Source organism: Methylomonas sp. EFPC1, from assembly GCF_016925515.1.
Classification (GTDB): Bacteria; Pseudomonadota; Gammaproteobacteria; order Methylococcales; family Methylomonadaceae; genus Methylomonas; species Methylomonas defluvii.
In genome coordinates, this window is the sequence record NZ_CP070494.1 from 3,680,932 (window position 1) to 3,738,602 (window position 57,671).

Genomic DNA, 57,671 nt, shown 5'->3' on the forward strand with positions numbered 1-57,671 from the left:
TCGTCGGCTCCTGGTTCTGGTGCGTGTCGATGATTGTCATGTACATGCAATGGAAAAAGATCAATCCGGAGCAACCCGTACCATTGGCGATGTTCGCCACCACCGCGAACGCCATTTTATGGCTGTGGACCAGCGCCGGCGTAGCCGCCGAAGTGTTGTTCCAACTGATACCCTGGGCTTTGGGCTGGATCGATACCATCGATGCCGGCTTGGCGCGCACGCTGTTCGCCTGGACCCTGCATCCTATCGTTTATTTCTGGCTGATTCCCACCTACACGGCGTTTTATACTTTGGTGCCCAAGCAAGCTGGCGGTTTTTTGTTCAGCGATGAGATGGCCCGGGCCGCATTCATCTTATTGGTGGTATTCAGCTTGCCGATCGGTTTTCATCATTTATACATGGACCCGGAACAAGGCCACGGCTGGAAAATCCTGCATGCGGTCGGTACCTTTGTCGTCACCCTGCCAACCTTCATCACCGGTTTTACCGTGATTGCCTCTCTGGAAATCGCCGGCCGCTTGAACGGCGGCAAAGGGCTGTTCGGCTGGATTGCTGCCCTGCCCTGGAATAATCCCATGGTATTGGCCATCATTCTGGGCTTGTTGATGCTGATCTTCGGCGGCTTCGGCGGCTTGGTTAATGCCAGCTACGCGATGAACGCGATGGTGCACAACACCGCCTGGATTTCCGGACACTTCCATCTGATCTTCGGCGGCACCACTATCATCATGTACTTTGGCATTGCCTATTACTTCTGGCCGATTTTGACTGGCAAACCGCTGTTCTGCCCGTCCATGGCCATCGCCCAGCTGTGGAGCTGGTTCATCGGGATGATCATCATGACCACCCCTTGGCATATTCTGGGCTTGCTAGGCCAGCCACGCCGCATCGATAGCGTCAATTACAACAATCTGTTGACGATTTCCTGGGAACCCTACGAGGTCACGATGATTTTCGGCGGATTGATCCTGGTCGTTTCGGCCGGCATGCTGGTTTACAACCTGTATAAAACCCATCTTGGCAGCGAAAGTTATCAGGGTGAAGTGGAATACGCCGAGCCGATTCACGCGGTCAGTAATCTGCCCGGCTATCTAAACAACTTCACCTTATGGAATATCGTGATCGGCGTGTTCATGCTGATCGCGTTCGGCTATCCGATCCTGCAATTCTTCTTGATGGAAACCTTTGGTTCAGGCAGATGGGGGGTCTGATCATGAAAAAACTCATTCTAAGCGCAGCATTATTGTTGCCCAGCGCGGCTTTTGCCCAGCCTTCCTCACAAGTCGCCTGGACTGCCGAACAGTTAAATTTCGTGAAAGCCGGCAACCCGCAAAAAGGCGAAGAACTGGCCAAGGCTTGCAGCGCCTGTCACGGCGAAAAAGGCATCAGTATCTCGGCGGCGTTCCCGTCGCTAGCCGGGCAATTGCCGACCTATTTGTACAAGCAATTGCAGGATTATGCCGACGGTAGCCGGGATAACACGATGATGTCGGGCTTGGCCAAAACCCTGAGTAAACAGGACGCCGCCGATTTGGCAGCATGGTTCGGCTCGCAACCGCCTGCCTTCCAATCGAAAACGGTAATGGTCTATGAAAAAGCCGAAGCCTTGGTTAAAAACGGCAGCCGTGAGCGGGTGTTACCACCTTGCGAAGTCTGCCATGGTGGCGACGGCAAGGGCCAAGCCGTCGATATTCCGGCCATCTCCGGCCAAAATGCCGATTACATCTCGGCTACACTGCATGCGTTTAAGGAAGGCTCTCGTCACAACGACATCTACAGCCGGATGCGCATCATCGCGCAAACCCTGACTGATGAAGAAATCAGCGAACTGGGTTATTACTACCAAAATATCAAAAACTAGTAATATGCTTGGCACGGGAGGCAAGGCTTCGGCCTCCCGTTTTAAATCTTGCGCTAAGCGATACCCTGCTCAATAACCCGGAAAACATCTATGTCTGATCGCAACCAAACACCTGTTAAATATGCGTACAAAGGCGCCAATCTGATCAGCTTCGGCCTCTCGATCAAATTGCTGTTCACCGGTTATCTAACGACGATAGCCGCCGGTTATTTGATGGCCTTAATCCAGATTTTGTTTACCCACGGCATGGCCGACGGCAAATTCGGTTTGTCGATGGACGATATTGTTTACAGCTACTATGGCGACCGCTCCGGTTCGGTGTTGGAATCCAAATTAAATGGATCGATGAAATATAACGCACCGGAACAGGAGCGTTTCAAAATCATTCAATGGGTCAGGGATGGCGGTGAGGAAGCGGTTTATAACAAGGACATAAAACCCATCGTCGAGCAATTTTGCATAGGCTGTCATAGCGCCAATGCCGGTTCGTTGCCGGATTTCACTAAGTTCGAAAACTTAAAAAAGCTGACCGAATCAAACGAAGGCGCTACCTTTCAATCACTGACCCGCTTGTCGCATATCCATTTGTTTGGGATCAGTTTTATTTTTATGTTTGTCGGCATCATTTTCAGCTTCAGTACCGGTGTGCCTTGCAAATACAAATACCCCGCCATCGTGATGCCTTATTTGTTTCTACTGATAGACATCGCCTCGTGGTGGCTGACTAAACTCAATCCCCACTTCGCCTTATTGGTGATTGTCGCCGGGGCCGGCTTGGGCGTTTCCTTTGCGTTTATGTGGACCGTGTCCATGTATCAAATGTGGGTACTGGGCGGCATTCTGAAGCAATCCGACCGCCGCAACGCGATATTGCGCGATTAACTGCTGAGTTGATTGGTGGGGCGCCGGCAAATTTTTAGGCGCCCACTTTGCGATGACAGGCGGCGAATTTAATCGGTAAGTTGTTCCGCAGTGGCTAGAATTTTCGCTAAATCGTCATTCTGGCTGTCGAGTATTTCCAGACAAACCGCCTCATCCAACCCCAGCAAGTCCGGCACTTCCTCCGGACACACCTGGTTCGATGCGTCGCCTATGCCTAAACGTCCCAACAGGCAATCGCTGTAAAACGTCAGCAGATTCAGTTGGTGGTTTTCGCCGCGATAGAAGGGGTTGTGATGGTGATAGACAATATCGGTAATCATGCGCGGCATCGACCACACATTCATCAGCCAGGCCCCAATTTCGGCATGATTCAGCCCGAAGGCAAAAGTTTCCAGATTGAAAATCGCCAGACTGGGATTGGCGGTGATCAAGCCACTCAAATAACTGAATTCGTCAGGAAAACGATGCCCCAGTAACGGGAAACCGATATTGTGCATCAAGCCTGATAAAAACAAGGCTTGCGGCTCAGGTCGCGTAGCGGCCGGCATAACGGCGGCCAACTGCGCCATCAAGCGGGTGCTGGCCAAGGCATGGGTCCAGAACATCCGCGTACCTATCTGCCCCTCCTTCGGCGATTTCAACGGTGCCAGCACCGCCAAACCCAAAGCCAAATCCAATACAAAATCAAACCCCAACACACGAGTAATCGCATCATGCACGGTCGTGATCTGGCCGCGATAACCGTAGAGCGCAGAGCTGGCCCAACGGGTAATTTGCGCTGTCAATAAAGGGTCGAGTTCGATGATGTCGGCTAATTTGCGCGCATCCGCGCTGGGATCGGCGATCAGGTTCAATATGCGCAGCGCGCTGCCGGGCAAAGGCGGCAGCGCTTTAATCTGGGCGATAGTCTCGCGCATGTCGCGCGGCGGGGTCAAACCGTTGCGTTGCCGGCTGCCAACGTTATCAAGCGTCCAGTTTATCAGGTTGGATTCCATCATAGCCCCGCCACTTAATTTAGATTGAGTCGGTTAAGTTTACGGTACAGCGTTCGTTCACTGATATTCATTTCCGCCGCTATCAACTTGCGATTCCCCTGATACTTGCTGATCAAACTATTGATAAACTCCGCCTCGAATTGCGCCATGCTGTTAATTGGCGGGGAATATGCATCGCTACTTGCCTCACTGGCGGCGGCCGGCTCCCCTACTGCTTGGCGCTGCATAAAATGTATGTCGGCTTCTTGAATGCTTTTATCCTGACACAAGCCGGCCGCCAATTGCAGACAGTTTCGCAGCTCGCGAATATTGCCGGGCCAAGCGTATTGGATAAGCTTGATTAAGGCCGATTGCGTCATTGTATAGCCGCTATCGGCCTCGGTGTTTAACTGCGCTAAAAAATGATCGATCAATAAGGGCAAGTCCTGTCTACGCTGCCTCAGTGGCGGCACTTCGACCGGAAACACCGATAAACGGTAGAACAAATCTTCGCGAAACCGACCGGCTTTGACCATGTCCGCTAAATTTCTATGCGTAGCACATACCACTCTGACATTGGCTTTTTGCATCGCCGTGCCGCCTACCCGCCGAAATTGGCCGCTTTCCAGGGCGCGCAGCAGTTTGGGCTGTTGCGACAGCGGCAAATCGCCAATCTCGTCGAAGAACAGGGTGCCATTGTTAGCTAATTCGAATAAACCTTTTTTTGCAGATGTCGCGCCGGTAAACGCACCCTTTTCATGCCCGAACAATTCGCTTTCAAATAACTCTTCGCCCAGAATCGTACAATCGACAATCACAAAATTGCCATCCGCCTGCCGGGAATGGCTATGCACAAATTCCGCCGCCAATTCCTTACCGGTGCCGGTCTCACCCAGCAATAATACCGGTGCTTGCGTATCCGCCGCCTGTTGCAGCCGAGTTTTATATTGTGCAAACGCCGTCGACTTACCGATCATGGCCGGTGCCTCGTTGCCTTTTGCCGCGGATCTTTTCAACACGGTTAGCGTTTCGCCTAAATACAATGTGGCATCGGCATCCAGCAACGGAAAACCGCGCGCACTAAAAGAACGCTGTGAACTGGCATCGTTGGTGTCGGCAAAAATACCGGCGTAGGCTTCCAGAGTTTGAAATAAGCGCTGATGGCGACAATTGCGGTTTTCGACGCAGCAGGGTTGGCCGACCAAATTCTGCCGCATGACGCCAAAACTCTGTTCCCAAGCGCGATTCACTGCCACGATGCGTAAATCGGCGCCGATTATGATCAGCGGCAGATCATGAGTTTCCAGCAACGATTCCAGCGTAAAGGCACTGTGCGGCATAAATTCCTATCAATGTTTTCGGTGTTGTTAGCGCGTTAAAGGCCATTTAAACCCTTCAGCCCTTGGCATCAATGTTGCGCAATACCGCTAAGGATAACTCATTCATCACCAGGGAACATCTATCAAAGTTGGTCAACTGCCGTTATGAATACGCCTATTTTTTAACCCTAGGGCAAGCGAAGCAGCATAACTATAGACTCAGATGCGCCTACTGGGTGGGCCATCAAAACCGCAATGGCGAGAATGGGCGCCTCATTCATCCCACAACGATCAGGTGTGCCGGTATGCGAGCCACAGCTAAAGACCGCAATCCAATGAAAAAAGGGAGGTTAAGAATTTCAGGAAAATGCAAAAGATGATGGGCAACAACGATATGACAATCGTTGGCATACTGCAGCGTCGGGGCTTACTAACCAAACGGGGCCGGCAATCGGCCCCGTAAAGTTTTTTTGACTGGAGCGCCTATTTACATCTGCGATTGCAGATAGTTTTGAATGCCGACTTTTTCGATCAGGTCCATCTGGGTTTCCAACCAATCGACATGCTCTTCTTCGCTTTCCAGAATGTGTTCGAACAATTCCCTGGTGACGTAGTCGTTGATGCTTTCACAATAAGCTATCGCCTCTTTCAACAAAGGCAAGGCCAGATGTTCCAATTTAAGGTCGCATTCCAGCATTTCCTTGGGGTTCTCGCCTATCATCAATCTACCCAGGCTTTGCAGATTGGGCAATCCTTCCAGAAACAAAATCCTTTCGATCAACTTATCGGCGTGTTTCATTTCGTCGATCGATTCGTGATATTCCTTTTCATTCAGCTTTTGAAAGCCCCAATTTTTGAACATCCGGGCATGCAAAAAATATTGATTGATGGCAGTTAATTCGTTTTCCAGTGCCTTATTTAAAAATTCGATTACTTTTTTATCGCCTTGCATGTCAAATCTCCTGGGTTTTTATGATTAGTTGGGCGTCATTCGCAGCCTGCAATAGCCGACATGCATTTTTTCTATCCAAAATTTGCGCAATGTCCTTGTTACATTTACCGCAATCGCCCCCGACGCCGAAACATTGCACCAACTGTTTCCGCGAACATAAGCCGCTGTCTATGGCAGCATCGAGCTGACTGTCGGTGACGGCTTTGCAAAGACACACGTACATGGGCTACGCCACCCGCCTGCGCTGAACTTGCGCCGGATCGGCGGTGATTTTACGATAAATCTCCACGCGGTCCCCTTCCTTAACCGATGCATCCAATTTGGCCAGTTTACCGAAAATCCCGACCTTTTGGCTCTCCAGATCGATCTCGGGATATTGCGTCAACACGCCGGACAATTCAATCACTTCGGCGATGGTACTGCCCTCCGGCACTTCCAGCCGCAACCAGAGTTGCCTGTCCGCCTGCGCATAACATACACCCACATTCATAGTTTACGCCCCTTCTTCCAAGACAACCGAATCAATAATGGTCGGTTCTGTAATTTTGGCCGCCGCTTTCCGGTCCAACAAGCGTTTCAATGCCACCATGAAACCCAGCATGATGAAGCCACCAGGCGGTAATGCCATCAACAAAAAACCTTTGTATTCCGGAATCAAAGTGGTTTCCAAAAACCGGAAACTTTCGCCCAACAGCACAGAGGCGTTGGCGAATAAAGTGCCGGCGGAACTAATCTCCCGCATCGCCCCCAGCACCACCATCGCCGCGGTAAAGCCCACCCCCATCATCAAACCATCCCACATCGACGGCATCACCGGTTGCTTAGAAGCAAACGCTTCGGCTCGACCGAGAATGACGCAGTTGGTGACAATCAACGGGATAAACAGGCCCAGTACCTTATGCAACTCATGCATCCAGGCGTTTAGAAAAATATCCACCAAGGTCACCAACGCAGCAATCAGCAACACGAAAATCGGGATGCGAATTTCAGACGGAATCAGATGCCGGCTCACCGATACGGCGGCATTCGATGCCACCATTACCACCATGGTCGCTAGGCCCATACCCAAGCCGTTGGTCGCGGTACCGGTGACAGCCAGCAACGGACAAAGTGCCAGATTTTGCGTCAACACGACGTTATTGTCCCAAAGGCCGTCACGGGCAATTTTTCTATATTGTTCTGAAAACAGAATCGAAAGATTCATAGCAAGGTCTCCTTGCAGCGATATTAGTTTTGATTTGGTGTCGCTCACGCGACGACTAGTTGAAATCGTTCTTGGACTGTCCAGCGACAAGTGCAGTTTGACATCGGATAGGCTCTATTTCTCAGCCAACAGCTCCGCTTGATGCGCTTTATAAAACTCCAACCCCCGCTTGATGGCCTGTACGACCTTGCGCGGCGTAATCGTCGCCCCGCTGAACTGATCGAACACGCCGCCGTCTTTTTTTACCGCCCATTGTTCGACGGTCAAGTTATTCAAGGATTTGCCGTTGAAGGACAGAACCCATTTAGATTTGGTCACTTCGATTTTATCGCCCAAGCCCGGCGTCTCGACATGAGCGATAACCCGCACTCCTAGGATTTCGCCTTTGCTGTCGATACCCATCACCAAACTGATCGGTCCGGCATAACCGTCAGGGGCAACGAATTTAAAACAGACTGCGTTAACCAAACCCGCCTTTTTAGCCAGATACACTTCGGTTTGCTCCGCGCCCAGATTAGCATCGGCGGAAGACAGCAGCACACTGTCTTTCAGCAAGTTGTTATCGTAAAGCTCTGCCGGAACCACTTGCTCCAGGTTGGCCTGCAGATCTTCCTGCAAGCGCAGCTCTATCACGCCGCGCGTCGCCAGATCGGCAACACCCAATAAAATCGCCGCCAGCAATGCAAATCCCCCCAACACGCCAGCCTGATACTGTAATAGCGGCCGCAGTTGTTCCAAATTTCCTGGCTCCAGCCACACGGCCAGTTTTTGCCTAAAGTTACTCAAGATACGCAAGGCGTACTCTAAATATTGGTTGGCTTTAGGAGGTAATTTAACGGGTTCGGAATTCATGGCCTGTCTCAGGAATTGGAAATATCGAGCGGCTTGCCGTTTCGGTAGCGGCCATAAATTCTCGGACGAATGTAATGATCGATCAGCGGCGTAACCGAGTTCATCAATAAAATCGCAAAACCGGTGCCTTCCGGATAGCCGCCCCAAGAGCGGATCACGAAAATCAATAAACCACAGCCGGCCCCAAAAATCACTTGGCCTAAAGGTGTGTTAGGCGACGTGACATAATCGGTGGCGATAAAGAACGCTACCAACATCACCGCGCCGGAATTCAAATGCACCCAGGGTCCAAGGTAATGTTGACTATCCCAAGCATGAAAAATCGTCGACAACAGAAGGATACTGAACAGCAACGAGACAGGGATGTGCCATTTGATGACCCCTTGGCGCATCAGCCAAATGCCGCCGGCTAGTAATAATAAAGACGAGGTTTCCCCCAAACTGCCGCGCTCCCAACCAAGAAACGCTAAAAATCCCGAATATTCGATCAAACTGCCGGGCAACAGCCGGTTTTGCGAAAACTCAGTCTTGACCCAACCCAACGTCGTGGCGCCGGTCACCGCATCCGGGTTTTCCAAACCGCTAAAGGTGATCGCTAAGCTATCGATCACGCCGGGCCCGGTGAACAGAGGCGATACGTTGGCCCAGGTAGTCATCTCGATAGGAAAGGAAATCAGCAAAGCCACCCTGGCCAGCATGGCTGGATTGAACAGGTTTTGCCCCAAGCCGCCGTAGACATGCTTGCCCAACACAATGGCCAGCGCCGAGCCAACCACGCCTATCCACCAAGGCGCCCAAGGCGGCAGAGTCATAGCCACCAGTAGACCGGTGACGATCGCCGAACCGTCGCGCAAATAAGGCATTGCCGCCACACCTTTCATCTTCAGGCACAAGCCTTCGAAAGCCATTGCAGACAGCACGGTAACCGCCAGCAAATACAAAGCCGGCCAGCCGAACAAAAACACGCCGCAAGCAGTGGCCGGTGCCAAGGCGAGAATCACCAAACGCATGATTTGATCGACGCGGCGGGTGGCCGCCACGTGAGGCCCGCTAATCGGTTTATTACTCATACGGTTTCCTCTGCTGGCGCTGCTTGCGCCTGTTGTGCGGCAGCCAAACGGGCAGCTCTGGCTTCCTGAGCACGCAAAGCTTCCGCTTCGGCTTCCAATCTGGCTCGCTCCATCCGATTATTTCTATCTTCGACTAAACGCTTGGTTTGTTCAGCCTTGTGCTCGGCTTGTTGGCGTTTAACTAACTCGCCGGAAGCGAATTTAAAGTAGTGCACCAAGGGTATATTCGACGGGCAGACATAAGAACAACTGCCACAGCTAATGCAATCTTTTAGGCCCAAATCAACCGCAGAGTCTAATTGATTGGCTTTGATCCGGCTGGCCATTTCCAAGGGCAACAAACCTACCGGGCAAGCGGTCACGCAACTGGAACAACGAATGCAAGGCTGTATAGCCGGCTCGTCGATGTCGGCATGCGACAAGGCCAGGATGCCGTTGCAGGCTTTCACCACCGGCACTTCGGCAATTGGCAAAGCGTCACCCATCATCGGTCCGCCCATCACTAAGCGGGCCATTTTCGACTTTTCCAATCCGCAAAACGCTAATACTTCCGACATCAAGGTGCCGATGGGCACTTCCACATTTCTGGGTTTGGCAACGGCCGCGCCGGAGACCGTAACCACCCGGCTAATCAAGGGTTGTCCCAAGCAAATGGCTTGATAGACGGCAAACGCCGTGGCGACGTTGTGCACCACCACCCCAATGTCCGTGGCTCGCCCGTCGGCAGGAATTTCCTGGCCGGTTAAATAACGCAACATTTGCCTATCCCAACCCATCGGATAGCGGGTCGGCACTTGCGCCACCACGATATTGGAAAAATCCCGGGCGGCCGTTTGCATGGCCGCGAAAGCTTCGGGTTTATTATCTTCGATACCCACCATAGCCTTCGGGGCATCCATGCCGCGCAACATTAACCGGATGCCGGCAACGATTTGCTCCGCGCGCTCTTGCATCAAACGGTCATCGCAAGTCAGATAAGGCTCGCATTCGCCGGCATTAATCAGCAAGGTATGAATCTTGTTTTTGCGGCCTAAACTGAGTTTGACCGCCGACGGGAATACCGCACCGCCTAAACCCACCACGCCAGCAGCACCAACTCGTTGACAAATTTCTTCCGGCTCTAGTTGAAATGGGTCTTCCGGAACGATTAACTCGGCCCATTGTTCCTTACCGTCGCTTTCAATCACCACGGTGCGAATCGGCAGGGCTGACGGATGCGGTGCCGGAAAATCTTTGACGTCGGCGATGATGCCCGATGTTGGTGCATGCACAGGCGCCGAAATGGTGCCTTGGCTATAGGCCAGCAATTGGCCCTTCAGTACTTTCTCGCCGACCTTCACCACCGGCTCGGCAGGCTTGCCGACATGCTGTTGCACCGGAATGTACAATTTCTTAGGTATTGGAAAATCGGTAACAATGCTAAGCGGAGAGGTTTCGGATTTGTGCTCTTCGGCATGGATACCGCCGCGCAAACGGGGATTTTCGAACAAGGCGAACATAGGTGTCTCCGTCTCAAGCGGCCAGCGGTTTGGGCCAGCGCCAGTTGCGCAAGGTCACTTCCACAGGGTGCATTTGCAGACATTCGGTAGGACAGACTTCCACACATTTCTTGCAACCGATACAGGCATCCGCCACCACCGCGTGGATTTGTTTGGGTGCGCCGACGATGGCGTCTGTAGGACAAACCTTGAAGCAGCGGGTGCAACCGGTGCAGGTTTCTTCACTGACTCTGGCCACCATCGCTTCCTGGTCTTGGGTTTGGCTCAAATCGACATCAACACCCAGTAATTTGGCCAGTTGTTCCACCAGCGACGTACCGCCCGGCGGGCATAATGTCACCGGCGCGGCGCCGGACACCACAGCCTCGGCAGCCGGCCGGCAACCGGGAAAGCCGCATTGGCCGCATTGCGAACCGGGCATTAAGGCTTCAACTTTCTCGATCAACGGATCGGACTCCACCTTCAAGTATTTAGCGGCAATCCCCAAAGCCACGCCCAGCAACAATCCCAGCGATGTCAAAATAACGATGGCAGATAAAACGTACATGATGTGCCTCTTATTTGCTGTAAAGCCCCGCGAATCCCATGAATGCCAGCGACAGGATGCCGGCGGTGATAAATGCGATGGGGGTGCCGGAAAAAAGCGCCGGTACTGCCATGAGCGCTAAGCGTTCACGTAGACCGGCGAAGAGCACCATCACCAGGGTAAAACCCATTGCCGAACCAAAGCCGAACAGCAGGCTTTGCACGAAATTGTATTTCTCTTGGATGTTAAGCAGCGCCACACCCAAAACCGCGCAATTAGTCGTAATCAGCGGCAAAAAAATCCCCAAAACCTGGTACATGACCGGACTGGTTTTGTGTATCACCATCTCGGTAAACTGCACCACTGCGGCGATCACCAAGATAAAACCCAGCACGCGCAGAAAACCGATATCGAACGGTATCAATAAACGATGCTCCAGCACCCAGCTGGCCGCGGACGCCAGTGTCAATACAAACGTTGTCGCCAAACCCATGCCCAATGCGGTGTCCAGCTTGTTGGAAACGCCCATGAATGGGCATAACCCCAAGAACTTGACCAACACGACATTGTTGACCAAGGCTGTACCCAATATCAGAAGTAAGTATTCGCTCATCGTTTTCGACCCGGTGTTTTGCAACAAGACAGCATCATTTATGCCAACGCCTTAAAAACGCCGTAACTCCCCATTTCAGTGCAAAGCCGCAAGATTTGCCGCGAACATCTCTGTCCTAAAAAACACAGAGCCGGAACAAGTACAGTTAAATTTGTCGTAAACCATACAAATCGCCGGGATTTTCCAATAGCAGCTAAGCGAAAACGCATTTGGCTCTCTAATTGCATGTATTTTTCCAACTTAAGCCCAGAAAAAACACGCGAGAACCATTTGCCATGACCAAATCCACCCCTGACTACCTGCAAGGCCAGATTGAGATTGAAACGGCCGATATACTATCGCCAGCCATCGGCCCTAGCGGGCAATCGCCAAGAAGCGGCAAAACCTCTAAAACACTGCCTTTCTCTTTGTTTGTTAAGGCGGTGGAGCAAGCGCCGGTGGCCATTTCGATCACAGATAAAAAAGCCAATATCCTTTACATCAACCAGGCTTTCACCGATGTAACCGGCTACAACGCCGCTGAAATTTTGGGCCAAAACGAATCAGCGCTGTCCGACAAGTCCACACCCAGACAGATTTATTATGATTTGTGGCACACCATTTCCCGTAAGCAGGTTTGGCACGGCCAATTGGTCAATCGGCAAAAAATGGGGCAACGCTATCTGGCTGATCTGACCATCGCGCCGATGCTGGACGACCGCGGCGCCATCAGTCATTACATTGGTATGCACCGCGATGTCACCCAGGCACACTACGCGGAACAACAAGTTAATAACCAAAAACAATTGATCGAATCGGTACTGAACGCTTCGCCGGTGGCAATGGTGGTGCTCGATTCGGACAAACGGGTCGTGCTCGATAATCAGATGTACAAAATGCTGATCAGCGAACTCGATAAAAAAGAGCCCGCGCTGTTCTTTCTGGAAGCGCTGGAGCAAGACATGGGCGACTTGTGGGGCGACAACATCGATCGGCAACAAGGTTTTGCCAATCGCGAGGTACGGATTGAAAGCGCGGGGCTTAAAGGCACGCGCTGGTTTTCCTGCTCCGGCAACTGGTTTATTGAAAACGATGTCTGTGCAGACAGCTTCTTTGCCAGACAATCCAAGGATTACTTGTTGCTGACCATTAACGACATCAGTCCCTTGCGCCGGCAGCAGGAAAAGCTACAGATACAGACTTTGCGCACCATGTTGGCGGAAGAAGAACACATCCGCAGCATCCGCGAAACCTTGCTGGGCGCAATGCATCAGATTCGCCAGCCCTTGAACCAGATTCACGCGGCGATTCAAATCATGACGCAACGCAATGACGCCAACAATAGTCCGATCCGCGACCTATTGGGCCAAGTGCAAAAAATGGGGGAAGAAACGCTTGCCACCTTGCAGCGCTGTGTGCCGGAAATACCGGAGTCCGCGGTGGTGCCGGTGAACTTGAATCAGCTGCTGCACGAAGTGATGCTGCTGTATAGCACCAAGTTTTTGGCAAACGGCATCGTAGTGGATTGGCTGCCCAACCCGGTGTTACCCAATATCCTCGGCTCCGAAAACAAGTTACGCATGTTGTTCAAGCAATTGATCGACAATGCGGTCAATGCCATGAATCGTGCGGGCAGCCAGGAACGCATCATCAAAATCAGCACGGCTATCGAGCATGATTGGGTTTGCGTGTCGATAGCCGATTCCGGCCCCGGCATACCTGCCAACCAACGGAGCAAAGTATTCGAACCGTTTTTTACCACCAATCAAAGCACCGCCGGCGTCCAGGCCGGCATGGGACTGGTCATGAGCAAGGAAATCGTCAATCAGCATAACGGCATGATAGAAATCGACCCGCAATACAAAAACGGCTGTAGTTTTAAAATTAGCTTTCCCTGCCAAAAAAACCTAGCGATGGTGAACATCCATGAGTGATCGTTTATTGCTGGTTGAATCCGAACTGGATACGCTATTTCTGGTCAGTCAATTGCTGAATAGCACGCATGACTTGCGCACCAAGCTGAAAGGCATCCTGGAGATTTTGCACAAGCGTAACGGCCTGCATTTCGGCATGATTACCCTACGCGATGTCGATGACGACAGCATGAGCATTTGCGAGATCTACGGCGACGGCATAGACCGCTCGGTGCGTTACCAACCGGGCGAGGGACTGGTAGGCGCTATCCTCGACGAAGGCAGCACGATTGTGGTGGAACGCATCGCCGACGAGCCGCGTTTTTTAAGCCGCTTGGGCGTGTATAACCCGGATTTACCGTTTATCGGCTCCCCACTAGCCATCGAACAAGGCGAAGTGGTCGGCATTTTGGCTGCGCAGCCTTGTACTTCGACGTTTTTGGGCGAGCGCGCCCGCTTCATGGAAATGGTCGCCAACCTGATCGCCCAAAGCGTGAACATGCTGCGTGTAATGGAACGCAAGCAAAACGAACTAGCTAGCGAACGCGACTATTTAAAACAAACACTGGTCAAAAACTACCGCTTCGAAAACATCATCGGCCATTCCGAGCCGATGCTGAAAGTGTTCGACATCATCCGGCAGGTGGCGAAATGGCATACCACTGTGTTGATTCGCGGCGAATCCGGCACCGGTAAGGAAGTGGTGGCCAGCTCGATACACTTTAACTCAGCCTGCGCCAACGGCCCGTTTCTAAAATTGAACTGTGCAGCCTTGCCCGACACCTTGCTCGAATCGGAATTATTCGGCCATGAGAAAGGTGCATTCAGCGGCGCAATCGGCCAACGCAAGGGCCGCTTCGAACTGGCAGACAACGGCACGCTGTTTCTCGACGAAATCGGCGAGATCTCCGCGTCGTTTCAGGCCAAATTATTGCGCGTGCTGCAAGAAGGCGAATTCGAGCGAGTGGGCGGCGTTCGCACCCTGAAAGTCAATGTCCGCATCATTGCCGCCACTAACCGCAATCTGGAGCAGGAAGTCGCCGAAGGCAATTTCCGCGAGGATTTGTATTACCGCTTGAATGTGATGCCCATCAATATGCCGCCGCTGCGCGAACGTATCGAGGACATTCCGGAACTGGCCAGCTTTCTGTTAAACCGTATCTCCCGTCAACAAGGCGGCCGGCCATTGGAAATCAAGGAAAGCGCGATCCGAATTTTGATGAAACACGATTGGCCAGGAAACGTCCGCGAACTGGAAAACCGCCTGGAACGCGCAGCCATCATGAGCCAAGAAGGCATTATCGACCGCGACGTGATTGCCAGCACCGGCCTGGAAAACGAAATAGGCATCAGCCGCACCCCGCAATCGATCAAACACATTGATCTGCACGACGAAAACATGGACGAACGGGAGCGGGTGATTGCCGCGTTGGAGCAAAGCGGTTGGGTACAAGCCAAAGCCGCGCGCTTGCTGGATATGACGCCTAGGCAGATTGCTTATCGGATTCAGACCTTGAACATCAATGTTAAGCAGATTTAGAAAACCTGCCGCTCAAGTTAAGCTGAGAGGGGGCGATTGAAATTGCCCCGTCCTAAGGAAAGATTTAAAGCTTTTCCCTGACGATACGGTAAATCTGCTCGGCGGCCTGTTCGCCGGTTTGCAACAAAATATCCAATTCGGCAAGTTGGGCTTCGGCAAACGGCCTGTCTTTCAAACTCGCGGCATTGATCTGCACATTCAGTGCCGCGCTTTTCAAGCCGGCGTAGCCTGCCATTACCGCCACGCCGGCATCGCTAATCACACCAAGATTACCGTGTTCGGCAGCCACCCGGCTCAACTCGATAGCCTTGGCGCAAGCTTTCGCGCATTCCAGCGGCACTAGCGTAGCCTCTCTGAGCACCGTTTGAATCTGTTCGGTGCGTACGGCTTTCTCATCGTCAGTGCTTTTAGGTAAGCCGTAACAGGCCATCAGTTTGTCGAATACATCGACATCGGCTTTGATCATGCCGATCAAGGTGCTACGCAAGGCTTCCGACTCGGTCAGCAAGGCCTTCATCTGTTCTTCCACCGCCGCGTATTTGGGTTTGCCGATGGTCAAATTACAGACCATGCTAGTCAACGCCGCCGCTTGCGCACCCATCACTGCCGCCGCGCTACCGCCGCCGGGCGTGGCTTGCTTGCCGGCTAGTTCGTCCAGGAATGTTTCTACCGATTTATCTTTGATTTCGTTCATTGACAGTCCTTAACTTTCGCGGCGCCAAATGGTGTTGCCGCCGGCCACATCCTCTAAAACTATGCCTTGTGCTTTCAATTGATCGCGGATTTGGTCGGCGCGCGCCCAGTCTTTGCCCGTTTTGGCAACTTTTCTGGCGTCGATCAATTGCTCGATTTCCGTTTCACTCATGCCATCCGGCGCTGCCCCACCCTTCAAAAAACTGTCCGGATCGTCCTGCAATATGCCCAAAATGGCCGCCAGTCGCTTTAATGTTGCCGCTAGCACGCTTTTTTCCTCGGCTTTGTTTAATTCGCGCGCTAAATCAAATAGAACAGCCAAAGCCACTGGTGTATTAAAGTCGTCATCCATCGCCTGTTCGAAACGCTGGCAGTAATCTGCATCGATAGCCGCATCGATAATTTCGACACCTCTCAAGGCTGTATACAAACGAGTCAAAGCCACACCCGCCTCGTCGAGCTGTTCGTCGGAATAATTCAGCGGGCTGCGATAATGGCTGGAGAGGATGAAGAAGCGGATCACTTCCGGGCGATATTGTTTCAACACCTCGCGCACGGTGAAAAAATTGCCCAGCGATTTGGACATTTTTTCTTCGTTGACCCGCACGAACCCGTTATGCATCCAGTAATTCACAAAGGGTTCGCCGGTGGCGCCTTCCGACTGGGCAATCTCGTTTTCGTGATGCGGAAATTGCAGATCCATGCCGCCGCCATGAATATCAAAATGATTACCCAGGCAACAAGTCGACATGGCAGAGCATTCGATATGCCAGCCCGGTCTGCCCTGCCCCCACGGTGAATCCCAATAAGGTTCGCCGGGCTTGGCCATTTTCCACAGTACAAAATCCAGCGGATCGCGTTTGGCGGTATCGACATTCACCCGCTCACCGGCTTGTAAGTCTTCGATATTTTTACCGGACAGCTTGCCGTAGCCGTCAAAGCGGTTTACCGCATAAAACACGTCACCATTGCTACCGACGTAGGCAAACTCACGCTCGATTAATGTCGAAATCATCTTCACGATGTCGGCAATCGATTGCGTGGCTTTTGGTTCAATATCCGGCGGCAACACCGACAAAGCGCGCTCGTCTTCGTGCATCGCATCGATAAAGCGTTCGGTCAATGCGGTAAACGCCTCGCCATTCTCATTGGCGCGCTGAATAATCTTGTCGTCGATGTCGGTAATATTTCTGACGTAGGTAAGCTGATACCCGGCATGCCGCAAATAACGGGCGACCGTATCGAACACCACCATGACCCGCGCGTGGCCGATATGACAGTAGTCGTAAACCGTCATGCCACAGACATACATACCGACTTTGCCAAGCTGTTTGGGAATGAACTCTTGCTTACTTCGAGTTAAGGTGTTGTAGATTTTCAACATGTTGACCATAGGTGGATGTAGCGAAACATCTGGCAATCTATCAAGATTCCAGCTTCTCTTTCAAGATAAAAACACATAGAATTCGCGGCTTGCAGCGCGATTATGGAGCTATCAATGCGTACCACCCTGGTTTACCTGATGCTGTTTTTATTCTCAACCCTTTCATTTGCAACAGAAAATAAAATGTCCAATACACATAGCAAAGTCAAATTAACCACTTCCCTGGGCGACGTCGTCATTCAATTGGAAGACGAAAAAGCACCGGTTTCCGCCGCCAACTTTTTGGCCTATGTGAAACAGGGCTTTTATGCGGGTACCATTTTCCACCGGGTAATCCCAGGTTTTATGGCCCAAGGCGGCGGTTTCGATACCTCATTCAAACAAAAAGAAACTAATGCACCGATCAAGAACGAAGCCGACAATGGCCTGAAAAACAAACGCGGCACCTTGGCAATGGCCCGTACTAACGATCCGCATTCGGCAACCGCGCAATTTTTTATCAATTATAAAGACAATTCTTTTCTGGATCACACCAGCCCAAGCCCTAGCGGTTGGGGTTATGCAGTATTCGGAGAAGTGATCGAAGGCATGGATGTCGTCGATGCCATGGCCAAACAAGCCACCGGCAATCGCGGTCCGCATCAGGATGTACCGAAAACCGACATCGTTATCGAAAAAGCCGAAGTTATCGAATAATAATTAGCGGTTTCCGCCGGTAAGTGGGCGGAAACCGCTGTTGCTTAACGTGAAACAAGACGTACTCTTCATCTCCGACCTGCATCTGGCTTTGGAAAAACCGGAGATCACCCGGCGTTTCTTGGGCTTTTTGCAGCAGCGCGCCATTGAGGCAAAATCGCTGTATATCCTTGGCGATTTGTTCGACGCCTGGATCGGCGACGACGACAATACCCGGCCTATCCCGTCCATCAAAAACGCTCTCAAACAACTTAGCGACGCCGGCACCGATATTTTTCTGTTGCAGGGCAACCGCGATTTTTTGCTGGGTCAAGATTTCTGCCGGGAAACCGGTATCCGTTTGTTGGATGAATATGCGACTATCGAATTGAATGGTCAGAGGATCTTGCTGACCCACGGCGATTTACTCTGCAGCGACGACCTAGCTTATCAAGCCTTTCGCATTAAATCGCACAGCTCGACATGGCAGCAGAATGTACTGTCAAAACCCTTGTGGCTGCGCCTGATAGCGGCACGTTGGTATCGGTTGCGCAGCTATTACCATAAACGCGGCAAAACCCTGGATATTATGGATGTCAACCAGGATACGGTGGTCGAAAGCCTGCGCAAGTATGGTTGCTGCACATTGATTCATGGACACACGCATCGACCGAAATTACACGAATTTATGCTGGATGGCCGGCCGGCCAAACGCTACGTGCTGGCGGATTGGAAACCGGATGGCGCGGAGGTGTTGTGTTGGAAGAACAACGATTTTCAAACAGAATCGGTCTGATATAAGCATAAAAAAACCGGTAGCGATTTAACAGAAGGCCAGCGACCTGCGTTTTTTAATCTCAAACGTGCTGATACACCACTGCCAGACACTACCGGGAATTGTCTTACTATCTCCGAAAAATAAGACTCAAAAGAAACCAACTAGTTCACTCGGTATATACTTTTACTGGGTCAATGCCCACGCGCGTTGTTCCAGGTGGACATTAAGCGCAATCTAAGCCGGTGCCTGCCTGTTACCAAAGTGTAAACAACTGTTAATTCACGACGACGCCCGCATTCATGCTAAGTTAGACTAAACTTTCCAAGCTCTACCAATTAAGGCCCCTTAACTCCTCCAGCCATGAAAAACCAAATACTTTATCTCTTGGCGCTATTTACCGGACTATCCACCATCGCCACCAGCCATGCCGATGAAGTTAACCTCCCCGACATTCTTGCCCGAGTCAAACCCGGAATAGTAGCCATAGGCACTTATATGCCAACACGAAACCCGCGTGCGGTATTCCTGGGCACCGGCTTCGCCGTTGCCGACGGCAGAAAAGTGGTTACCAACGCTCACGTAACCGCAAAAAAACTAGACGAAGAGCACCTCGAACGTTATGCGGTTTTTTATCGCCACGAGCAAAAAGAACAAATGCAAATTGCAGAACTGACCGTGACCGATGAAGATCACGATCTGGCATTGCTAAAGGTAGACGGCGGAGTTTTACCCGCACTGGAAATCGGTGACTCACTAATAGTGCGGGAGGGCGAGCAATATGCATTCACCGGTTACCCAATAGGCATGGTGCTGGGTTTGTATCCGGTCACGCACCGAAGCATTATTTCGGCTATTTCACCCAACGCCATACCGGCAATCGCCACTCGGCAGTTAAACGTCAACATGCTGAAACGACTACAGACGCCTTTCAATGTATTCCAATTAGACGCCACCGCCTACCCCGGAAACAGCGGCAGCCCCTTGTACGACATCAATTCCGGAAAAGTTGTTGGTATCATTAACAAAGTCTTCGTACAGGGCAGCAAAGAAAATGCCATATCCAATCCCAGCGGCATCACCTATGCTATTCCCGCTGAACATATCAAGACGCTTCTAAAACAGAATATCGTCAAATAGTTATTATCCAGGAGTTAGCGGTAGCCTTCACATGATAAGAATTTTTCGACATTACATTTCCACCGCCTACCTTTGGTTGCTTATAGTGGAATCTTTGGTGTTTTATCTGGCTATGTATTGCGGTGCTGGCCTCAGATTTTTATATATAGCATCCTGGTATTCCCAATCCGAACTCGCTGCTTCAGCAGCGGTTTACGCAGCGGTGTTTATCGCCAGCTGTTCCGGTTTGGGCTTGTACCGCAAAACACTGGATAAAGAAGAATACAATATTCTCCAGCGCATCAGCTTCAGCTTTGCCGTTGCGGTTTTTATACTGGCGTTCATCTACTACATCATTCCCGATTTGATGCTGGCACGCAGCGTCCTGATTTCCGCAATTATTTTTTCTTTTGTGGGCTTGCTGTTAACACGTTATTTATTTTATCGCTTCGTCAATCTGGATAATTTAAAACGCAGGGTGTTAGTGGTGGGTTGTGGGCAAAGAGCGGGCGAACTCAGCGTCGTTAATTCCAGCTATATTTATAGAGGATTTGAAATAGTCGGTTACATCACGCTGGAGGACGAACCCATAAGCGTACCCCATGCGATTGCGCTCAACGAAAAAATCAGGCTAACCGATATTGTCGAAGCCGCTAACGTCGATGAAATAGTCATCGCTGTCGATGATCGTAGAAAAAAACTACCCGTGGAGGAACTGCTGGACATCAAAATGTCCGGCGTGCAAATCATGGACTTGCAAACTTTCTATGAGAGAGAGCAACGGCTGGTTTTTCTGGAGGCGCTGAGTCCAAGCTGGCTGATGTTTTCCGATGGTTTTGTGAGTGGCGGTTTGCGCCCCATCGTCAAACGCAGCTTCGATATTTTAGCCAGTCTGCTGTTACTATCTGTCAGTTGGTGGCTAATGATCCTCACCATGTTGGCGATCTATATCGAAAGCGGCTTTGGTGCACCGGTTTTCTATCGGCAAAAACGTGTCGGCTATCGGGACATTCCGTTCGATGTCATTAAATTCCGCAGTATGCGTATCGACGCTGAAAAAAATGGCGCGCAATGGGCTAGCCAAACCGATGACCGCGTAACTCGCGTCGGCAAAGTGATTCGTAAATATCGGATAGACGAGCTGCCGCAACTGCTAAACGTACTAAAAGGCGATATGAGCTTTGTCGGCCCGCGCCCGGAGAGACCGGAGTTCGTAAAAGGCTTCGAAGAGAATATTCCTTATTATAAAGAACGGCATAGGGTTAAACCCGGCATCACCGGATGGGCGCAACTATGTTACCCCTATGGCGCCAGCGAATACGATACCCGACAAAAACTGCAATTTGATTTGTATTACGTCAAAAACTACAGCCTATTTCTGGACTTGACGATAATGCTGAGCACGGTGGAGGTTATTTTGTGGGGTAAGGGAGCGAGATAAAAATATTTATAAAAATTTTAGTGATCAATAACTTACCATTAATCCTGCCACCCTATTAGGGAGAAGAAAAAATGAAAACTTCAATGCTACGATTTATTTTATTTACCTTAATATCGTTGCAACTCAGCAACTCAGCCTTGGCGGAGAACAACCGGAATCTTTATGTTTTCGGTGATAGCTTATCGGACACCGGCAACGTTTATATACAGACATCCGCCTCAGGACTTCCCATACCCGTCCCTCCCCAAAAGCGATATTTCAACGGTAGATTTTCGAACGGTCCAAATGCCGCTGAACAATTCTGGAAGTCACTCGGCAACTCGTCTAAAGTAAAGCCTATATTGGCGCTCTCTCCAGAAAAACTTACGCTGAAACCAAATAAAAACCTAGCCATAAGCTTTGCTTATGGTGGCTCTGAAACTAGTTTCGGCAATTCGGTACTAGGACAATTTAATGTGACCGGCCTACTAGGGCAAGTAGGCATGTTCAAGGTCATAAAAAATGACAGCTTTGTTGAAAACTCTTTGGCTTTTGTTTGGAGTGGAGCAAACGATTATCTCAATCAATTTGGCAAGGGAATCGTGATTCCTACAGAACAAGTTGTCGACAATATCAGCAAATCGATTCGTAACTTGTATGCTTCAGGGATTCGCCGTTTTCTAGTGCCCAATCTCCCTGACCTAAGTGAAGTACCGATTGCTAATTTCATAGCTTACCAAGACCCCGCAAATCCTCATCCGGAAATTCTCGACCTCCTTTCATTCCAAACTATCGATCACAACAACAGGCTAAGGATAGAATTGAGAGAACTTGCAAAGCTACCTAAAATCAAAATTTATAAAGTCGACATTTACTCCATAACCAAATCCTTGATCGTTAGAGATGATCAGGTTGTAGCAGGACCTGCGGCAGGATGTCTCTATAGTCCAGTATTGACTCAAGACAATTGTTCAATAGTGCCTTTCGATGCAGGAAACGGTTTGATATTTTGGGATGAAATCCATCCAACCACAGAGGTTCACAAAGTTTTCGCCGAAGCCATGCTAGATTCGATTAAAAACTAGCAGCCACCTAGATGCTGGGTTGGCTTTATTAGCCAAACCCAGCGCCCCCCAGTTTGTCTATAAGCCATAACGACCCGGGGCAATAATATTGTTTGGGTCGACAGCCTGCTTTAGAGAACGCAAAACATCAGGAACGGCATGTTCCTTAGCCGGCAAATCCATAGACTGGATACCGAGACGATAAGGCACAAAACCATGTTTTCGCCCCGTCTCTAACAATTCATGATAACAAGCTTGCGCCCTGGCAACCTCTTCCGGGTTTTGCCTGTCAAACAAAATTGGAATGGTGCTGTCCCAGCAGCGATCCGAAATACTAGTTAAAGTGATCAGTGGCTCGATTCGATGTTTGATACAGATGGTTTTTACCATCTCGACATATTGGCGAGTTAACTCCGGTTTCATCGGTAGAAGCGGGGAATACCAAATAAGTCCACAACCGTCTTTATCTGGATTCATCGGAGTGCCGTCAGTCGGCACAATGCCAGAGCGCCAGTAGGCCAGAGGCAAGGCAATCTCGCTTGGCTCTCCCGCAAACAATTGCATGGTTTTGTTCAACGTCCCCAACACATTAACTAAATGTAAGTCGCGGATAACTGGCAAAGCCTGCGCGGCACCATGCATGAATTTCACTAAACGCGGGGTAAAAAAAACAAGCCGTTTGGCGACAGGCTTTAATATTCTTCGAATCTCCCCTCTCGCCGCAGCAACAACTTTCTTATTGCCATAAATAGCACCCACACCGGTCCATTCCATGACCTGATTGCGCTTCATAAGCTGCTGCAGCACATCTTCCGGAATCAACCCATCCGAGCCCAAGCGGTCTTTTGGGTAAGGCTCCGACATCGACAATACCCGGTGTTTGTTCATCAGGTTGATAGAACCCGTCACCGTTCCCACCTCACGCAACACCTGCCGGACTTTTTCAACCGCCAACCCTAGATCGTCAGCTTTTTTTACACTGAAAAAAAACGCCTCAACTCGCTCCGGTTTTGGCGCCAAAGCAATCGTCATCTTGGTGACAATCCCAAAATTACTTTGCGAGAAAAGACCGTCCATGTAAGGCCCCATCCCCCATTTAAAAGCCTTATCAACCGCCTCGCCTCCCAAACCAGAGAGCATGGAAAGATAAATTTCTCCGTTGGGTAGCACGGCCTCAAGTCCCATTACCGCCCCAAAGTGATCAGCATACGGAGTGATGCCGTAGCCTCGCTCTAAGGCGTTTCCAACCAGACTACAATCAGGTCCAGCCCCGGTAACCGGAATCAGATACGGATGGTCATGCTGCTTTAAATAAGCATCAAGCTGGCGTTGGGTAACTCCGGGCTCGATAGTGAGCAAACCTGTTTCCTTATCAAAGTCCAGGATTTTATTCATCCGTGATAAATCAACCAACACGCAATGGTCCTGAGCTGGGTTTTTTGAGCCATAGCCCCAATTTCGCCCAGTGCTGTAGGGATAAAGAGATATTTGATGTTTATTAGCAATCCTGACAATCTGACAAACAGCTGATACATCCTCAGGTACGACAATTGCCGGAATGCTGCGACTAATTCCGACACAATTTGCAGCTATGAGACCCAATACATCTGGATTATTGACTACTCCATCAATACCGATTGCTTGCTGAAATTCGGTTAAAGCGGCAATTAAAGTGCGTGAATCCATTTTTATTCCCCTAACAACTGGTCAAGTAGAAATGAGTATAACAGCTTGCATAAGCACCTTGGGAGCTACTAGCACCATAACAAACGTCAGGTTTTTTTACAGCATACTGACTTGGAAGTTAATCGCACAAACACACCAAAACAAAACCACATAACAAACAATAGCTTATATAAAATATAACAAATGGCACAATACATGCTAAGTAGTGCTTGACTGAACACTAGGTCTTTTAAATTTTTCTGATACTTAAGGTGACTACTATGAAAACATCTACCAAACTGAAACTAATCGGCGCAGCAAGCTTGCTAGCCCTTAGCAGTGCAGCAAGCGCGTTGAGCGTTGACCATGTAAACTGGGATCCTGACTATCTAGATGCAGCAGACCACGACTTTTTGAGCGAATTTAAATTTACTCAGTGGTATTCAGCAACTGATACCGACCCAGTTCTTTACTCAAATGCTGTTGGGATTAATGATGTAACAGCTACGGTCACTGGCGTCGGCACTAGTGCCACAGGTTACTTCTTGCAAGGGGTTGGCGAAATCGACCGCGTTAACGGCGGATTTTCTTCCGGCCCTGCGTTTATGGATGCTGGTTACGAGCTAACATTTGCGTTCGGCGGTATTTCACTGCTTACAAACGGCACTTATGATCTTAGCGGTGCTTTCGCACGGATTTTTGTAAACGATACCGTTACTAACTATCAAACCCCAGCAGGCGGCGATGCCGAGGTTTTAGACGCTCAATCAGGCAGTGTATGGCTCGATTTAGCAATTGATTCACTTGTCTTCACTGGAAGCGGTAACGTTGAAGGCGGTAGTGTATCAGCACAACTTCGCGCTATTGGCGGCTCAGCCTATGCTTACTTTGACCCTAAAACTCTGGAATATAATTCCAGTGCCTTTTTTGACACAACGAACAATGCTAAAACTTCCAATGGCGGCAACGGTCAATTCAATGGCAACACAGTCTCAGTTCCTGAACCAACATCTTTGGCACTGTTAGGAATTGGTCTGTTAGGCTTAGCAGGACAACGTAGAAAATCAGCCTAACATTTGGCATTCTAGGCGAATTTGAAATTCGCCACTGTCGGAAAACCCCGGTTGAAAACTCATTCCACCGGGGTTTTTGTTTTTAATTCCGGTAGTCTTTTAAGCGAATCGCCCCCCGTTTTCTCGAAGACTCCAACCTTTGCGATAATGGAGTTCGAGGAGCCGCTATTTTGCCGAAAGATTTTTTCGAGCTTCCCTGCAGGAAAAAATCGGCAAAAACTACGCGACCGCATGCCCGCGGCGCCCCGATTCGTCCACGCCACCTCGTTCCGACCCAACAAGGAGTCGAAACATAGGCTCTCGCATGACTTAACGCCGTGTCGCGATGCCTTGCAGGTTTCGGAGTGCGATTTGGACATCATGAAGCGCCTGGATCAACTGCACCTGAAACACCCGTTCATGGGCCCTCGCCAGTTACGGGATCAGCTCAATCTGCAAGACATATCCTGATCGGCCGCAAGCGGGTGAAAACCTTGACCACGAAAATGGGCATCGAGGCGGTTTACTGCAAGCCTAATACCAGCAAGAAGACACCCGACCAAGAAGTCTATCCCTACTTGCTGCGCGACACAACCGTCGACCGTGCCAACGAATTGCCTCAAATTAAAAGTAACCCAAGGGGTCAATAAAAACGGGTCGTTGCCTCACATTGTGTGTAACCGAAATCAAGCGGGTTACCACCATGGGAAAACACGAACGACGAGCCTATTTACAGGCTATCCAAAAGCGCTATCGACAAAGCGATAGGGCCACGAAACAAACGATCCTGAACGAGTTTTGCGAAGTCTGCGGCTACGCCCGTAAGTACGCGATTCGTTTGCTGAATCGAAAAGCCAAGCCAACCGCTTCGCCTAGCAAACGGCCCGGCCCCAAGCGGAAATATCAAGCCGAGGTGTTGCTGGAGCCATTGAAGCGCATCTGGTTCGCTAGCGATCAACTGTGCGGCAAGCGCCTGAAAGCCGCGATACCGATCTGGCTACCGCACTACGAAGCGCAGTACGGCTCACTCTCCGATCAGGTTCGTGCCGACTTGCTAAAGGTTTCGGCGGCGACCTTGGATCGCTTGCTCAAACCCTTGCGCGTCCAGCACCCCAAAGGCTTGTCCGGCACCAAACCCGGCTCGCTGTTGAAAACCCAGATTCCCATTCGAACTCATCACTGGGACGAGACCCAGCCCGGTTTTGTCGAAGCCGATACTGTCGCTCACTGTGGCAATTCGCTGGCCGGCGATTTCGTCTGGAGCCTGACGATGACGGACATTGTCACCGGCTGGACCGAATGCCGGGCCACCTGGAATAAAGGCTCGCAAGGTATCCTGGAACAGATTCAGGCCATCGAGAACCTGTTGCCATTCCCTTTGAAAGGCTTCGATTGCGACAATGGTTCTGAATTTCTCAATCATCACCTGGTTCGCTATTTCACCGACCACCCGCAAAAGCCGGCGTTTACCCGCTCCAGGCCTTACAAGAAAAACGACAATGCCCACGTCGAGCAGAAAAACTGGACTCACGCCAGGCAATTATTCGGCTACGACCGGCTGGATAATGCCGCGCTGGTGCCGTTGATGAACGAGGTCTACAGCACGCTTTGGTGCCCTTTGCAGAATCATTTCTACCCCAGTCTGAAACTTCAGAAAAAACACCGAGACGGCGCCAAAGTCGTGAAAAAATACCATGCCCCGCAAACCCCTTACCAACGGGTGATCAATCATCCTGACATTCCGGAAACCACCAAACAGACCCTCCAGGAACATCATGCCAAACTCAATCCATTTGCTCTTAAGGCCGCCATTGAGCAACAATTGAAACTCATTTTTTCACAAGTCCAGGTTACCTCTAATGTGAGGCAACGACTCTGATACTTCGGTTACCTTTTTCTATGAGGCAATACGCCAATCAGACCTGGGCGCTGGATACGCCCAACATCCCAATGACCAAAGGATTCGCGTATTTAACGACAGTCGTCGACTGAGCCAGCCGCGAAGTCCTGGCTGCCAAGGCGTCGATAACTCTGGAAGCCTGCCATGCCGTGGAAGTTTTGGAAAAAGCTTTCAAACACTATGGCAGACTGAACATTCGTCAACACCAACCAAGGCAGCCAGTTAACCGCCAAGGCATTTATCGACGTGGTGAAAAGCCAAGGCTGCCAGCTTAGTATGGACGGCCGCAGGCCTGGCGAGATAATGTTTTGTCGAGCGACTATGGCGATCCGTCAAGTACGAGCGGATTTACCTACATGCTTACGATTCCGTCAGCCAAGCCCGTGCTTCATTCCTGGATTATTCCGAGTGGTATAACCACGGGCGACCACATTCCAGTTTGAAACAAAAAACGCCGCATTAGGCTTATAACGATGGGTTACCAACCCTCGCTGAAAATCTTGGAAACGGAGCATTAGCGAAGTGAAGATTTTTTAGTCCCCGATAGCCGTAGCGCCTTGCAGGTTTTCGCACAGAAGCGGAGAAAACCTGCAAGGCATCACGACATGGCGTTAAGTCATGCGAGAGTCTGTGTTTCGCCCCCCCTTGCTGGATCGGAACAAGGTGACGCGGACGAATCGGGGGGCAGCAGGCATAAGAAGTCGCGTAGCTTTTGCCGACTTTTTCCTGCTGGGAAGTTCGAAAAAATCTTTCGGCAAAAATAGCGACTCCCCGACAAGTTGGCCACCTAAACCATGACAGGGATTTCACTTCAAATCATCGATTTCCTGTTCAAAACCAAGGGATCACTTCTGGTAATACGTCGAAGGGGCAATCGGCAATATCTTACAGATCGGCTCGCCCCCCATAAACGACGTGATGGTCGTCAATGAACGCTTTCATCGTTTGGACGAGCGGTCGAGCTCCGCATGTGCAAAATACGCCGACACCTCACCCAGAATCTCGTTGGCCAGGCGTAACTAGCGGACTTCGCACTCCAGAGCCTTGGTCTGCTCCGACTGGCTGTCGACCGGCCCTTTAGGTTTTACGCCAGCCGTTTGCGACAGCCGCAGCCAGCGACGTAAGGTCTCGGCTGCACAACCAGACTCGGCAGAAATCGATTGAATCGCTGCCCATTCGGACGGGTATTCGTCCTGATGATCTAGCAGCATGCAAACCGCTTGTTCTCGAATTTCCGATGAATAATGTTTGGTAGTTTTCTCTTTCAGTGCCCAATTCTCTCAGAGGTTAGAGCCTCCGAGACAACCGGGGCGGTTCACAACAACCCATCCAAACTTTTTCCATCAAAAGATATATCAAGATTTCTCAATGTTTTTTTAGGAGCAGTTATCTTAAATCTTGTTTAACAAAAAACCTAAACATCCGCCAAACCGAACCAAACCCCATTAATGCCAATAAGCTGTATACAAAATTCTTTATCGTCAAGTATTTTAAAATATATTGAAGTCGCCCAGTATCAACCTCTTCTTTTCTGGCGAAATTACGTTGAGAGAAGTCAAGTATAACCTTAGAGTTTCTGCCAGAATCTTGATTTTTCCTATCACCAGCACCCTCAGGTTTAGCAGTTATCCCAATACTGCTCTTGAAAACTATCATAGCATTCAGATTCTCATCCACCCCAATGAATTGTTGTAATTTTCCCAACAAATTACTGCCACTTAAATCATACCCGACCATGCTCGCATATATTCTGCTGTCAAGGTCTTTAAGATCGTAATAGGTCCAAACTAATTTGCTATATATTCCTTCCCCAAGACTATCCCGTAGTTCGTCCAGGAGTTTTTTAGAGGAAAATACATCATCGGAGTAATTATAGCCAACCCTCCCCCTAACCAAATCGGCATCAGAAAAATCTGGAACAAAGAAGGAGAACTGCGCCGATTTATTAATGTTTTCCTGCTGTCGAAATATAGGTCGTGAGATCGAAGAATCGTCAACAGCCAATTCGTCTGGAGAAACCTTGGCCCTGATATTTTGGACCGCTATTTCATGACTATGAATTTTAGCAATATCTTTTTTAAGATCAACCGAACTTAGTATATCTTTAACTCCATCTGAAGCTGTTTGAGTCTTCTCTTTGTCATCTTTCACGTTAACGCCATCTACGACAAGCTCAGCCTGAATACCCATCGCAACTACATTCGTAAAGAATATACTCAATAATGCCATCAGAATAAGTGCGAATGGAAAACTTCTAAATATCATGCAAGACTACCCAAGCACATAAATACGTATCAATTTAAAAAAAAATAATAAAAACTAAAATAGCCATCTGAAAAACTAAAACACCACTAAGCACTTCGTTACATGGGCTTCGTTGAATATTTCGACGTAACCACATTACGAAAAATCATACACAGCGGGGCTTGAGCCGTAAAAACCAATAAAACCAGTCCAAAGTGCGCCACAAAAAAACGCGCCATTAATATATCGCCTGAAACTAAATGACTTCTATCAGCACTTAACAAAAATTGCATAGCCGAAAAAACAGCATCATACTTTAGAATAAACTGCTCCGTTCCCCAACTTAACAACTGATAGCCTAATGGAAAAGAAATTATAAATAAAAATCCGATAACAATAATGTGCCGATTATTATTAAAAACTGTTAAAAATAAAATTGACGAACCTAGCCAGCCGACCAGAAAAAAATAAATAGCAATACAGATGACCGCGAAAGAATAGCCACTATTGATCATTAACTCTGTTAGATTGTCCGTCGCAGCTTCAATAACCACGATCCAATACCCAAACGGTAGTAACGATAATATCCAAAAGAAGCCTAAAACGAAAAGCCGCACCAACTGCCGAGTTGAAACCACCCAAAAAAGCGCCGCATGAGTGGCTGTCAATGCAATTAATGAATATACACCAAACAAACCTAAAAACCGAAACGCTAGCTCTAGCTCTGCGGGGATACTCAAAATTGGAGAGCCCAACACATCATGTATACTTTCAAGGGGAACAATAACCCTTACCAACATCCACGCTATCAGAGTATGTACCGCTAAAAAACGAGCATAAAAAAAAACTTCTCCCCTACCGTTTTTCAAAATATTCATCAAAGAGAATAGCGGATATGCAAAGCACCAATAAATCAATACAGCTATGCCTAAAGCACTGATGATTCGGTATTCTTTCGAAAATAACTCCCTCACATTATAAGGCATAGCCTCAGAGCCACTGACAAATATCAGCACACCCAAAGTCACAAATACAGACCCCACTGCCAGCAAAAATAGGGGAATCCCACTTGTATAGCTCGCAATATTTCTTGGACGACTCACGGAAGCCGAGCCTTCAGCAAAATTAGCCTGCCCCCTTGAAATCGCAAACAAAACCTCATTTTCCAGCTTGTTTTTAGGCTCCGGCAAAGAAGGTTTATTCAATTGCAGCAGTTTGAGCACTGAATAACCGAGATACCCTCCAAAAGATTCTAAAATAACATCTGTTACATCAACATTTTTATTTGGCAAAAACAATTGTGCAAATTCAATACTCAGAGCCGTCATCACTATTACAGCCAAAATAATGATACTTGCTTGATTACGGCTATTAAAATACTGAAAATAATACCCTATCAAACCAAAAGGCATAAAAAATAAAATTTTATGAAAAACCTCTGTAATAGCCCTATATTCGGTACCATAATAATATGCATAAAAAGGCACTCTAAGAAACTTATCACTCCAAGTTGAAAGTCTTATATAACTCCACTCAAAATCATAAGGGTACAAAAATACAAATCCTACAACTAATACCCATAAAAAATACGCTAAACACGCATACAAAACAGTGAACCTATGATAACTTTTCAAATCACTAGCGCTTCCGACCAAAGCAAGCCTATTTGAACCTAACGTTATCAATTGCACGCCAACAAAACCACCCACCAACGCAAGCAAAATATCCGTAACATCGGTAACCCTGCTATATACAAACAGCTGAAAAAACTCAATTATAGTTGCCGAGAAAAAAACTCTTTTTAATAGATCAACTTTGCTCAAAGATTTCAGCTTATACCATAGCCAAGGAATTGGCATCCATAATATGACATCAGATAAGCAGTCATATATATCTCGAAAAGCTTCTCCCTTTAACCCATAAAATGGCAGTAGAATAACGCGCCCTTCATGCCATTTATGATAAAACTCAACAGGACTTAGGGTTAAATCCAGCGGCATGACGCTGTAAAAAAACATACACCCCAAATAGATTTGCAAATAGGGAACTGAATTGGTTTTATTTATTTGCCAATTTTCAAACCAATTGGCAAATCTTCCACCAAAAACCCACCAAGCAAAAACACCAATGGCGGCTCCCAAAGTTTCGGCTATTATGTCGTTTAACGACACCGTTCTGGGAGGAAAAAATAACTGAGTAAATTCGATAGTCGAACAAAGCAAAAAACTGACTATCAATACAAAAACTGACGACACACACCTACCAACAAATTGTTGCTTTAGGGAAAGCGTACCCAGCCAAAGAAAGGCAAGCGGTATAAATAGCAGAATATTGGCAACCCAATCTGCTCTTGACGCAATACCCAGGGTCAAATATTCAATATTCTGAAAACGAAACCAAGCATCGCTTAACGAAATACTATTAAATTGCCATGGCACCAAACTGCCGTAAACGACAAAAATCGTATAAACAACACAAGTAGTTAATAAGCTATTTTTCACAAAAAACTTGGCTCACTGATATTGGCTTTGAAAAGCCGCTACAAAATTGGTCAACTGCTGGTATGGAATATGATTAATACCTGCCGCAGCCTTACGGCCGCCACCAGAAAATAAGGCACATAACACATCGGCACCAACTTTATTATTTATCGGGGCTCTAACGCTAATTTGATAGCCTCCTCTTTGATTGTTGCTAACGATTGCATGAGCCCTATCCGGATATTGATTAGCCAGTTGATTTCCCCATACACCAGATACCCGCCTTGCCCACTTTTCATCAGGCAAAATAACTACCGAGATACTGTCGGTCTGATATTCAGCATCAACTTGCGCCGCTAGACTCATATCCTCGTTATAACCATTAAATAATTGCTGACAAATTTCCGCCTTATCCCGGATAAAATCAAACGGCGATATAAAACCTTCCAGCTGCCTATAGAGCTCATCCGGAGCAAAATATAGATCATCGATACTCGTACCGTAAGCGTTGTAATTGATAGCGATTCCCAGTTGCTGTAGCTTAAGCAATTCTTGGGCCGTTAAATTAAGTAACTTAGCGGCTTCTCTTGCCGAAGCATCCAAATTATCGCCAAAAGCCCCTGTCACAGCCCATTCGGCAAAGCGTTGCTTCAAATAAATATTCATCAATAAACTTGTGCAAACGTTGGCATCAGTGCTTATTAAAGAGGTCAGACCTTGGTGAACTGGAATTTCACCTGAATAATGGTGATCCATGTAAAAAATACTGACACCTTTATTAAGGAGCTCGCATAGCGCTAAGCGATTCTTATCCAGAGAGATGTCGAGCACAACTATCTGATCGCCTGCCTCAGCGCAAACTCGACTTAATAAACCAATGTCGCGCTTGACCCCAGTAACAAGCACAGACTCCTTGGGAAAAGCCAATCGCAACTGTAGCAACGCACAAATACCATCTGCATCGCCATTAAATACGTCGATATTCACTTTACATTTCGCCTTTAGTAGAGGCGATAACACCGCGCTGCTCGAGCATGCTCATGACTTGGTCGACACAGGCTTCCAACTCATACGTTCCGGTACCTACTACCATCTCGGGGTTTTCCGGCACTTCATAAGGAGAAGATATGCCGGTGAATAGCTTAATATCGCCTTGCCGCGCTTTTTTATATAGACCTTTTACATCCCGCTGTTCACACACGGACAAATCACAGTTGCAGTAAATTTCAATAAAATCGCCGTGCGGTACCAAATTTCGCGCATATTGCCGTTCAGCCCGGAAGGGCGAAATAAAGGCAGTTAACGCTATCGTACCGGCTTCCAGCATTAATTTGGCGACTTCGGCAATTCTACGGATATTCTCCTGCCGGTCTTGATGACTAAACCCCAGATCGCCACATAAGCCTTGGCGAACGTTATCGCCATCCAACACAAACGTTCGACACTTTAATTGGTACAACCGCTCCTCGACGGCATGAGCCAAAGTTGACTTGCCTGCCCCGGATAAACCGGTAAACCACAGAATGGCCGATTTGTGCCCGTTTAAAATCTCTCGGCGGCTACGTGTTACGGTGGCATGATGCCAAACAGTATTTGAGCTTTGTTTATCCATTGAATCTAACTCCATAATTGTTCTGCCAAGACTACTTCATCGCAGGCAAGCGATGCAATCCTCTTCAACGAATCTGGAAATCTCGCCGATTGTCTACGCTTCTACTTCATCCGTGGATTTCGCGGCGATAATGGTCACAGGAGATTTAAACGCCAAACTAATACTCAGGACTTACTCCCAAATCAACGCTAACAACGATTTTCAAGAACTTTCTTTCAGCCATCGTTAATCCGCGCGTTTTCGGGTATCATTTGCCGCCTTTTTCGACTAGCTTGGCTTTTCATGCGAATTGGCCCTTACGAACTTCCCAACCCAGTATTACTAGCGCCTATGGCGGGCATTACTGACGCGCCATTTCGGCAAATCTGCAGCGAATTTGGTGCAGGCCTTACGGTGTCGGAAATGGTAATTTCTAATCGCAGCCTGCAACATCACCCTCGCACTCTAAAAAAGCTCGATTTCAACGATGACGTTAGCCTGCGCTCGGTACAAATTTTGGGTACCGACCCTTGGCAAATGGCTGAAGCGGCCAAATTGAATCAGGACCGAGGCGCCCAGATAATCGACATTAACATGGGCTGCCCGGCAAAAAAAGTTTGCTCGGTGGCTGCGGGCTCCGCGCTACTGAAAAACGAGTCCTTGGTGGCTAAAATTTTAGACGCTGTAATCAATGCCGTGGAAATTCCGGTAACCCTAAAAATTCGCACAGGCTGGGACTCAACTAATAGAAACGCGCCAAGCATCGCCAAGATTGCTGAGAGTTGCGGCATTCAAGCGCTTACCATCCACGGACGCAGCCGAGCCTGTAAATTTACCGGACATGCTGAGTACGACACCATCAAACAGGTCAAACAAAGTGTCAGTATTCCGATTATCGCAAACGGGGACATCGATAGCGCCGCCAAAGCCAGGCAAGTTTTGGCATATACAGGTGCCGACGCGGTGATGATAGGGCGAGCGGCGCAAGGCAAACCCTGGATATTTAATGACCTAGTCGCCCATCTCAGCAACACGACATATTCACCACTTAGCTTGACCGACATCAAAGCCGTCATCAACCGGCACCTGGAAAATTTATACAGTTTTTATGGCGATGACAGTGGTGTTAGAATCGCCCGCAAGCACATCGGCTGGTATTTCGATCATCTCGGCACTCTGTCTGCCGACCAAAAGACTGCGATTAACCAAGCCCAACACGCTGCGCGGCAACTCGCGCTCGTCAATGCCTCTTTCAATTTGCTGACACCACGAGCCGCCTAGATGGGAAAATATCTTACACATAAAGTCACCGGCAGCGAGCAAACGCTGTCTGACCATGTCCGTCATTGCGTCGAAGACTATTTCGCCCACCTAAACGGGCACGATTCCAGCGGCTTATACCATTTGGTGTTAGCAGAAGTGGAAAGACCCTTATTGGAAACCACGCTGAAACACTGCGATTACAATCAAAGCAAAGCCGCGATTATCCTCGGTCTCAGCCGCAGCACCTTGCGCAAAAAGCTTGAACATTACGGCATAGGTTAATCTCCAACCCTTCTCTTTACCCTTTCTTGAGGTTTGCATGAATCCCACTTTGGGCATAAATAAAAAAGTGACCCGCGCATTGGTCAGCGTTTCCGACAAAGCCGGTATTCTGGAATTTTGCCGAGAACTCAGCCACCTGGGCATCGAGCTACTATCTACCGGCGGCACGGCCAAACTGCTGGCCGACAATAATATTGCCGTTACCGAAGTCTCCGACTACACCGGCTTCCCGGAAATGATGGACGGCCGCGTTAAAACCTTGCATCCCAAAGTTCACGGCGGCATTCTAGGTCGGCGCGGCATTGATGATGCTGTTATGGTCGAAAACGGCATCAAAGCTATCGACATGGTGGTGGTCAACTTGTATCCCTTCGAACAAACCGTCGCAAAACCCGATTGCGATCTGGAAACCGCGATTGAAAATATCGACATTGGTGGCCCCAGCATGATCCGGGGCGCAGCCAAGAACCATAACGACGTGGCTATCGTTGTCGATCCGGTCGATTACCCGAAAATTTTGGCCGAGTTACAAGCTAATGCCGGCGCCCTAAGCCACGACACCCGTTTTAAATTGGCGCTAAAAAGCTTCGAGCATACTGCGCGTTACGACACGATGATTGCCGCTTACCTGAGCAAAGTCGTCGATAGCGGCGATTTCCCGGAAACCCTAAATCTGCAATTCCACCGCCTGCAGAGCATGCGTTACGGCGAAAACCCCCATCAAAACGCGGCTTTTTATGGTGAAAAAAATCCACCCGCCGGCAGCATAGCCGCTGCCAAACAGTTACAAGGCAAGGCATTGTCTTACAACAATATTGCCGACGCCGATGCGGCATTGGAATGTGTCAAAGCGTTTAACGACCAACCAACCTGCGTGATCGTCAAACACGCCAATCCTTGCGGCGTTGCGGTAAGCGGTGACATTTTCGACGCCTACAATCTGGCGTACGCGACCGACCCGACTTCCGCTTTTGGCGGTATCATCGCTTTCAACCGCGAATTGGACGAAAAGACTGCTGCAGAAATCGCAGGACGCCAGTTCGTCGAAGTGATCATCGCGCCGGCCATATCAGCGGGTGCGCAAGCGGCGTTGGCTAAAAAACAGAACGTCCGGGTGCTGGAAACCGGCTATTGGACAAATACCCATGAATCAGCTTTAGATTTTAAACGCATCACAGGCGGCTTATTAGTTCAGGACAAGGATACCGGCAAAATCAGCGCTGCCGATTTGAAAGTAGTCAGCAAACGCGCACCAACTGAACAAGAATTGGCGGACCTATTATTCGTCTGGAAAGTCGCTAAATTTGTTAAATCCAATGCCATCGTTTACGGCAAAAACGGCCAGACCATCGGCATTGGCGCCGGACAAATGAGTCGAGTTTATTCGGCAAAAATCGCCGGCATCAAGGCCGCCGACGAAGGATTAACCGTGCCCGGCTCGGTCATGGCATCCGACGCCTTTTTTCCGTTCCGCGACGGCATCGACGCGGCCGCGGCGGCCGGCATAACCGCAGTTATTCATCCAGGCGGCTCGATGCGCGATGCAGAAGTGATTGACGCCGCCGACGAACACAATATCGCAATGGTATTGACCGGCATGCGGCATTTCAGACATTAATACGGGACAACCTTATATGAACATTTTGATCGTAGGTAGTGGCGGCCGAGAACACGCCTTGGCCTGGAAAGTCAGGCAATCCGCAAAAGCCGGCAACGTCTACGTTGCGCCTGGTAACGCTGGCACTGCCCTGGAACACGGCATAAACAATGTAGATATTCAGGCCGACGATATCGAAGGTTTATTGAGTTTCGCTCAAGCCCGAGACATAGAGCTCACCATAATTGGACCGGAGGTACCCTTAGTCAGAGGCATAGTCGACCGATTTTCCGCCGCTGGTTTGAAGTGCTTCGGGCCGACTGCTCAAGCCGCGCAGCTGGAAGGCTCCAAATCCTTCTGTAAGGATTTTATGATCCGCCACGGCATCCCCACAGCCGCGTACAACAGTTTTACAGAAGTTGAACCGGCAATCGCGTATATCCGCGAAAATGGCGCACCCATCGTTGTCAAAGCCGATGGTTTGGCAGCCGGTAAAGGTGTAGTCGTCGCCCAATCCGAACAAGAGGCAATTGCCGCGGTTCAAGACATGTTAGCCGGCAATACGTTTGGCACAGCCGGACACCGGGTGGTGATTGAAGAATTTTTGGATGGCGAAGAAGCCAGTTTTATCGTTATCGCCGACGGCTTGCATGCCTTGGCCATGGCTACCTCTCAAGATCACAAGGCCCGCGACAACGGCGATTTAGGTCCCAACACCGGCGGCATGGGGGCCTATTCTCCCGCACCTGTGGTGACGCCGGAGATTCACCAACGTGTCATGAATGAGGTAATTTTGCCCACGCTGCAAGGCATGCGTGAAGACGGTAACGAATATACCGGCTTTCTCTATGCCGGCCTAATGATAGGCAAGAACGGTAGTATCAAAGTGTTGGAATACAACTGCCGCTTTGGCGACCCGGAAACCCAACCGATCATGATGCGTTTAAAAAGCGATTTGGTTGAACTTTGTCTGGCGGCCATAGATAAACAACTTGATCATACGACTACGGAGTGGGACGAACGCCCTTCATTGGGTGTCGTACTCGCAGCCGGCGGCTATCCCGACGACTACGCCAAAGGCCATCCAATCAGCGGATTACCGGGCAATATTGGTGACGATTTTAAAGTGTTTCATGCCGGCACCAAACAAGTTGCAGGCCAAGTAGTCACCGCTGGAGGCCGAGTATTATGCGCGTGTGCATTGGGCGACAGCATCGCTCAAGCCCAGGAAAAAGCCTACGAGCTATGCAGACAAATCAACTGGCAGGATGTGTATTTCCGAACAGACATCGGTTTTAAAGCGATTAAAGAAACCGCTTAACAAGTAAGTTTGAGAGATTTCAGAATAAGCGAGGACGATGTAATCCGGTCCGTAGACCGAATTACATCACTACAGGCAACTTAGGCGTCGCCTACACGCAGAACTTCAAGTTTGACTTTCGCCAAGCCTGCTTGGATGAAACCAAGCTCGCTGGCCGCCCTTTTGGACACATCAAGCAGCCGCTTATTGGCTTTATGAGCGCGGCTATTTATCCGCAACTCGACACTACGATTATTACTAAGATTAACGACACGCACCAAAGAACCAAACGGCAAGCTCGCGTGAGCCGCAGTTAATGCGTTTTTATCATAAAATTCACCGTTTGCTGTCCGCTGACCATGCAATTTGTCGCTGTAATACGATGCGACGCCGCTTTGTTCAAGGGAAAGAAAACCGTTCCTTTCTGTTTTCGCTAAACCTACAGAGCTAAAAGACGCTAGACTCGCTGAAAGCAATAATATTGCCGTCAATTTCGTTTTTCGCATCCTACCCTCCTTACGTTGAGTATTGACAGGAGGTTTGAGGTTATCCGAATAAAAACGCTTTGACAAGCTTTTTTCGTTAGCCTACAAATTTCACCATCTGTCAATAACTATTTTTCGCAAGCCAAATTTATCTACTCTCTACGAAACACAAGGCCTCGCGGGCAAACTCCAACGCATAGAACAACACTTAAAGAAAGAAAAAAACCTGCTTAGTCACAGCAACCTTGGAGATGTAATACAAACAAATCAATGCGCCACCAAAAGCCAACCACCGCGAACGTCCCGATTGGCGAATCGCCACAATCCCCAGGCCAATGTAAACTATCAACATCAATAGCTTGGCTACAATCCAAGCAAATTCTGCTGATAACCAACCTCCTTGGAAAACCAAGGCAAATCCGGTCAACAAGACCAAACTCGCAATAACATGCGGACCAATTTTTAGCCATTTCTGCTCCAACAGAGCTGGCTTTAGCTCGGCAAGCACCACGCGCCCAATAAAGCTGACGACCAAAACTACCACGAAAAGAAGATGTATGTGTTTAAGCATGAGTACCCCAAATTTAGCTAAAGATTATTTTCGAGCCGCCTCCATTCGAACAACACAACGCCGTAAGAACAAACAGACTGCCAGATTCAAATTCCAATCCTATCATGCAACCTGCACGATGGCCGAAGTTAACTATATCTCCTTTCTCTTCATCGCCTCGCAGAACACTCGACAAACGACAGGGATTTCCCGCAATATTTCTCGACTTGCCGCAGTAATGCAGGCTTCAGGCTTCAGGCATATGGCATAAATGCATAGCAAGCCACGCCGAAACAGATACGCAGCAACAGCATCACATCGAAACCGGATACTTTTCAGCCAAAAGAAAAGCCCATAATAAGTTGATTTTATTAGAAAAATAAAACACCTATCAATCAAAACGAATAATCGCAAAAATATTGTTTTGACACAAAACAGTTTTGAGTGTAAAAAATGCACCGTCGACCAACAATAATACTAATTTCGACATACAACTCGAGTTGCCCCGTTTAGGGCTAATTATTACAACAACAAGATGAGGATTATAAAAATGGCTGAACAAGAAAAAGACAATACCTTTACTGTAGTTGCTGTTGTTACTGCAATTGCTATTGCTGGCGTCGTTTTGCTGAAAGCGGATGAAACCAAACATCTCAAATACAGCGGCGAAACTTCTGCCCAAGCTGAAGCCCAAGTTTTGGCAAAGCATAAAGATTTTAATAACGACGTTTTAAGCCAAGCAAAATAATTTTTGCTTAGCAATTTAGGCGCCAGCTGAGAATTCAGCTGGCGCCTTTTTTGTGCCTGCAAGTTTCTCACTCCATTTCTGATAGTTCGCTTTTTCAAGAACCCACGCTAATGTAGAATTGAGCCTTTATACCAATTTTATTTTAGCTACAGATGGACGTTATCCAACGCATTGCCGAAGAACTTTCAGTTAAGCCGCAACAAGTCGCCGCCGCAGCCGCCCTATTGGACGATGGCGCCACGGTGCCCTTCATAGCCCGCTATCGCAAAGAAGTAACCGGTGGCCTGGACGATACGCAATTGCGAAATCTTGAGGAAAGATTGATTTATTTGCGGGAACTTAACAGCCGCCGCGACTCAATTCTCGACACCATTCGCTCGCAAGGAAAGCTCACCCCGGAACTGGAACTAGCAATACTCGACGCCGACACCAAAACGCTTCTGGAAGACCTATACCTACCCTACAAGCCTAAACGCCGCACCAAAGCACAAATTGCTCGCGAAGCCGGTCTTGAACCATTAGCCGACGCCATCCTGGATAATCGCGACCTAATCCCCGAACAAATCGCAGCTAGCTATATCGACGCTGAAAAAGGTATCGCGGATGTCGCGGCAGCCCTGGAGGGCGCCCGTCAGATCATCATGGAGCGTATTTCCGAAGATGCCGAACTACTTGCTGAATTGCGCGAACGTGTTTGGAATAAGGGGATCCTGCACGCTAGCGTCGTGGCCGGCAAGGAGGCAGAGGCAGCAAAATTCAAGGATTATTTCGACTACCGTGAAGCGATCAATAAGATTCCGTCGCACCGTGCCTTGGCTTTGTTCCGCGGTCGTAACGAGGATTTACTGTCCTTAACCCTGAAACCGGCGGAACTGGATCAAGAAGAACATCAGCTATGTTCACAATTCGTTAGTCAACGCCTGCAAGTTAAAGACACAGAAAAACCCGCCGATACCTGGTTGGCCGAAACCGCCCGCTTTGCCTGGAAAATCAAACTATTTACCCGTATCGATATGGATCTAAAGCTGAGACTGCGCGAAGCCGCCGAGCAAGAAGCCATTAGAGTGTTTGCCAGCAATTTGCGCGACTTGATGCTGGCGGCGCCAGCCGGTCCCAAAGCGACCATGGGCCTGGACCCCGGCATTCGCACAGGTGTCAAAGTTGCTGTGGTTGACGCAACCGGCAAGCTGTTGACCACAGAAACCATTTACCCGCATCAACCTAAGAACCTGTGGGATCAATCGATAGCAGTTCTGGCTAAATTGATCAAGCAGCACCAAGTACAACTGGTGAGTATCGGTAACGGCACCGCTTCTCGGGAAACTGATCAATTGGTTGCAGACTTGATGAAGCAACATAAAGACCTTAATTTTCAAAAAATCACAGTTTCCGAAGCCGGCGCGTCGGTATATTCGGCATCGGAACTGGCTGCTAAGGAGTTTCCAGACCTCGACGTCTCATTACGCGGCGCAGTATCGATAGCCCGCCGGCTACAAGACCCACTGGCGGAACTGGTGAAAATCGATCCAAAATCGATAGGCGTTGGTCAATATCAACATGATGTTAACCAAGTGCAATTGGCTCGAATGCTCGATACCGTGGTAGAGGATTGCGTGAACGCGGTCGGCGTAGACGTAAACACAGCTTCGGTAGCTTTGCTGAAACAAGTATCTGGACTTAGCAGCAGCATCAGCGAAAACATCGTTGCGTTTCGCGATGCCAATGGCCCGTTTGCGAACCGCAATCAGCTGAAAAAAGTGCCGCGCCTAGGCGATAAAGCGTTCGAACAAGCAGCCGGCTTTCTCAGAGTCATGAACGGCGACAACCCGCTAGACGCATCTGCCGTACATCCGGAAGCCTACCCCGTGGTCAATGCAATCCTAGATGATACGGGCAAATCAATCCGCGACTTGATCGGCCAAAGCCAGTTTTTACGCGGCCTGAATCCGGCAAACTATGCCAACGCCAATTTTGGCGTTCCCACCGTTTCGGATATTTTACAGGAACTGGAAAAACCAGGCCGCGACCCGCGTCCGGAGTTTAAAAGCGTGCAATTCAAGGATGGCGTGGAGAAAATTACCGATCTTGAACCGGGCATGACGTTAGACGGCGTCGTGACCAACGTCGCCAATTTCGGTGCTTTTGTTGATATTGGCGTACATCAAGACGGTTTGGTGCATATTTCACACTTGGCGGATGACTTTGTTAAAGATCCCCGTAGCATCGTAAAAACCGGTGACATGGTAAAAGTGCGGGTACTGGAAGTGGATGTGGCACGCCAACGTATCTCTCTAAGCATGCGAAAAAACGTGGATGCCGGTGAGATTATTCCAAAAGAAAAACCGCAAAGAACCGTTCACAAACCTAAACAGCAGCCCGCGCTACAGAACAGCATGAGCAACGCATTTGCCAAGGCGTTGAAAAAGTAAACAGTTCAGGGCTCTGCTATACTTTCGAGCGATTGTCGGTCGAAGCGGTAAATCCGACTCGACCAACAGATTCTCAAATCCATTCTCATATACAGGATCAGTTATGAATCGAAATACTCGCGCCCTGACCACTGTTTTATTCGCAGCTTTTCTAATGACCAGCTTGCCAAGCCTAGCGGAAGAGGCCGAAACCTATGGCGAAACCTTCGGGCGAAAACTGACTACCGGCCTTGCCAACATCACCACATCCTCCCTGGAAATACCGAAAAACATTATTTTAATCAATAATCAAAGCAATGTTATTTACGGCTTTATCGGCGGTACTTTTAAAGGGTTATTGAACATGGGAGGAAGAATCGGTGTCGGCGTGCTGGATTTGGTTTCCTCGCCAATCCCCACGCAGCCCATCGTCTATCCTTTATATGTTTGGGACAATTTCAACGCGGAAACCACCTACGGCAAAGCCTTCCGCCCCAGCAATTAATTTTGTGGTGGAGCGTTCACCTACTCCACCGTCAGATCAAGCAACCATCTTCAACTCGCTCATACCGTTGGCTTTTTTTACCAATTCAATCTGCGTTTTGATGCGCTTTTTTACCCCTTCGACGTGTGAAATTACACCGACCGTTTTCCCTTGAGTCTTCAAGCCTTCTAAGGCACTCATTGCCAGATACAGGGCTTCCGCATCTAAATTACCAAAGCCCTCATCCAGAAACAGTGAATCGATCGCCTTACCGTTGTTGGCAATCTCAGCTAGCGCCAAGGCCAAAGCCAAACTGACCACAAAGCTCTCCCCGCCAGACAAGGTTTTCGGCAATCGCCGTAGATTTTTTTGTTTGGTATCTTCAACCTCTAGCGCCAAACCATTATCACTGGCCAAACTGCGAATATAGTAACGTCCGCTTAGTTTTTCCAAAATCCGGTTGGCTTGCGACAACAAATTATCCACCAACAACTGTTGAATACGCCGCCGGAAACCACCCTGCTCGTCATTAATCAACTTCATTTCCGCTTCGGCTTGCGCGTGTATGACCCTTTGCTCAGCCAAAAGCGCCTGAAGGCTCTGATATTTTTCTTGATAAGCTGACTGTTTATCCAGCTTAGTTTCCAACGTAGCTACTTCTTGTTCGGCTATATCGATTTTCTGGGATAGCTGACGTTGCATTCCCAAAAGATCGGCTTCGTTTAAATTGGCCGGCATAAGCGCCAATTCATTTTGTAAATCGGCTGACAGTTTAGCCAGTTCTTCGCCGATTGCTGCCAATTGCGTATTTTGCTGTTCCAGCTTTTGCTCAATTTCCGCCCGCCTATCGATCAGCTCTAAAGCCGACCGTAAATTATCGACATCAGCAAAAACGCCACCCGCAATTTTATTAGCTAGAACTCGCCGCATTGCATCTAGTTCGAGTTGCTGGGTGGCTATTTGCCGCTCCAATTCGACGATGAGTTTTTGCTTCTCCAGGATAACTAGATGCAAACCCAGCGATTCTTCCGTTTGCAAACTAGTCAAAGCGCCTGCCATCTGCTCCTGATAACTGGCTATTTTTGCTTGGCTGACTTGCAATCTATCTTGCAAGCTAGCAATCTCCTCCAGCAAGCCCTTCTGACGTAACTCGCGGATTTGATAATCCTGGCGCCGGGTATTGAGCTTATCGAAGACTATATTTTCTTTGCCTTTTCCTGGTAACTTCTCACCCAATAAAGCCAACTGCTTTTCCAGTTTATCAACAAGCGCCTTTTGTTCCGCCGTACGACTAGCGAAAAGCTGTTCGGATTCGATGTATTCCTGAGGCCGATTACGCCAAGTGGCATCAAGTTGCTCCACCGACGCCGTTAATTTTTCTACCAAAGCGTGCTTGGCTTCTAGCTCGGCCGTCCACTTAGCCACATTACGCTGTAACTGCGCGTGCTCATTGACCAGGTTTTTGATTTTCTCCAACTCCTGGGCTTCTGCGTCCCACAAGCGTTTTTGCAAAGACAAATTATTGATGTCCAACTCCGCACTGACGACATTTAAACGGTTGCTCAAAACCAACCATTGCGAGCGCATTTGCTGCAATCTTTGCTGCCGAGCAGACAATTGAGTACCTTGCTTTTTTGCCACTGCCAACTGCCCGGAGACACTATCGATAGCCGCTTTTAAGGCCTGCATCTTGCCGCGCTGATCGACTAAGGCTTTTTTTGAGTTGGTTTGGATTGGCGGTTTAGAAACATAGGGATGATCTAAGGAGCCACATAAAAAACACGGTTTACCATCAACCAACTTGCCGCGATCACCGCTAAATTTTTTCAGCAATGCCTCATTCAGCACGGCTTGCTCCAAGGCTTTGCCGATATTCTCTTCACGGTCCATCTCGTCTCGCAGGGCATCCAGCCTGGCTTGCAAGCGAGTCTCATCGGGCAGTTCCGGCGCTTTATTACGAGAGAACCAACTAAAAAAACTTTTTTTGGTAAATTTGGCATTAACCGCAGCCAGCGAGTGCAGTTCCTGAAAATCATTGACCCGTGTTTGCTGCTCTACCAGTAACTCCTTCAACTCCTCGAAACTTTTACCTTGCGCCAACTCCAGTAGGGTTTTACGTGCAGCTTCAATACGCTCATTCAAATCGGCAACCGCCGTTTTAGTATCGCGCAAAGCAGTCTGGTTTTTTTTCAGCGCCGCAGTCGTGTTTTTAGTCCAATTGGCTTGTGTCTTCTGCTTACCGGCCAGCTCCGCCAATTCTGTCCGGAGATTACGTAACTGCACCACGTCGGGAAAGTCAGACTGCAAACTAGCGTCCACCTGATGATCTTGCAACCAGCCGTCTATTTCCGCAAGACTGGCCTTTCTTTCGTCCAATTGTTGTTGCAGCGTCTGCACCAGTTCGGCTTCACGCGGCAACGCCAGCTTGAGATCACCCACTTTCAATTTCAGCGCGTCAATAGCCTGTTTTTGCTCCTCTACGCTTTTACCATTCAGGCTTGGGACGATTGCGTTACTGACGTCTTCGCCAAGTTGGCGCTGTAGTGCATTCAGCTCCTGACGATAAGCATCCAAGGTAGCCTGACTCTGGACAATCTGTCCCTGCTTACCATCCAATAAAATTACTTCTTCGCGAAACTGCGTCGCTTGCTGAAAGTCGGCAATTTTCTGTAAATCGTCTTGTAATAGCTTAATTTGCGCATCAACTTTCTTTGACTGTTCGAGAAGTTGTCTTTGGCGTCCTTCTAGTGAGTGAATGTTTTCGATTGTAAATAGTTGCTGTTGCAACTGTTTTTGGTGGTTTTTTAACTCAGCAACTTGATCCTTGAAATCCTGTAAGTCTTGCTCACCGGCTTGCAAGGCTTCCGGACTGAGCAAAGGAATCAGATCAATATCCTGTTGTAGTTGCGTTAAACGATTGAGCGATGCATGAAAGTTACCTTCAGTCCGCTGCCGATACTCAACATAGATCTGGGTACCGCTGATTTTTTCCAGAATGTCCATGCGCTCGCTATCCAGCGCATTTAGAAAAGCCGCAAAGTCGCCCTGCGGCAAGACCATCGATTTGCTGAATTTATGAAAGTCCATGCCCGTCAACTCGGCAATTTTGGTCCGTACTGTATTTGGTGTCCTGGCGAGTAACTCCGAATTATCGTTTAACTTAGTCAAGCTCATTTCCGGCTGTAAAACCTGATCTTGATTTGCGTCAGCAGGCCGTTTTACCTGCCATGAGGAACGAAACCTCTCGCCATCTAAAGCAAATTCAACCTGTGCGAAGCTATCGTTTGCCTGCTTGGTGATTACATGCTCGGCAGGCTTGTCGAAACGAAAAGTCTCACCGTATAGGCCTAGCGTAATCACATCAAGGATACTGGTCTTACCGGAGCCGTTGGGGCCAGTGATAGCAAACACACCACTGTCGGCAATAGGTCCCTGGTCGAAATCGACTCGGCCTTCGCCTTCCAGTGAATTGATATTTTTGAAGACTATATTGAGTATCCGCATAATCCCAGGCTTTGAGGGCTGTTGGTGGCAATTTGCTCAAACTCGAATAGCATTAAGCTAATCCAAGCAAATCAGATTGAAAATCTATGCGGGTATTTTAGTGAATTTGACCTAGGGATGCTGAATAATATCGGAGGGCGAAATTATGGCTTTTGGAGTCTGAGCGATAGCTTTTTTATAAACAATCGCATCTCTGAGTTTTTGAAATTCCTTCGCATCAAAACCATTTGCCACACCCAGCAATTCAGCTTCACGGATTACATCCTCCGCCTTGTCGTATTCCTTTAACTCGATAAACAAGTAGGCTTTTTCGGCACGGAAATACATTCTATTTGGATCCAGCGCAATAGCTCTATCCATTTCCTCAAATGTGCTTTCTGTTTGCCCCTGAGTGAAATAGACCTTTGCTTTGATAAGATGCATCATCGGTTTATCGGTGAAGTTTGGCTGCATCAACGCAGCGTCTGACCATTCCAAAACATTTGCTGCAATCGTTTTGCATTCATAATCGCCATTGATCAAACAAGTAGCAGCGGTCCGTATCGAATCCATGGTACGCAACGGATGAGACTTATCCGATATTCTGCGCAGAACTTCCTTATGCACCAAATCTCTCAGCGCTTCCATATACTTAACATCAAGCACCAAGGGTTCATCGTATCGCGTAGGTAACGCAGCGTATTTTTGATCTTTAGCTACACCTTGAAAATTTATCAATCTGTTGAGTTCCATAAACATCTCAATCAAGGTTGACACTTCAAAAATGTTTAGTTTGGAGGCTGTCAGATAATACTGATAGGTTTCTGCGTTGGGACCGCGTTTGAGTTCGAGATTGTTGGCATAAGCGCTATTGGCCCGCACGGAGCCGGGATGATTACGCACCTCAAAGTAACTAAAACTGTCGAGATTTGACCAGATTGCGGCACGGGTATGCGTAGCCAAAGCCAGACTGCCAATGATACAGGCATACAATCCATTGAGTAGCCTACTGCTGATTTGCTTCGTTAGTAGCTCGTACAACAAAGCCACTAGCGCTAAAACAATCCCGATACTGGGCAGATAATTGCGATGCTCGTATATCAATTCCAAAGGAAATATAGTGGACTCCATAGCGTGTCCGACAAAAAACCAAAGAACCGCAAAATTCAAAAAACGAGTTTTGTTTTGACAAGTGTTATAGATTGCTACCACTATCAACACTACAATACCGGTAATCGACAGCACTGTACCAAAAGGCTGAAACGGGCCCTTGCTCAAAACAAAATCATCGTGCGCCAGACTGAGCTGGGTATTATCCGGATAGAACAGCAATCCCAGATAGTAAAACAGTATTCTGGCTTCGGACATTAAACGCTCTGCCAGCGTAAATTCGCGCGTCAAATAACCGCCCAGCACATATTCCGGATGAGTCAGCAAGTACGCCAAGCCAAACAATACCGGCAATATGACGGTGACAAGGTAATAGCTGTACACTTTAAAGCGGGACGCTATTGGGATCGGCGGTAACAAGGTTACTTCACTGACAAAAATCAATAGCGGCAAAAGCAACGCATTTTCCTTGGATAAAACCCCTAAGCCTGTACCAAGCACACAGCCCAGCACCATAAACAGCAGGCCAGCAGGCTTTTCTAGCTGTAACCTACCTTTTAAAAACACTAAAAATCCACTCAACATAAACATGCAGGCCATGCTGTTCATACGCTGGACGACATACAGCACAGAAGTCAGTTGTAACGGGTGTACCGCCCAAATTAGCGCGGAAAGAAAAGCTAGTTTTCGAACAGGAGAATTAGGTGAGGCAATCTTCAACAGTTGGCAACTTAGCAAGAAAACCAGAAAGCTATTGATGACGTGGATGCCAATGTTGGTCAACTTGAATGGAACTGGATCAAATTGCTGTCCAGCGTAAAAATAATTTAACGCAAAACTTAGACTGGCTAAAGGGCGCTTGAAAGGTCCACTGGTATTCCCGCTCCATGCAGCAGCCAATTCTTTTGCGTTCAATCTCTGTAAAACAACGCCTTGGTTATCAATGATATTCGGATAGTCGTCAGCCAGAAAAGGACCTGACTTTCCGGCAAGGTATACACCTACTATCACTACTATTAACTGTAGTAACAGCACACCAGAATTTACAGCTTTCGATCCGATGAATCTATTAACCTTAGCCATATTTTTTCCAATTTGAGCAATGCCATAAAAAAAGGGGCTTCGCAGCCCCTTTCATTAAGTTCAAAACGAATCAGTTAGGTTTTAGGGTGGTATTTAGGTTGCACGGAGTTTGCCACACCAGTATTTATAGTCCATCTCATGCCCGCACCACTTGTACATGCTCCATCGTACTCAAGAATATTGTCAGTCCCGGGGGTAACCGCTTGACCAATAGTTCTATAAGTAATTGTTACTGTTGCACTACTAGTAGAGCCTGATGTAAGGGCGACTGATTGAACATATTTCCCCCAAATGAGAGCAGCTGCCGGCAAATTAAAGTTACTACTCGTATTAGTACCTGAACCTAGGGTTTGCTCACTACAAGACACACCGGCAGCAGTAAATGCTGGCGAAGCTAAGCTTGGTCCTTCCGAGATTTTAGATTTAACGGTGTAATCCTGGTAAGCCGGGATCGCAATGGCTGCCAAGATACCGATGATCGCAACTACGATCATTAACTCGATCAAGGTAAAACCTTGTTGTACTTTTTGCATTTGCTTATTCATAACCACCTTCTTTTTTATGATGAACGGAACTTAAAACTCTCAGACTTATCAACAAATAGCATGCCAATTATCTTCCGAACAGAATAAAACAATAAAATTAAGCCTATTCCACATACATTTCAAAGCCTTACACAACGCCCTTACAAATAAACAAAGGCAATATTCCCGTAGCCACAACCTTATCAAAAAAGTAGTTTTTGTTCATAACTGACGTTTTTTGTCACCCCCCTATAAATCGCTAAATAATTTGGGGATTGGTTGACTACAAACCCTTACCTGCAAACCAAAGCTCCAGCATCATCAACATCCACACTAAATCGCCGTAATAGGCAGCATGGACGCTTTGATGCATCTCGATAGCATGATCCAAAAAGTCCGGTTTAAAAAACTCGCGCCGCTTCAAATCATTTATTGCGCCATAAGCCAGCTGCTTAAGCGGCTGATGGTCCTTCAGCCAAACGCCGAAAGGCAACCCAAAGCCGTGCTTGGGCTTGTTGATAATTCGTTCCGGTAAAAAATCCGCCATCGCTTGCTTGTAAAACCAGCGCAGTTTTTGCCCTCGCAACTTGTCATTCGAGGGAATTCGGCAAGACAAGTCGAGAATGCGTCTATCCAACAAGGGGTAGCAAACTTCAACACCAGCCATTTCGCACATTCTATTGACTTTGACCAAATCGTTGTCGTGCAACGTGTTTTTCCAATCCAGATACAACATACGATTCAAGGTACTAGCAGACTCCGGCCGCCAATAGTCTTCCCTAAACTGGCGTAAGGGCGCAGAAGTATCAATTTCCGCTAAAAAATCAGCTTGAAAAATGTCTGCCGCAGCATGCCGATGCAAAAAATTGTAATCCTGGAGGCGGTCTGGCATCGCTGCGTTCGCTTGATCGATATAGCGTTTTGCCTTAAACGGTAGTTTCTGTTTGGCTATTACATCCGGCAAGTTATTTAATGTTGCTTCGAGGCCAGCGCTTAGGAATTTTGGCAGGCGATGATAACTCTCGAATAACATTTGCTTGGCATAGCGCTCGTTACCCGCAAAAATCTCGTCCCCCCCATCTCCCGCGAGCAAACGGTCAACACCATGATCCTTAGCCAACTTGGCGCAATAATACGCTGCCAAGGCCGACGCATTCCCAAACGGCTCATCGTAGTAAGCCGCTATTGCCGGCACGGCATTAACAGTATCCTCGGGAGTGACGTAATACTGGTGTTGCCGCGTATTGAAACGTTGCACTGCAATATTGGCGTACTCGATTTCATCATAGCCGTCAGCGTCAAAACCCATCGAAAAGGTTTTCGCCTTACCTGGAAATACCCTAGCTAAGGCTCCCGCCACACTGGAACTATCCAGCCCACCGCTCAGAAACGCGCCGGTATTATCTTCGGTATCGGCCATACTTCTGACCGCTTCGATCAACTGTTGCTGCAATTCCAAGCCGGCTTGCTGCAGATCGCAGGATTGCTCACGAAATACCGGTAGCCAATAGCGTTTTAAGCTGATTCGTCCGTTGTGATAAACCAAGCACTGCCCACCTTCCAGCTTTTTAACTTGCCGATAAATCGTTGTAGGGCTGGGACAATGGTTGAGATAGATGTAATCAAATACCGCTTGCGGCGCAATGCCGTTACTGACCTGAGGATGGCGCACTATAAAATCGGCACTTGAACCGAATATTAGGCCACCGGCAACTTCTGCGTAATAGATGTTACTGAGACCAATCGGATCGGTAGCCAACATCAGCAGCTGCTGATTGGTATCGATAAGCAGCAAGGTATCAGCTTCCGGCAAACCGACTAAAAAATCGACACCGCGACTTAAATAGGCATCCCACAAACTCTGTGAGCGACCTGATCGCGAACCGGACTGCGGGACGAGCAACAACACCCCATTACTGTCCGTCATATCGGTCGCAGCGGTTGAAAAAGCGAAGTTCTGACCATGCCGAACATTAAATATTGAATCTGCCGCCGTCATTTGCCCCAGCAAAGCGATAGATTCATCTTTCTGGAGACCGCTCCCCATCCATCCTGCAAATTTTGTCATAGTGATCGATATAGTTATGCCTTGACGTGACTGATCACATAACGGAACTTTCCTGAACGCTCCTTGGGAATGTAATCGGTGTATTCGATATTGATAGTAACGGCTTGTCCTAAACGTTTTTTAAATTCGTCGACGATTTTTTGTTCGTAAGCCGCTTGATATTTTAGGGTTTTAACAATTTGCACAGTGGTTTTATCCAAACTGTCTTGGGTAATTTTAAAGGAATCAACGCCTTCTAAATCTCGCAAGACATAAATCAATGCCAAGCCATGCAATACTGTTCCATCCTGAGCAACTACAAAATCGGTGGTTCGACCTTGAATCTCCTCCAGCACGGGTAATCCTCGCCCGCAGGCACAGACTTTATCCGACAATATTCCCATATCGCCGGTACGATACCGAATAAACGGAAAATCTCTGGTTGCCATATGCGTAACCACAATTTCACCGAGCTCTCCGTTAGGTAAAGGCTGGCCTTGTTTGTCTACAATCTCGACGACAATGTCCTCAGCGGTAATATGCATACTGCCTTCGGGACACTGATGCGCGATAAAACCGGCATCACGCCCGCCGTAACCATTCGCAACCGGACAAGCAAACACGTTTTCTATTTTTGTCCGCTGGTGATCGTAAAGCCGTTCCGATGTCACGAAAGCCACTTTAATCCCCAAATTATGCAATGCTACGCCCCGCTTCTCAGCATGACTGGCAATGTGGGCCAACGCAGAAGGATAACCAAATAACATTTTCGGGCGAATCTGCTGGATTTGTCGAACAAAGCCATCCAACTTTTCCGACGACATTTCGAACGCCGGAATCAAATGTGTACGCAACAATTTATCGCGCAACAGCCGAATTTTATCCTGCGCCCCTAGTTCGATTGGAGACCCCCAGATTACTGCTTCTGGATCGCCTATATCCACACCCCACCAACGGGTAGCCCGCCACTTTGCCGCGACATCATGGCTAACTCGGCGGCTACCGATGTAAAAAATCAATGGTTCTCCACTGGAACCGCCAGTGTTGAAACGTGCGAGTCTTTTAGCATCGTCCGCTTTCATTTCATCAAGATGCTGCCTGATTTCCGGCTTACTTAACAACGGTAGCTCGGCTAATTTTTTCACACTATCAAGGTCCGCCGGCTCAAATCCCAAAGTAGCGAACAACTGCCTGTAGTAAGGCACATGAATTTGTACGTCTTGCAGAAACGCGCGTAAATGTTGCAATTGCAACTGCCTAATCTCGTCGGGTTTTAGCCACTGACTGCGCTCCATGCCGCGTCTAACTTTGACGGTACTATGCTTTTTTAAGGCTTCGTGAAGCGGAAAGATTACCGTTGAACAAAAAGACGTATAAAAGCTCATGACTCCACCAGTTTTTTAAATTCCGCCAACAAAATATCCACCCGCTTATCCCAAGAGTTATCAGCTGCATAATTTACAAGCGCTTGCCGGTCCCACTGCCGTTGCAAAGCATGATCAAGCGCCATTAACAATGCGTCAGCATCCCCAAACGGCACGATAGTACCCAATGTTTCATCAGCAACCACCTCGCGATTGCCGCCAACATCGGTGCTAATCACCGGCAAGCCGCAAGCCATAGCCTCCAAAAACACGTTAGCCCAGCCCTCGTTGGCAGTAGCCAGCACAAACAAATCGGCTGCCGATAATGGGCCGTGCAATTGTTCTGCAGGCAAAGCCCCAAGAAAACGCACATGTTGGCCAATATTCAGCGTTTCAACTTGTTGCTCCAAGCGACTGCGAATATTGCCTTCCGGACTAGCGCCTCCGACGATCAAGTATAGCAATCGCGGGTATTTTTCGATTAATGCCGGCAAAACTTCGATCACCCGGTGAAAGCCTTTTCTATCGACCAATCCGCCGACCGAAATCAGTACTTGGGCGTCTTCAGGAATTTGCCGATGTTGCCTTGCCTGTTTTTTATCAATAGGAAAAAATTTCGCGGTATCGATGCCGTTGCCCACCACCTGGATTTTCTGAGGGTCGGCGCCTAAATCCACTACGTGCCGCCTTAAAGAATCCGATACCGAAAATACTCGGGAGGCATCATTAAGAGCCTTTAATAATCGTTGGCGGCGACTGGGAGTTTTAGACAACGGCACTTCTGTGCCGCGTAAAGTGATGGTGACCGGCACCTTAAACCATTTCCCGAGTAACGTGGCCGCATAACCGTCAGGGTATGCGAAGTGCGCATCGATCACATTAAAAACGAAGCTCTTTTTTAATTGACGACAAATCAAAAAACTACAGATTGCCATAAAAAAGCCGTCCCAAGAACGTCCGATTCCGGGTATCGATAAAAAGCGCGGGAAATAGACAGAAATACCGTCTTGATTTTCGTATTTATCCGGTTGCGGCCGGTAATTCGGTTTAAACCATTGAATTAGGCTTTGCAGTGGGAACCAAGGCACCGGGGAAATGACAACTAAAGAACAATGACCGGCCACTTTGGACATACGCTCGCGAATAAAAACGCCAGCGTTAGGTCTGACACGACTGGGATACAAAGAACTGAAAACAATCAGCCTTGGCGAGTTATCGGCCATCATTACCCGCCATTATCCTGCCGTAAACAGCCTGATAATGACTGACACTGCGCTGCCAATTACGCTCTTCTTCGACATAGCGCCTACCGGCTCGCCGCACTTGCTCCCATTGATCTTGCTGATCGAGGACCGCCAACACCGTTTGCGCCAACGCTGTCTTATCCCCAGCTTTGAAGATATAGCCAGTTTCCCTGTCTCGAATTAACTCATGATGCCCACCGACATCCGAAGCCACCAACAAGCGGCCTTGCGCCATGGCTTCCAGCGGTTTTAAAGGTGTCACCAAATCGGTTAAGCGCATCGCCAAGCGCGGATAAACAAAGATATCGACCAGATTGTAATAGCGCTGCACTTGATCGTGAGCGACACGTCCGGGCAGAATGACGCAATCCTGTAAGCTCAGCGCCTCAATTTTCTGCAGGATTTGTTGCTGTTGCGGCCCACCGCCCACTAACAACAAACGCACATCAGGCTGCTGCTGGATAATCGCCGGCAATGCATCCAGCAATAGCAATAACCCCTCATAAGCATAAAAAGACCCGATAAAACCGAGCACAATTTTGCCGCTCAATCCCAGCTCTGCTTGCAAGTTTGGCTCGGCGGCCTCGCCGTAGGTAAATTTATCGATATCGACGGCGTTGGGAATCACGGTAATTTTTTCCGCCGCGACTCCGCGGCCTATGATATCCCGGCGCAGACCTTCGCAAATAGTCGTCACCGCATCGGCACGCTTAAAAACATGTGTTTCCAATGCCTTAGTCAATCGGTAACGTAAACTACCTTCATGGGTGGTGCCGTGATCGACGGCCGCATCTTCCCAAAATGCCCGGCATTCGTAGACCAACGGCAATCCGTATTTTTTTGCTACTTTTAAGGCCGCAAGCCCGTTCAACGCGGGCGAATGGGCGTGCAGAATGTCCGGTTTGATCTGCGGAATAATTTCATCCAGCCGTTCCGCCAACGACTGTACGATGGCCCATTGATTTAAAACCGGCAATTTCGCCGCCAAACCTCGCGGAATAACAGATCGATAAAAGGTCAGCCCGTCAACGGTTTCAATGGGAGCTTCCGCGACTTGATGTTTGGCGGATGTGACATGAAACGTCTCCCAACCCAGTTTGCGTTGTTGCTCGAGAATCGCACGAGTACGAAAGGTGTATCCGCTGTGCAACGGAATGGAGTGATCCAATATGTGTAATATCTTCATGTCAAGAACGGGTTAAGGAATATTCCTATTGGCAACTTGCCGGGTTCGACATGATTGCCATGATTTATGTGGTTTTAGTATTGTCAGTCAGCCGAAACCAGGCCTTTCTGATTAAATGCGGCACTAGTATATGCAAGGGCATTTTTAACCAATGCGAGCGAAGAAACAACAGCCAACGAGCAAAGCCGGTCAGGCTATCCATGCAGCTAGAATGGTGTGGTTTTAGGGCTTGCGAGAAAAGATAGTCCATAACTCGGTTTTTTCCGCCTCCCGCGTAGACGGTAGAAGCCTCAATGACACTATCAGGAACCGGTGTTGCCAATATTTTGGTGGTATAACGGAGAGCGTAAAACAAGGGCTTACCCAATCCCAACATTTCCGCTCGATGATGCAGGTTTTCCCAAAAACTTGGATCGTTACCACTAAATTCGCGTAGGAGCAAATCGATGTCGCTCAAATCGCGCAAACCATTTTCAAACTCTCCACCCCAGAACAAATGGCTGGCACTATGGAGAACCATATCCTCGGGGGCCAAAACCCAATAATCGGTATCTGTTATCTTGACAGCGGCTTTTAGCAACAACTCGGCATCAGGGTATAAATTGCAGGTTTGCGGAAGTATATTGTGGTGAATATCCAGCGAAGTCCCACGCTTGATATGCCTAAGCGGCGGCAATTCATGCATCCACTGCTCATAATAGCGCTGATCGTAATTATCCATCGGTTCAGGAAGCCATCCATGCCATTTCAACGCATCTTTGACCTGCTTCAACTGAGTCTTCGGCACCAGTATATCAATATCGCTGAATACGCGCCCCAAACCAGCATTCAATCCGGATGCCGAATAAGCGGTGCCTTTCAACAAAATCAACCGAATATTCAAAAGCTCAAAGACCTGCAACAGGTTATGCAGCTCCCACTTGACGATGCGCTTTTGAGACAACCAATAAGTCTCGGCTGAATCGAGGTGATATGCAAAATGCTGTGGCGGGTTGAATAGTAGAAATTTTTTCTGGAAAAATGTCAGTCTGGCCAATACTCCGGCGCTCCTTGCTTGCCTTAACAACAGCTCCCAATCGGAATTCGAGTCAGTACTATCTTTCGCCTTGACCATCAAGTATTCATTCAACAAATCAGGCATCATGCGACTCTCTAGCGTACATCATCCAATAATTGCACAAATAAATCAGACGCATGGTTAAAATCGCCATCGTAAATGAAATCATACGCCTGACAGCTGTTTACCAGACCCAACATGGTCTCAAAACCCTGCGCACCTAGTACACTGTAATTGAATGAAAGGTCCGCCAGCCGCATGAACGCCTCAGCCTTTGGCACCGCAGATAAACTCAAGGATGATTCCGCTCGATACTTCGGAAATACAACCAAGCATGGCACGGCGGTTTGGTCAGCTTTTGACACCGATTCGGAGGGCGGCTTCATCAGACAAACCGATCCTTTCAAAGTATCGTGAACAACAGGACTGAATTGGCAAAATGGAAAAGTATCCCCTATCACCAATATAGATTCGTTTTTCAAACTAACTGGACGCGGTACCGGAACAACATGCCCGGTTGCTCGATCCATCAAAGTTAATTCATCAGATAATAGTCGCCAACCGTTGTTGATTAATGCTGCGCACAATGTGCTCTTACCTGACCCCGGCGCACCAGGTAAAATTAAAGCTTTACCGTTTCGTTCCACCACGGCGGCGTGAATAATTAGAAACCGGTGTGAGTAGCCGGATATACACCAGTTCAACCCCCACTCAAAGAATGGAAATGCCTGCACATAAGGCAAAGGCTTGAAAGGAATAAATTGATCAAAGGCAAATAGCACCTGTTTGCGAAAGAAACGTCTTACGCCCGCAGGCTGAATTAAGCGGATATAAAAGTCGCAAAAAGTATCTGGGGGTAATATCGGATAGGCAGAGTAAAGCTCAATGATACCCTGCTGAACTGACGGTATAGCAGAATGAATTCTAATTGAAAAAGGGCCAATCCTGATAACAAACTGCCCAGACGCTATCAAAGATGAAGTGGAATTAGGTCCGCTCAAAATAACTATATACTTTCAATAATGTTAAGCTTGCACAACTGGTCAAGTACGCTATTCAACGATTGCTTATCCAAATTACCCTCAGAATCGATAACAATACTCAGTAATTCCGGCTCACTAATTGCGAATTCGGAACCGCTGATTATCGATAAAACCAAACTTGTATCTTTATCCAAATAATGAGTTTCACCGCTACCATGATGAAAAGCAACAGATTCATAACCAAAAGATACGAACTGAATAGGGAAGCTTCGATAAATTTTCCACTTCACAACATTAATGGCTATTGATGAAGATTAGCTAATAATTCAGCAGCACCGACTTCATTCGTTACCGCTAAGCTACCGTCATAGAAGGGCTCATGAAAAGCGCATAACCGATAAAGCTTTATCACTTCTGCGGGACTAACATCCTGAATGGACCCAGCACTGGCATTCAAATAGGCTACGCATGCATCCCGCTTGACTCCAGTTCCGGATAGGGCATCCCAAAAGGTAGTCGTATCTGATAGGCTAGTTGGATCAAATATCGACGCAAAAGTAGTTGCATTCTTGTAAGTATAGCTGCCGGAGATTCCACATTGGCTACCCGTGCTTGATGTCCCACCTGAAAAACTACTTTCAGCTAAAATGGCAGTACACATCGAAGCGGCCGGACTAGGTGGGACGGGATTTATGGGCGTATTTGTACCTTTTTTATAATATAGCGCCCCGTTGGATTTTCTCTCCACCCTGAAAGGACAGACGCGCGCCGCAATCCACTTCAAGTAATTTGGGTCCGTAGCAGTATCTACATTGCTTAGCCAGACGCTAGGAGACGTTCCTGCCCTACAAACCGACATATCCTCGGAATGACTCGACACATTGCCTGATTGCACTCCTGAGATGGTACATTGATAAACACTGCCTAAAGCGGTCTTACTGGTGAGTGTCATTAAAACCGGCGCGATCACACCTGCTTTCGCGAAAGACCTTCTGGATTTATCAAGTGACCTACCAACGTTCTGGGATTCTTCTGCAGTACGTTTGTGTTCATCTATTCTGTTCATCTGGAACCCTCTTAAATTAAACTTTGAATTGGTTCGCACTCTAGCAAAATACCTTGTATCTGTCTATTGCACACAGGTACAGATCCAGAATTTGAAAGTCGATCATTTAACTATTTCGAAGAAACGCTTCAAACATCAGCAATGACCAAATCGACGCGCTG

General features: G+C 48.4%; 53 protein-coding genes and 1 other annotated feature (2 of these 54 only partly in view). Of the genes, 21 read left to right on the forward strand and 32 right to left on the reverse strand.

From position 1 onward, the window contains the following. From JWZ98_RS16910 to JWZ98_RS16920, 3 genes are all read left to right on the forward strand, one after another. A protein-coding gene (locus JWZ98_RS16910) for a b(o/a)3-type cytochrome-c oxidase subunit 1 (RefSeq protein ID WP_205451120.1) crosses the window boundary here: on the forward strand, positions 1 to 1,211 show its 3' portion. Its footprint begins 409 nt before the window's first position; the window shows 1,211 of its 1,620 coding nt (coding positions 410–1,620); its start codon lies beyond the left edge, outside the window; the stop codon is at positions 1,209 to 1,211. Positions 1,212 to 1,213: 2 nt separating this feature from the next. Next, positions 1,214 to 1,861 carry a c-type cytochrome gene (locus JWZ98_RS16915; protein ID WP_205451121.1) on the forward strand — a complete coding sequence of 216 codons (648 nt, stop codon included), beginning with the start codon at positions 1,214 to 1,216 and terminating at the stop codon, positions 1,859 to 1,861. 90 nt (positions 1,862 to 1,951) lie between these two features. Continuing rightward, a complete protein-coding gene (locus tag JWZ98_RS16920) occupies positions 1,952 to 2,743 on the forward strand; it encodes an elongation factor 1-alpha (protein WP_051669692.1) in 792 nt (263 codons plus the stop codon). A gap of 68 nt (positions 2,744 to 2,811) precedes the next feature. On the opposite strand, the gene JWZ98_RS16925 is transcribed toward JWZ98_RS16920, so the two are convergent. The 11 genes from JWZ98_RS16925 to rsxA all read right to left on the reverse strand — a co-directional run bounded on the left by JWZ98_RS16925 (position 2,812) and on the right by rsxA (position 11,752). Continuing rightward, the gene (locus JWZ98_RS16925; protein ID WP_084153217.1) at positions 2,812 to 3,741 is read right to left on the reverse strand and encodes an HDOD domain-containing protein; all 930 of its coding nucleotides are present in this window, start codon (positions 3,739 to 3,741) and stop codon (positions 2,812 to 2,814) included. An 11-nt stretch (positions 3,742 to 3,752) separates the two neighbouring features. Next, entirely contained in the window at positions 3,753 to 5,057 is a 1,305-nt protein-coding gene (locus JWZ98_RS16930) for a sigma-54-dependent Fis family transcriptional regulator (protein ID WP_205451122.1), read from the reverse strand. A gap of 466 nt (positions 5,058 to 5,523) precedes the next feature. After that, positions 5,524 to 5,988 carry a bacterioferritin gene (gene bfr, locus JWZ98_RS16935; RefSeq protein WP_205451123.1) on the reverse strand — a complete coding sequence of 155 codons (465 nt, stop codon included), beginning with the start codon at positions 5,986 to 5,988 and terminating at the stop codon, positions 5,524 to 5,526. A 1-nt stretch (position 5,989) separates the two neighbouring features. After that, positions 5,990 to 6,211 carry a (2Fe-2S)-binding protein gene (locus JWZ98_RS16940; RefSeq protein WP_033155644.1) on the reverse strand — a complete coding sequence of 74 codons (222 nt, stop codon included), beginning with the start codon at positions 6,209 to 6,211 and terminating at the stop codon, positions 5,990 to 5,992. A gap of 3 nt (positions 6,212 to 6,214) precedes the next feature. Next, positions 6,215 to 6,478: an RnfH family protein gene (locus tag JWZ98_RS16945; protein WP_171694546.1), complete on the reverse strand. Its 264-nt coding sequence runs from the start codon at positions 6,476 to 6,478 to the stop codon at positions 6,215 to 6,217. A gap of 3 nt (positions 6,479 to 6,481) precedes the next feature. Beyond that, entirely contained in the window at positions 6,482 to 7,192 is a 711-nt protein-coding gene (locus JWZ98_RS16950) for an electron transport complex subunit E (RefSeq protein ID WP_205451124.1), read from the reverse strand. A 114-nt stretch (positions 7,193 to 7,306) separates the two neighbouring features. Further along, a complete protein-coding gene (gene rsxG / locus JWZ98_RS16955) occupies positions 7,307 to 8,044 on the reverse strand; it encodes an electron transport complex subunit RsxG (protein ID WP_205451125.1) in 738 nt (245 codons plus the stop codon). A gap of 8 nt (positions 8,045 to 8,052) precedes the next feature. Then, positions 8,053 to 9,114 carry an RnfABCDGE type electron transport complex subunit D gene (locus JWZ98_RS16960; RefSeq protein WP_205451126.1) on the reverse strand — a complete coding sequence of 354 codons (1,062 nt, stop codon included), beginning with the start codon at positions 9,112 to 9,114 and terminating at the stop codon, positions 8,053 to 8,055. Beyond that, positions 9,111 to 10,613: an electron transport complex subunit RsxC gene (rsxC, locus tag JWZ98_RS16965; protein WP_205451127.1), complete on the reverse strand. Its 1,503-nt coding sequence runs from the start codon at positions 10,611 to 10,613 to the stop codon at positions 9,111 to 9,113. Before rsxC ends, JWZ98_RS16960 begins: the two co-directional genes overlap by 4 nt. A gap of 13 nt (positions 10,614 to 10,626) precedes the next feature. Continuing rightward, a complete protein-coding gene (gene rsxB, locus JWZ98_RS16970; protein ID WP_033155651.1) occupies positions 10,627 to 11,160 on the reverse strand; it encodes an electron transport complex subunit RsxB in 534 nt (177 codons plus the stop codon). A 10-nt stretch (positions 11,161 to 11,170) separates the two neighbouring features. Continuing rightward, complete coding sequence (rsxA, locus tag JWZ98_RS16975) at positions 11,171 to 11,752, reverse strand: electron transport complex subunit RsxA (protein WP_026147191.1); 582 nt, start codon at positions 11,750 to 11,752, stop codon at positions 11,171 to 11,173. Positions 11,753 to 12,027: 275 nt separating this feature from the next. On the opposite strand from rsxA, the gene nifL reads away from it, so the two are divergent. Further along, positions 12,028 to 13,665, forward strand: a complete 1,638-nt coding sequence (nifL, locus tag JWZ98_RS16980) for a nitrogen fixation negative regulator NifL (protein ID WP_033155812.1) — start codon at positions 12,028 to 12,030, stop codon at positions 13,663 to 13,665. After that, positions 13,658 to 15,184: a nif-specific transcriptional activator NifA gene (nifA, locus tag JWZ98_RS16985; RefSeq protein WP_020485085.1), complete on the forward strand. Its 1,527-nt coding sequence runs from the start codon at positions 13,658 to 13,660 to the stop codon at positions 15,182 to 15,184. The genes nifL and nifA overlap by 8 nt, the downstream gene beginning before the upstream one ends. 64 nt (positions 15,185 to 15,248) lie before the next feature. On the opposite strand, the gene fchA is transcribed toward nifA, so the two are convergent. Next, complete coding sequence (fchA, locus tag JWZ98_RS16990) at positions 15,249 to 15,878, reverse strand: methenyltetrahydrofolate cyclohydrolase (protein WP_205451128.1); 630 nt, start codon at positions 15,876 to 15,878, stop codon at positions 15,249 to 15,251. Positions 15,879 to 15,887: 9 nt separating this feature from the next. Beyond that, a complete protein-coding gene (gene cysS, locus JWZ98_RS16995; RefSeq protein ID WP_205451129.1) occupies positions 15,888 to 17,261 on the reverse strand; it encodes a cysteine--tRNA ligase in 1,374 nt (457 codons plus the stop codon). 114 nt (positions 17,262 to 17,375) lie between these two features. Between cysS and JWZ98_RS17000 the strand changes: the two genes are divergently transcribed. The 5 genes from JWZ98_RS17000 to JWZ98_RS17020 all read left to right on the forward strand — a co-directional run bounded on the left by JWZ98_RS17000 (position 17,376) and on the right by JWZ98_RS17020 (position 22,335). Continuing rightward, positions 17,376 to 17,957, forward strand: a complete 582-nt coding sequence (locus tag JWZ98_RS17000; protein ID WP_171694539.1) for a peptidylprolyl isomerase — start codon at positions 17,376 to 17,378, stop codon at positions 17,955 to 17,957. A 49-nt stretch (positions 17,958 to 18,006) separates the two neighbouring features. After that, on the forward strand, positions 18,007 to 18,732 hold the full coding sequence (locus JWZ98_RS17005) for a UDP-2,3-diacylglucosamine diphosphatase (RefSeq protein WP_205454473.1): 726 nt from the start codon (positions 18,007 to 18,009) through the stop codon (positions 18,730 to 18,732). Positions 18,733 to 19,074: 342 nt separating this feature from the next. Beyond that, positions 19,075 to 19,851, forward strand: a complete 777-nt coding sequence (locus tag JWZ98_RS17010; protein WP_171694538.1) for a serine protease — start codon at positions 19,075 to 19,077, stop codon at positions 19,849 to 19,851. A 31-nt stretch (positions 19,852 to 19,882) separates the two neighbouring features. After that, a complete protein-coding gene (locus JWZ98_RS17015) occupies positions 19,883 to 21,271 on the forward strand; it encodes a TIGR03013 family XrtA/PEP-CTERM system glycosyltransferase (protein ID WP_205451130.1) in 1,389 nt (462 codons plus the stop codon). Between the two features lie 71 nt (positions 21,272 to 21,342). After that, complete coding sequence (locus JWZ98_RS17020; RefSeq protein ID WP_205451131.1) at positions 21,343 to 22,335, forward strand: SGNH/GDSL hydrolase family protein; 993 nt, start codon at positions 21,343 to 21,345, stop codon at positions 22,333 to 22,335. Positions 22,336 to 22,392: 57 nt separating this feature from the next. Here JWZ98_RS17020 and JWZ98_RS17025 read toward each other — a convergent pair whose 3' ends face one another. Continuing rightward, on the reverse strand, positions 22,393 to 24,000 hold the full coding sequence (locus JWZ98_RS17025) for an FAD-binding oxidoreductase (protein ID WP_205451132.1): 1,608 nt from the start codon (positions 23,998 to 24,000) through the stop codon (positions 22,393 to 22,395). A gap of 260 nt (positions 24,001 to 24,260) precedes the next feature. Here JWZ98_RS17025 and JWZ98_RS17030 point away from each other — a divergent pair, with 260 nt between their 5' ends. The 3 genes from JWZ98_RS17030 (at position 24,261) to JWZ98_RS17040 (ending at position 26,910) form a co-directional block, all read left to right on the forward strand. After that, positions 24,261 to 25,052: a PEP-CTERM sorting domain-containing protein gene (locus tag JWZ98_RS17030; RefSeq protein ID WP_205451133.1), complete on the forward strand. Its 792-nt coding sequence runs from the start codon at positions 24,261 to 24,263 to the stop codon at positions 25,050 to 25,052. Between the two features lie 231 nt (positions 25,053 to 25,283). Beyond that, positions 25,284 to 25,502: a hypothetical protein gene (locus tag JWZ98_RS17035; protein ID WP_205451134.1), complete on the forward strand. Its 219-nt coding sequence runs from the start codon at positions 25,284 to 25,286 to the stop codon at positions 25,500 to 25,502. Between the two features lie 232 nt (positions 25,503 to 25,734). Further along, positions 25,735 to 26,910, forward strand: coding sequence for an integrase (locus JWZ98_RS17040; protein ID WP_205451135.1), 1,176 nt, complete (start codon positions 25,735 to 25,737; stop codon positions 26,908 to 26,910). Positions 26,911 to 27,797: 887 nt separating this feature from the next. After that, positions 27,798 to 27,915: a sequence feature (AL1L pseudoknot), on the reverse strand. Between the two features lie 35 nt (positions 27,916 to 27,950). On the opposite strand, the gene JWZ98_RS17050 is transcribed toward JWZ98_RS17040, so the two are convergent. The 5 genes from JWZ98_RS17050 to cysC form a co-directional block, all read right to left on the reverse strand. Then, positions 27,951 to 28,142 (reverse strand): hypothetical protein, encoded by a 192-nt coding sequence (locus tag JWZ98_RS17050; protein ID WP_205451136.1) that lies wholly within the window; start codon positions 28,140 to 28,142, stop codon positions 27,951 to 27,953. Positions 28,143 to 28,317: 175 nt separating this feature from the next. After that, the gene (locus JWZ98_RS17055; RefSeq protein ID WP_205451137.1) at positions 28,318 to 29,196 is read right to left on the reverse strand and encodes a hypothetical protein; all 879 of its coding nucleotides are present in this window, start codon (positions 29,194 to 29,196) and stop codon (positions 28,318 to 28,320) included. Between the two features lie 98 nt (positions 29,197 to 29,294). Beyond that, entirely contained in the window at positions 29,295 to 31,676 is a 2,382-nt protein-coding gene (locus JWZ98_RS17060) for a VanZ family protein (RefSeq protein WP_205451138.1), read from the reverse strand. A 12-nt stretch (positions 31,677 to 31,688) separates the two neighbouring features. After that, positions 31,689 to 32,642, reverse strand: a complete 954-nt coding sequence (locus tag JWZ98_RS17065) for a DHHA1 domain-containing protein (RefSeq protein ID WP_205451139.1) — start codon at positions 32,640 to 32,642, stop codon at positions 31,689 to 31,691. Between the two features lies 1 nt (position 32,643). Further along, a complete protein-coding gene (gene cysC / locus JWZ98_RS17070) occupies positions 32,644 to 33,267 on the reverse strand; it encodes an adenylyl-sulfate kinase (protein WP_205451140.1) in 624 nt (207 codons plus the stop codon). A 282-nt stretch (positions 33,268 to 33,549) separates the two neighbouring features. Between cysC and dusB the strand changes: the two genes are divergently transcribed. The 4 genes from dusB to purD are packed head-to-tail and all read left to right on the forward strand — an operon-like array spanning position 33,550 to position 37,709. Continuing rightward, a complete protein-coding gene (gene dusB / locus JWZ98_RS17075) occupies positions 33,550 to 34,527 on the forward strand; it encodes a tRNA dihydrouridine synthase DusB (RefSeq protein WP_205451141.1) in 978 nt (325 codons plus the stop codon). Continuing rightward, complete coding sequence (locus tag JWZ98_RS17080; RefSeq protein WP_205451142.1) at positions 34,528 to 34,791, forward strand: helix-turn-helix domain-containing protein; 264 nt, start codon at positions 34,528 to 34,530, stop codon at positions 34,789 to 34,791. Between the two features lie 37 nt (positions 34,792 to 34,828). Further along, the gene (gene purH / locus JWZ98_RS17085) at positions 34,829 to 36,409 is read left to right on the forward strand and encodes a bifunctional phosphoribosylaminoimidazolecarboxamide formyltransferase/IMP cyclohydrolase (RefSeq protein ID WP_240348053.1); all 1,581 of its coding nucleotides are present in this window, start codon (positions 34,829 to 34,831) and stop codon (positions 36,407 to 36,409) included. A gap of 16 nt (positions 36,410 to 36,425) precedes the next feature. Further along, positions 36,426 to 37,709: a phosphoribosylamine--glycine ligase gene (gene purD / locus JWZ98_RS17090; protein ID WP_205451143.1), complete on the forward strand. Its 1,284-nt coding sequence runs from the start codon at positions 36,426 to 36,428 to the stop codon at positions 37,707 to 37,709. Between the two features lie 80 nt (positions 37,710 to 37,789). Here purD and JWZ98_RS17095 read toward each other — a convergent pair whose 3' ends face one another. Together JWZ98_RS17095 and JWZ98_RS17100 are read right to left on the reverse strand one after the other, a co-directional pair. Then, the gene (locus JWZ98_RS17095; RefSeq protein WP_033155668.1) at positions 37,790 to 38,194 is read right to left on the reverse strand and encodes a septal ring lytic transglycosylase RlpA family protein; all 405 of its coding nucleotides are present in this window, start codon (positions 38,192 to 38,194) and stop codon (positions 37,790 to 37,792) included. A 187-nt stretch (positions 38,195 to 38,381) separates the two neighbouring features. Beyond that, on the reverse strand, positions 38,382 to 38,744 hold the full coding sequence (locus tag JWZ98_RS17100; protein WP_205451144.1) for a SirB2 family protein: 363 nt from the start codon (positions 38,742 to 38,744) through the stop codon (positions 38,382 to 38,384). On the opposite strand from JWZ98_RS17100, the gene JWZ98_RS17105 reads away from it, so the two are divergent. The 4 genes from JWZ98_RS17105 to JWZ98_RS17120 all read left to right on the forward strand — a co-directional run bounded on the left by JWZ98_RS17105 (position 38,743) and on the right by JWZ98_RS17120 (position 42,384). Then, positions 38,743 to 38,994 (forward strand): hypothetical protein, encoded by a 252-nt coding sequence (locus JWZ98_RS17105; protein ID WP_205451145.1) that lies wholly within the window; start codon positions 38,743 to 38,745, stop codon positions 38,992 to 38,994. The genes JWZ98_RS17100 and JWZ98_RS17105 overlap by 2 nt on opposite strands. A 279-nt stretch (positions 38,995 to 39,273) precedes the next feature. After that, positions 39,274 to 39,471, forward strand: a complete 198-nt coding sequence (locus JWZ98_RS17110; protein WP_033155670.1) for a hypothetical protein — start codon at positions 39,274 to 39,276, stop codon at positions 39,469 to 39,471. Between the two features lie 152 nt (positions 39,472 to 39,623). Beyond that, on the forward strand, positions 39,624 to 41,900 hold the full coding sequence (locus JWZ98_RS17115) for a Tex family protein (RefSeq protein WP_205451146.1): 2,277 nt from the start codon (positions 39,624 to 39,626) through the stop codon (positions 41,898 to 41,900). 103 nt (positions 41,901 to 42,003) lie between these two features. Continuing rightward, positions 42,004 to 42,384, forward strand: a complete 381-nt coding sequence (locus JWZ98_RS17120) for an exosortase system-associated protein, TIGR04073 family (RefSeq protein ID WP_033155672.1) — start codon at positions 42,004 to 42,006, stop codon at positions 42,382 to 42,384. A gap of 36 nt (positions 42,385 to 42,420) precedes the next feature. Here JWZ98_RS17120 and JWZ98_RS17125 read toward each other — a convergent pair whose 3' ends face one another. From JWZ98_RS17125 to JWZ98_RS17175, 11 genes are all read right to left on the reverse strand, one after another. Further along, on the reverse strand, positions 42,421 to 45,867 hold the full coding sequence (locus JWZ98_RS17125; RefSeq protein WP_205451147.1) for an SbcC/MukB-like Walker B domain-containing protein: 3,447 nt from the start codon (positions 45,865 to 45,867) through the stop codon (positions 42,421 to 42,423). A gap of 111 nt (positions 45,868 to 45,978) precedes the next feature. Beyond that, positions 45,979 to 48,039: a hypothetical protein gene (locus tag JWZ98_RS17130; RefSeq protein ID WP_205451148.1), complete on the reverse strand. Its 2,061-nt coding sequence runs from the start codon at positions 48,037 to 48,039 to the stop codon at positions 45,979 to 45,981. A gap of 74 nt (positions 48,040 to 48,113) precedes the next feature. Continuing rightward, positions 48,114 to 48,584 carry a prepilin-type N-terminal cleavage/methylation domain-containing protein gene (locus JWZ98_RS23440; RefSeq protein ID WP_205451149.1) on the reverse strand — a complete coding sequence of 157 codons (471 nt, stop codon included), beginning with the start codon at positions 48,582 to 48,584 and terminating at the stop codon, positions 48,114 to 48,116. A 262-nt stretch (positions 48,585 to 48,846) separates the two neighbouring features. Continuing rightward, complete coding sequence (locus tag JWZ98_RS17140) at positions 48,847 to 50,490, reverse strand: asparagine synthase C-terminal domain-containing protein (protein WP_240348054.1); 1,644 nt, start codon at positions 50,488 to 50,490, stop codon at positions 48,847 to 48,849. Between the two features lie 155 nt (positions 50,491 to 50,645). Next, positions 50,646 to 51,995: an AMP-binding protein gene (locus tag JWZ98_RS17145; RefSeq protein WP_033155675.1), complete on the reverse strand. Its 1,350-nt coding sequence runs from the start codon at positions 51,993 to 51,995 to the stop codon at positions 50,646 to 50,648. Beyond that, positions 51,992 to 53,107, reverse strand: a complete 1,116-nt coding sequence (locus tag JWZ98_RS17150) for a glycosyltransferase (RefSeq protein WP_240348055.1) — start codon at positions 53,105 to 53,107, stop codon at positions 51,992 to 51,994. Before JWZ98_RS17150 ends, JWZ98_RS17145 begins: the two co-directional genes overlap by 4 nt. A 79-nt stretch (positions 53,108 to 53,186) precedes the next feature. Then, entirely contained in the window at positions 53,187 to 54,404 is a 1,218-nt protein-coding gene (locus JWZ98_RS17155) for a TIGR04063 family PEP-CTERM/XrtA system glycosyltransferase (RefSeq protein WP_033155677.1), read from the reverse strand. A 64-nt stretch (positions 54,405 to 54,468) separates the two neighbouring features. Then, complete coding sequence (locus JWZ98_RS17160; protein ID WP_240348056.1) at positions 54,469 to 55,548, reverse strand: nucleotidyltransferase family protein; 1,080 nt, start codon at positions 55,546 to 55,548, stop codon at positions 54,469 to 54,471. Positions 55,549 to 55,556: 8 nt separating this feature from the next. Further along, positions 55,557 to 56,462, reverse strand: coding sequence for an HprK-related kinase A (locus tag JWZ98_RS17165; protein ID WP_240348057.1), 906 nt, complete (start codon positions 56,460 to 56,462; stop codon positions 55,557 to 55,559). A 283-nt stretch (positions 56,463 to 56,745) separates the two neighbouring features. Then, positions 56,746 to 57,510, reverse strand: coding sequence for a hypothetical protein (locus JWZ98_RS17170; RefSeq protein ID WP_205451150.1), 765 nt, complete (start codon positions 57,508 to 57,510; stop codon positions 56,746 to 56,748). 106 nt (positions 57,511 to 57,616) lie between these two features. Then, positions 57,617 to 57,671, reverse strand: the final stretch of a protein-coding gene (locus tag JWZ98_RS17175) for an XrtA/PEP-CTERM system amidotransferase (protein WP_205451151.1). 1,829 nt of this gene lie beyond the right edge of the window; only the last 55 of its 1,884 coding nucleotides appear in the window; the start codon falls outside the window, past its right edge; its stop codon occupies positions 57,617 to 57,619.

Bases quoted from the DNA above. Each gene is read 5' to 3' on its own strand.
- JWZ98_RS16915 (WP_205451121.1), top strand. From the start codon at position 1,214: ATGAAAAAACTCATTCTAAGCGCAGCATTATTGTTGCCCAGCGCGGCT.
- JWZ98_RS16920 (WP_051669692.1), top strand. From the start codon at position 1,952: ATGTCTGATCGCAACCAAACACCTGTTAAATATGCGTACAAAGGCGCC.
- JWZ98_RS16925 (WP_084153217.1), bottom strand. From the start codon at position 3,741: ATGATGGAATCCAACCTGATAAACTGGACGCTTGATAACGTTGGCAGC.
- JWZ98_RS16930 (WP_205451122.1), bottom strand. From the start codon at position 5,057: ATGCCGCACAGTGCCTTTACGCTGGAATCGTTGCTGGAAACTCATGAT.
- bfr (WP_205451123.1), bottom strand. From the start codon at position 5,988: ATGCAAGGCGATAAAAAAGTAATCGAATTTTTAAATAAGGCACTGGAA.
- JWZ98_RS16940 (WP_033155644.1), bottom strand. From the start codon at position 6,211: ATGTACGTGTGTCTTTGCAAAGCCGTCACCGACAGTCAGCTCGATGCT.
- JWZ98_RS16945 (WP_171694546.1), bottom strand. From the start codon at position 6,478: ATGAATGTGGGTGTATGTTATGCGCAGGCGGACAGGCAACTCTGGTTG.
- JWZ98_RS16950 (WP_205451124.1), bottom strand. From the start codon at position 7,192: ATGAATCTTTCGATTCTGTTTTCAGAACAATATAGAAAAATTGCCCGT.
- rsxG (WP_205451125.1), bottom strand. From the start codon at position 8,044: ATGAATTCCGAACCCGTTAAATTACCTCCTAAAGCCAACCAATATTTA.
- JWZ98_RS16960 (WP_205451126.1), bottom strand. From the start codon at position 9,114: ATGAGTAATAAACCGATTAGCGGGCCTCACGTGGCGGCCACCCGCCGC.
- rsxC (WP_205451127.1), bottom strand. From the start codon at position 10,613: ATGTTCGCCTTGTTCGAAAATCCCCGTTTGCGCGGCGGTATCCATGCC.
- rsxB (WP_033155651.1), bottom strand. From the start codon at position 11,160: ATGTACGTTTTATCTGCCATCGTTATTTTGACATCGCTGGGATTGTTG.
- rsxA (WP_026147191.1), bottom strand. From the start codon at position 11,752: ATGAGCGAATACTTACTTCTGATATTGGGTACAGCCTTGGTCAACAAT.
- nifL (WP_033155812.1), top strand. From the start codon at position 12,028: ATGACCAAATCCACCCCTGACTACCTGCAAGGCCAGATTGAGATTGAA.
- nifA (WP_020485085.1), top strand. From the start codon at position 13,658: ATGAGTGATCGTTTATTGCTGGTTGAATCCGAACTGGATACGCTATTT.
- fchA (WP_205451128.1), bottom strand. From the start codon at position 15,878: ATGAACGAAATCAAAGATAAATCGGTAGAAACATTCCTGGACGAACTA.
- cysS (WP_205451129.1), bottom strand. From the start codon at position 17,261: ATGTTGAAAATCTACAACACCTTAACTCGAAGTAAGCAAGAGTTCATT.
- JWZ98_RS17000 (WP_171694539.1), top strand. From the start codon at position 17,376: ATGCGTACCACCCTGGTTTACCTGATGCTGTTTTTATTCTCAACCCTT.
- JWZ98_RS17010 (WP_171694538.1), top strand. From the start codon at position 19,075: ATGAAAAACCAAATACTTTATCTCTTGGCGCTATTTACCGGACTATCC.
- JWZ98_RS17015 (WP_205451130.1), top strand. From the start codon at position 19,883: ATGATAAGAATTTTTCGACATTACATTTCCACCGCCTACCTTTGGTTG.
- JWZ98_RS17020 (WP_205451131.1), top strand. From the start codon at position 21,343: ATGAAAACTTCAATGCTACGATTTATTTTATTTACCTTAATATCGTTG.
- JWZ98_RS17025 (WP_205451132.1), bottom strand. From the start codon at position 24,000: ATGGATTCACGCACTTTAATTGCCGCTTTAACCGAATTTCAGCAAGCA.
- JWZ98_RS17030 (WP_205451133.1), top strand. From the start codon at position 24,261: ATGAAAACATCTACCAAACTGAAACTAATCGGCGCAGCAAGCTTGCTA.
- JWZ98_RS17035 (WP_205451134.1), top strand. From the start codon at position 25,284: ATGCCCGCGGCGCCCCGATTCGTCCACGCCACCTCGTTCCGACCCAAC.
- JWZ98_RS17040 (WP_205451135.1), top strand. From the start codon at position 25,735: ATGGGAAAACACGAACGACGAGCCTATTTACAGGCTATCCAAAAGCGC.
- JWZ98_RS17050 (WP_205451136.1), bottom strand. From the start codon at position 28,142: ATGCTGCTAGATCATCAGGACGAATACCCGTCCGAATGGGCAGCGATT.
- JWZ98_RS17055 (WP_205451137.1), bottom strand. From the start codon at position 29,196: ATGATATTTAGAAGTTTTCCATTCGCACTTATTCTGATGGCATTATTG.
- cysC (WP_205451140.1), bottom strand. From the start codon at position 33,267: ATGGATAAACAAAGCTCAAATACTGTTTGGCATCATGCCACCGTAACA.
- dusB (WP_205451141.1), top strand. From the start codon at position 33,550: ATGCGAATTGGCCCTTACGAACTTCCCAACCCAGTATTACTAGCGCCT.
- JWZ98_RS17080 (WP_205451142.1), top strand. From the start codon at position 34,528: ATGGGAAAATATCTTACACATAAAGTCACCGGCAGCGAGCAAACGCTG.
- purH (WP_240348053.1), top strand. From the start codon at position 34,829: ATGAATCCCACTTTGGGCATAAATAAAAAAGTGACCCGCGCATTGGTC.
- purD (WP_205451143.1), top strand. From the start codon at position 36,426: ATGAACATTTTGATCGTAGGTAGTGGCGGCCGAGAACACGCCTTGGCC.
- JWZ98_RS17095 (WP_033155668.1), bottom strand. From the start codon at position 38,194: ATGCGAAAAACGAAATTGACGGCAATATTATTGCTTTCAGCGAGTCTA.
- JWZ98_RS17105 (WP_205451145.1), top strand. From the start codon at position 38,743: ATGAGTACCCCAAATTTAGCTAAAGATTATTTTCGAGCCGCCTCCATT.
- JWZ98_RS17100 (WP_205451144.1), bottom strand. From the start codon at position 38,744: ATGCTTAAACACATACATCTTCTTTTCGTGGTAGTTTTGGTCGTCAGC.
- JWZ98_RS17110 (WP_033155670.1), top strand. From the start codon at position 39,274: ATGGCTGAACAAGAAAAAGACAATACCTTTACTGTAGTTGCTGTTGTT.
- JWZ98_RS17115 (WP_205451146.1), top strand. From the start codon at position 39,624: ATGGACGTTATCCAACGCATTGCCGAAGAACTTTCAGTTAAGCCGCAA.
- JWZ98_RS17120 (WP_033155672.1), top strand. From the start codon at position 42,004: ATGAATCGAAATACTCGCGCCCTGACCACTGTTTTATTCGCAGCTTTT.
- JWZ98_RS17125 (WP_205451147.1), bottom strand. From the start codon at position 45,867: ATGCGGATACTCAATATAGTCTTCAAAAATATCAATTCACTGGAAGGC.
- JWZ98_RS17130 (WP_205451148.1), bottom strand. From the start codon at position 48,039: ATGGCTAAGGTTAATAGATTCATCGGATCGAAAGCTGTAAATTCTGGT.
- JWZ98_RS23440 (WP_205451149.1), bottom strand. From the start codon at position 48,584: ATGAATAAGCAAATGCAAAAAGTACAACAAGGTTTTACCTTGATCGAG.
- JWZ98_RS17140 (WP_240348054.1), bottom strand. From the start codon at position 50,490: ATGACGGACAGTAATGGGGTGTTGTTGCTCGTCCCGCAGTCCGGTTCG.
- JWZ98_RS17145 (WP_033155675.1), bottom strand. From the start codon at position 51,995: ATGAGCTTTTATACGTCTTTTTGTTCAACGGTAATCTTTCCGCTTCAC.
- JWZ98_RS17150 (WP_240348055.1), bottom strand. From the start codon at position 53,107: ATGTCCAAAGTGGCCGGTCATTGTTCTTTAGTTGTCATTTCCCCGGTG.
- JWZ98_RS17155 (WP_033155677.1), bottom strand. From the start codon at position 54,404: ATGAAGATATTACACATATTGGATCACTCCATTCCGTTGCACAGCGGA.
- JWZ98_RS17160 (WP_240348056.1), bottom strand. From the start codon at position 55,548: ATGATGCCTGATTTGTTGAATGAATACTTGATGGTCAAGGCGAAAGAT.
- JWZ98_RS17170 (WP_205451150.1), bottom strand. From the start codon at position 57,510: ATGAACAGAATAGATGAACACAAACGTACTGCAGAAGAATCCCAGAAC.